This is a genomic window from Tenacibaculum sp. MAR_2010_89, assembly GCF_900105985.1.
GTDB lineage: Bacteria > Bacteroidota > Bacteroidia > Flavobacteriales > Flavobacteriaceae > Polaribacter > Polaribacter halocynthiae.
Map to the genome: position 1 here is coordinate 2,710,561 of NZ_FNUB01000005.1, position 57,671 is coordinate 2,768,231.

At 29.6% G+C, this 57,671-nt stretch carries 31 protein-coding genes (2 of these 31 only partly in view); 12 read left to right on the forward strand and 19 right to left on the reverse strand.

Annotation, left to right across the window (positions count from 1 at the left end; all coding sequences use genetic code 11):
• A protein-coding gene (locus BLV71_RS15360) for an SH3 domain-containing protein (RefSeq protein WP_093871398.1) crosses the window boundary here: on the reverse strand, positions 1–605 show its 5' portion. Its footprint begins 199 nt before the window's first position; 605 of the gene's 804 nt are visible here — the first part of the coding sequence; the start codon lies at positions 603–605; the stop codon falls past the left edge of the window.
• Positions 606–691: 86 nt separating this feature from the next.
• On the opposite strand from BLV71_RS15360, the gene BLV71_RS15365 reads away from it, so the two are divergent.
• A complete protein-coding gene (locus tag BLV71_RS15365; protein WP_093871399.1) occupies positions 692–1,903 on the forward strand; it encodes an RsmB/NOP family class I SAM-dependent RNA methyltransferase in 1,212 nt (403 codons plus the stop codon).
• A gap of 93 nt (positions 1,904–1,996) precedes the next feature.
• Here the strand turns inward: BLV71_RS15365 and BLV71_RS15370 are convergent, their stop codons facing one another.
• The 9 genes from BLV71_RS15370 to BLV71_RS15410 all read right to left on the reverse strand — a co-directional run bounded on the left by BLV71_RS15370 (position 1,997) and on the right by BLV71_RS15410 (position 35,943).
• Positions 1,997–14,185, reverse strand: coding sequence for a T9SS type A sorting domain-containing protein (locus BLV71_RS15370; RefSeq protein WP_093871400.1), 12,189 nt, complete (start codon positions 14,183–14,185; stop codon positions 1,997–1,999).
• Between the two features lie 4 nt (positions 14,186–14,189).
• Positions 14,190–16,286 (reverse strand): fibronectin type III domain-containing protein, encoded by a 2,097-nt coding sequence (locus tag BLV71_RS15375; RefSeq protein WP_143032801.1) that lies wholly within the window; start codon positions 16,284–16,286, stop codon positions 14,190–14,192.
• Positions 16,279–20,916 carry a hypothetical protein gene (locus BLV71_RS15380; RefSeq protein WP_093871402.1) on the reverse strand — a complete coding sequence of 1,546 codons (4,638 nt, stop codon included), beginning with the start codon at positions 20,914–20,916 and terminating at the stop codon, positions 16,279–16,281. The genes BLV71_RS15375 and BLV71_RS15380 overlap by 8 nt, the downstream gene beginning before the upstream one ends.
• Positions 20,917–20,961: 45 nt before the next feature.
• Positions 20,962–21,204, reverse strand: coding sequence for a hypothetical protein (locus tag BLV71_RS15385; protein WP_093871403.1), 243 nt, complete (start codon positions 21,202–21,204; stop codon positions 20,962–20,964).
• A gap of 29 nt (positions 21,205–21,233) precedes the next feature.
• A complete protein-coding gene (locus BLV71_RS15390) occupies positions 21,234–21,662 on the reverse strand; it encodes a hypothetical protein (protein WP_093871404.1) in 429 nt (142 codons plus the stop codon).
• Positions 21,655–28,212: a fibronectin type III domain-containing protein gene (locus tag BLV71_RS15395; protein ID WP_093871405.1), complete on the reverse strand. Its 6,558-nt coding sequence runs from the start codon at positions 28,210–28,212 to the stop codon at positions 21,655–21,657. The genes BLV71_RS15390 and BLV71_RS15395 overlap by 8 nt, the downstream gene beginning before the upstream one ends.
• A 20-nt stretch (positions 28,213–28,232) precedes the next feature.
• Positions 28,233–30,680 carry a hypothetical protein gene (locus BLV71_RS15400; RefSeq protein WP_143032802.1) on the reverse strand — a complete coding sequence of 816 codons (2,448 nt, stop codon included), beginning with the start codon at positions 30,678–30,680 and terminating at the stop codon, positions 28,233–28,235.
• A 275-nt stretch (positions 30,681–30,955) separates the two neighbouring features.
• Positions 30,956–31,516 carry a muramidase family protein gene (locus BLV71_RS15405; protein ID WP_093871407.1) on the reverse strand — a complete coding sequence of 187 codons (561 nt, stop codon included), beginning with the start codon at positions 31,514–31,516 and terminating at the stop codon, positions 30,956–30,958.
• A gap of 119 nt (positions 31,517–31,635) precedes the next feature.
• Complete coding sequence (locus BLV71_RS15410) at positions 31,636–35,943, reverse strand: glycosyl hydrolase family 18 protein (protein WP_176974417.1); 4,308 nt, start codon at positions 35,941–35,943, stop codon at positions 31,636–31,638.
• Between the two features lie 316 nt (positions 35,944–36,259).
• On the opposite strand from BLV71_RS15410, the gene BLV71_RS15415 reads away from it, so the two are divergent.
• Positions 36,260–36,691: a hypothetical protein gene (locus BLV71_RS15415; RefSeq protein ID WP_093872058.1), complete on the forward strand. Its 432-nt coding sequence runs from the start codon at positions 36,260–36,262 to the stop codon at positions 36,689–36,691.
• An 89-nt stretch (positions 36,692–36,780) separates the two neighbouring features.
• Here the strand turns inward: BLV71_RS15415 and BLV71_RS15420 are convergent, their stop codons facing one another.
• Genes BLV71_RS15420 through BLV71_RS15430 form a run of 3 tightly spaced genes read right to left on the reverse strand, consistent with a single transcriptional unit; the run spans position 36,781 to position 38,946 of the window.
• Positions 36,781–37,401: a trimeric intracellular cation channel family protein gene (locus BLV71_RS15420; protein WP_093871409.1), complete on the reverse strand. Its 621-nt coding sequence runs from the start codon at positions 37,399–37,401 to the stop codon at positions 36,781–36,783.
• 1 nt (position 37,402) lies between these two features.
• Entirely contained in the window at positions 37,403–38,521 is a 1,119-nt protein-coding gene (locus BLV71_RS15425) for a DEAD/DEAH box helicase (RefSeq protein ID WP_093871410.1), read from the reverse strand.
• 32 nt (positions 38,522–38,553) lie between these two features.
• Positions 38,554–38,946, reverse strand: coding sequence for an acyl-CoA thioesterase (locus BLV71_RS15430; protein WP_093871411.1), 393 nt, complete (start codon positions 38,944–38,946; stop codon positions 38,554–38,556).
• Positions 38,947–39,047: 101 nt separating this feature from the next.
• On the opposite strand from BLV71_RS15430, the gene BLV71_RS15435 reads away from it, so the two are divergent.
• Genes BLV71_RS15435 through BLV71_RS18925 form a run of 4 tightly spaced genes read left to right on the forward strand, consistent with a single transcriptional unit; the run spans position 39,048 to position 41,833 of the window.
• Entirely contained in the window at positions 39,048–40,394 is a 1,347-nt protein-coding gene (locus tag BLV71_RS15435; RefSeq protein ID WP_093871412.1) for an MATE family efflux transporter, read from the forward strand.
• A 60-nt stretch (positions 40,395–40,454) separates the two neighbouring features.
• The gene (locus tag BLV71_RS15440; RefSeq protein ID WP_093871413.1) at positions 40,455–41,033 is read left to right on the forward strand and encodes a TetR/AcrR family transcriptional regulator; all 579 of its coding nucleotides are present in this window, start codon (positions 40,455–40,457) and stop codon (positions 41,031–41,033) included.
• Between the two features lie 49 nt (positions 41,034–41,082).
• Positions 41,083–41,409, forward strand: coding sequence for an SDR family oxidoreductase (locus tag BLV71_RS18920; RefSeq protein WP_255405226.1), 327 nt, complete (start codon positions 41,083–41,085; stop codon positions 41,407–41,409).
• Entirely contained in the window at positions 41,396–41,833 is a 438-nt protein-coding gene (locus BLV71_RS18925; RefSeq protein WP_255405227.1) for an SDR family NAD(P)-dependent oxidoreductase, read from the forward strand. The genes BLV71_RS18920 and BLV71_RS18925 overlap by 14 nt, the downstream gene beginning before the upstream one ends.
• 38 nt (positions 41,834–41,871) lie before the next feature.
• On the opposite strand, the gene BLV71_RS15450 is transcribed toward BLV71_RS18925, so the two are convergent.
• Entirely contained in the window at positions 41,872–42,543 is a 672-nt protein-coding gene (locus tag BLV71_RS15450) for a DUF2461 domain-containing protein (RefSeq protein ID WP_093871414.1), read from the reverse strand.
• A gap of 88 nt (positions 42,544–42,631) precedes the next feature.
• On the reverse strand, positions 42,632–43,723 hold the full coding sequence (ychF, locus tag BLV71_RS15455) for a redox-regulated ATPase YchF (RefSeq protein WP_093871415.1): 1,092 nt from the start codon (positions 43,721–43,723) through the stop codon (positions 42,632–42,634).
• A gap of 154 nt (positions 43,724–43,877) precedes the next feature.
• Here ychF and BLV71_RS15460 point away from each other — a divergent pair, with 154 nt between their 5' ends.
• The 4 genes from BLV71_RS15460 to BLV71_RS15475 all read left to right on the forward strand — a co-directional run bounded on the left by BLV71_RS15460 (position 43,878) and on the right by BLV71_RS15475 (position 51,256).
• The gene (locus BLV71_RS15460; RefSeq protein WP_093871416.1) at positions 43,878–44,444 is read left to right on the forward strand and encodes an RNA polymerase sigma factor; all 567 of its coding nucleotides are present in this window, start codon (positions 43,878–43,880) and stop codon (positions 44,442–44,444) included.
• A gap of 77 nt (positions 44,445–44,521) precedes the next feature.
• Positions 44,522–45,520 (forward strand): FecR family protein, encoded by a 999-nt coding sequence (locus BLV71_RS15465; RefSeq protein ID WP_093871417.1) that lies wholly within the window; start codon positions 44,522–44,524, stop codon positions 45,518–45,520.
• Between the two features lie 16 nt (positions 45,521–45,536).
• Positions 45,537–48,467: a TonB-dependent receptor gene (locus BLV71_RS15470; RefSeq protein ID WP_093871418.1), complete on the forward strand. Its 2,931-nt coding sequence runs from the start codon at positions 45,537–45,539 to the stop codon at positions 48,465–48,467.
• Between the two features lie 131 nt (positions 48,468–48,598).
• On the forward strand, positions 48,599–51,256 hold the full coding sequence (locus BLV71_RS15475) for a TonB-dependent receptor (protein WP_093871419.1): 2,658 nt from the start codon (positions 48,599–48,601) through the stop codon (positions 51,254–51,256).
• A 108-nt stretch (positions 51,257–51,364) separates the two neighbouring features.
• On the opposite strand, the gene BLV71_RS15480 is transcribed toward BLV71_RS15475, so the two are convergent.
• Positions 51,365–52,306 carry an MBL fold metallo-hydrolase gene (locus BLV71_RS15480; RefSeq protein WP_093871420.1) on the reverse strand — a complete coding sequence of 314 codons (942 nt, stop codon included), beginning with the start codon at positions 52,304–52,306 and terminating at the stop codon, positions 51,365–51,367.
• 4 nt (positions 52,307–52,310) lie between these two features.
• Positions 52,311–52,844, reverse strand: coding sequence for a lysophospholipid acyltransferase family protein (locus tag BLV71_RS15485; protein ID WP_093871421.1), 534 nt, complete (start codon positions 52,842–52,844; stop codon positions 52,311–52,313).
• Between the two features lie 103 nt (positions 52,845–52,947).
• Between BLV71_RS15485 and rmuC the strand changes: the two genes are divergently transcribed.
• Entirely contained in the window at positions 52,948–54,324 is a 1,377-nt protein-coding gene (rmuC, locus tag BLV71_RS15490; protein ID WP_093871422.1) for a DNA recombination protein RmuC, read from the forward strand.
• Positions 54,325–54,374: 50 nt separating this feature from the next.
• Here rmuC and glyA read toward each other — a convergent pair whose 3' ends face one another.
• Positions 54,375–55,649 carry a serine hydroxymethyltransferase gene (glyA, locus tag BLV71_RS15495; RefSeq protein WP_093871423.1) on the reverse strand — a complete coding sequence of 425 codons (1,275 nt, stop codon included), beginning with the start codon at positions 55,647–55,649 and terminating at the stop codon, positions 54,375–54,377.
• Positions 55,650–55,862: 213 nt separating this feature from the next.
• Between glyA and fahA the strand changes: the two genes are divergently transcribed.
• Complete coding sequence (gene fahA / locus BLV71_RS15500) at positions 55,863–57,143, forward strand: fumarylacetoacetase (RefSeq protein WP_093871424.1); 1,281 nt, start codon at positions 55,863–55,865, stop codon at positions 57,141–57,143.
• Between the two features lie 57 nt (positions 57,144–57,200).
• Here fahA and BLV71_RS15505 read toward each other — a convergent pair whose 3' ends face one another.
• Positions 57,201–57,671, reverse strand: the 3' portion of a protein-coding gene (locus tag BLV71_RS15505) for a DEAD/DEAH box helicase (protein ID WP_093871425.1). The gene runs 1,086 nt beyond the window's last position; 471 of the gene's 1,557 nt are visible here — the last part of the coding sequence; its start codon lies off the right edge, out of view; it ends in the stop codon at positions 57,201–57,203.

The following is a 57,671-nucleotide window of genomic DNA, read 5'->3' on the forward strand; positions in this document are numbered from 1 at the left end:
ACTGAAGACAATTCAATGGCTTTTATTAAGGAACTTCCTGTATTAAATAAATAATAACCTCCTCCATCAACACCACAAGCTTCTGCTAAATAATCAATATAAATCATGTTTTTTATTGATTCTACTCCTTTATTATCTGATACACTTATTGAAAAAGTAGTTGTAGCTATTCTTGTGCTATTTTCTATATAATCTTCATTTCCATTAACAACTCTTGTAAGTACAAAATAGTCATCGTTTATCTTTTTTAAAGAAATTAAATATATAGAATTTTTTATTTTTTTAATGTCTTTTGATATCAATCCTCCTAATAAAAAACCTTCTTCTCCATTACTGGTTTTTATCTTATACCAAGGCCAATCAATTCCATTATATAATTTTATTTTATTAGTCTTTTCTATAACAAATACCTCTGTACTTATTTTTAATAATGAAATTACTTTAGAGCTAGTATTGGGTTCTTCACGTAACTTAACATCATTCCCAAATAAATATACTTTTTGATTGGGTTCAAACTCTTTAGTCGGTGTAATATATACCTCTTGAGCAACCATTTGAAAAACAACACTAAAAAAAAATAATAGTATTAAATTAAATAACTTCATGCATCGATTCTTTAGCTTTTTTTACTCTTAACGAAAATACAAAAAACCAGTAAATTCAACTATCTTTGCAGTCTTAAATTCATCAAATGAGATTACATAGAAACTTAGTGTACACGGTTATTGATAGCTTACGTGACATTTTTAATGAAGAGGTTTATGCCGATAAAGCTGTTGAAAAAGCTTTGAAAAGAGATAAGCGTTGGGGGGCTCGTGATAGAAAATTCGTTGCTGAAACCATTTATGAAATTGTACGATGGAAACGATTATATGCTGAAATTGCAAATGTTAAAACTCCTTTTTCACGACCTGAATTATGGAGAATTTTTGCAGTTTGGTGTGTATTAAAAGGAATTAAATTACCTGATTGGAATCAAATAGAACCTACACCAAATAGAAGAATTAAAGGTAAATTTGATGAGCTTTCAAAAATTAGAAAATTTAGAGAAGCTATTCCTGATTGGATTGATGAAGTTTGTGTACAAGAATTAGGTGAAGAACTTTGGACGAAAGAGATTGCTGCTTTAAATAAACAAGCCCAAGTTATTTTACGTACTAATACATTAAACATTTCTAAAGAAAAATTACAAAAAGAATTAGCTTCAGAAGATATTGACACTGAATTTATAAAAGGACATGATGATGCTTTAAAGTTAGTAGAACGTGCTAATGTTTTTAAAACTGAAGCTTTCAAAAAAGGTTATTTTGAAGTACAAGATGCTTCTTCACAACTTGTAGCTGCTTATTTAGATGTTAAGCCAGGTATGAAAGTAGTTGATACTTGTGCTGGTGCAGGTGGTAAAACACTTCATTTAGCTTCTTTAATGGAAAATAAAGGGCAAATTATAGCTATGGATATTTATGAGAGTAAACTAAAAAAATTAAAAGTTCGTTCTCGAAGAAATGGTGTTCATAATATTGATACTAAAGTTATTGATTCTACTAAGGTTATAAAAAAATTACACAATAAAGCAGATAGAGTATTAATTGATGCTCCATGCTCTGGACTTGGTGTGATAAGAAGAAACCCTGATAGTAAGTGGAAATTACAACCTGAGTTTTTAACTAAAATAAGAAAAACACAACAAGAAGTATTACAGCAATACTCTAAAATGGTAAAACCTGGAGGTAAACTTGTTTATGCAACATGTTCTATACTACCTTCTGAAAACCAAGAACAGGTTAACACTTTTTTAGCTTCTGAAGCAGGAGCAGAATTTTCTTTTGTTAAGGATAATAAAGTATTGGCTCATCTTTCTGGTTTTGATGGTTTCTATATGGCTTTACTAGAAAAGAAATAGTCTGTTTAAGTAAAAAAATAAATCTAATTAAAAACCCCTTTTGAAAAATCTCAAAAAGGGGTTTTTAATTATGAATAAAATATAACTAGGTTATTATTTAATTATTATTTTCTTTACTAACCTTTCTTTATCAGATTCTATTAAAACTACATATATTCCAGTTACTAAAGTTAAATCATAATCAATTGTATATTCAGACTTACCATCAAGCTTTTTAGCACTGATTAGATTATTCTTATACATACCGAAAATCCTTACATTAACTTTATTTTCTTTTTTAAGTTTTACATCTAACTTAAACTTTCCATTTGATGGATTAGGATAAACTACAAAATCTTTTATCATAGGTTGACTTCCTGTACTATCTTTTACATCTTTATCCGTATCGTTTTCTATAACATAAATAGTTTTTGTAATATATTCTTCACATTCTCCTATCCTTGTTACAAGTGTTATTTCGTACTCACCAACCTTATCAAAAAGAACTTCTACATAACTACCTGATTCGTCTATAATTTGTCCTTCATTAGGTACAATCCAAATAGACTCTTCAGGCTCAGGAGAACTTACATTAACAGCAATAAAGCTTTCATTAACAAAAACTTGTGTAGAAACAATAAAGTTAGCTGAAATTTCTGTATTTGTAGTTTTTACAATTATTTCATCAGTAACTGAACAACCTTTCTTATCTGTTGAAATTACTTTATAGGTTCCTGATTCATTTACTTCAACCATTGAATCTGTACTTGTAAACCCATTACTTGAAGTCCATGAATAATTTACACCATCTTTAATACTTCCATCTAAAATAATTTTTTGTCCTTTACATAAAGTAACATCCTTTCCTAAATCTAATTTAATTTTCTCTGGACTTGTTATTTTAAAAGATTCAGTAATACTACATCCCTTATTATCGGTTATTATAACACTGTAGGTTCCTTCAATTAAGTTATTTAATGTATTAGAAACACTTCCATTACTCCATTTATAACTATAAGGCATAGCTCCTCCAGCTACTTCAAGTTTAATTTCCCCATCATTACCTTGATAACAAGTTGGGTTAATTAAACTGTAATCATCTAATTTTAAAGGTTCAGGTAAAACTATAGTTATATTATTTGAAACTTTACATCCATTAACATCAACTACTGTTAATTTATATGATCCAGTTTTTACATCCTTTAAAGTTGATGTATTATCACCAGTACTCCATAAATAAGTGTAGGGTGCTGTACCTCCAATTACTGAACTATTAACTTCCCAGTCATTTCCTTTTCCACAGTTTACATAATCAGAAGTTAATTTTAATTCAAGTATTGATGGTTCTTTTAATTCATACTTCGAACTAGTAACTATATTATTATTCGCATCTGTTATAATAACATAATAAGTACCTCCCGATAAATTACTTAAAGTAGAAGTTGTTCCTATTACAGTAGCATTTCCATCTTTATACCATTGATAAGTATAATTTTTGACTCCTCCATTTACTACTGCCTCTATTTCTCCATTTGAAGATCCATTACAGCTTATTATTGAATTACGTTTTATACTAACTTCTAGTTTTTCAGGCTCAGATAATTCAAAAGTCTTTTCTGTACTACATCCCTTTGAATCTTTAATCTTTAATTCATACGTACCTTTCTGTAAGTTTTCTAAATGTAAATTAGATGGTAAGCTTATTCCATTACTAGCTACCCAAGTATACGTATAAGGCGCTGTTCCTCCTTTTATTGAAGTTTCAATATGACCATTTGATAATCCAAAACCTGTTGGATTTGCTAATGATAATTCAGTTATCTTTAAGCTCAATGGAGCTACTAACTCTACCTCTTTTGTAATTTTGCATCCATTTACATCTACTACTGTTAACGCATATGATCCTGCTTTAACATTCGTTAAATTTGATGAATTATCACCTGTATTCCACAAATAAGTATATGGTGCAGTTCCTCCCAATACTGTAGTTTTAATTTCCCAATCATTACCTGTTCCACAATTTACATAGTCAGCATTTAAGGCTAGTATTAAAATTGACGGTTCAATTAACTCGTATTTCGAACTTGAAACAGTATTGTTATTAGCGTCTGTTATAATAACATAATAAGTACCTCCTGATAAATTACTTAAAGTTGAAGTTGTTCCTTGTAATAAAGGAGTCACTTCTTTATACCATTCATAAGTATAACCTTGAACCCCTCCATTTACAATAGCCTGTAATTCTCCATTTGAAGAACCATTGCAACTTATAACTGAATTACGTTTTATACTAACTTCTAGTTTTTCTGGTTCTGTTAATTTAAAAGTCTTTTCTGTACTACACCCTTTTGAATCTTTAACCTTTAATGTATACCTACCTTTCTGTAAGTTTTCTATTCGTAAATTAGATGGTAAACTTACGCCTGAACTAGTTACCCACGAATACGTATATGGTGCGGTTCCTCCTTTTATTGAAGTTTCAATATGACCATTTGATAATCCAAAACCTGTTGGGTTTGCTAATGATAACTCGATTATCTCTAAGCTCAATGGAGCGACTAACTCTACCTCTTTTGTTATTTTACATCCATTTACATCTACTACTGTTAACGTATATGATCCTGCTTTAACGTTCGTTAAATTAGATGAATTATCACCTGTATTCCACAAATAAATATATGGTGCGGTTCCTCCTGTTACTGTACTTTTAACTTCCCAATCATTACCTGTTCCACAGCTAACATAACCTGAAGCTAACCCTAGAGTTAATATTGATGGTTCTGTTAATTCATACTTAGAACTAGTAACAGTATTGTTATTAGCATCAATTATAATAACATAATAAATACCTCCTGATAAATTACCTAAAACAGCTTTCGTTCCTACAACAGAAGGACTTCCTTCTTTATGCCATTTATAAGTATAACCTTTAACTCCTCCTTTTACTACTGCTTCGATTTCTCCATTTGAAGATCCATTACAGCTTATTATTGAGTTACGTTTTAAACTTACTTCTAGTTTTTCTGGCTCTATTAATTTAAAAGTCTTTTCTGTACTACATCCTTTTGAGTCTTTAACCTTTAATGTATACGTACCTTTCTTTAAGTTTTCTATACGTAAACTAGATGATAAGCTTACTCCATTACTAGCTTCCCAAGAATACGTATAAGGCGCTGTTCCTCCTTTTATTGAAGTTTCAATATGACCATTCGATAATTGAAAACCTGTTGGATTTGCTAATGACAACTCAGTTACTTCTAAGTTCAATGGAGTTACTAATTCTACCTCTTTTGATATTTTACATCCATTTACATCTACTACTGTTAACGTATATACTCCTGCTTTAACATTCTTTAAATCTAATGTATTATCACCTGTACTCCATAAATAAGTATATGGTGCAGTTCCTCCTGTTACTGTACTTTTAACTTCCCAATCATTACCTGTCCCACAGCTAACATAACCTGAAGCTAACCCTAGAGTTAATATTGATGGTTCTGTTAATTCATACTTCGAACTAGTAACTGTATTGTTATTAGCATCAGTTATAATAACATAATAAGTACCTCCAGATAGATTGTCTAAAACAGCTTTCGTTCCAACAACAGAAGTATCACCTTCTTTATGCCATTTATAAGTATAATTTTTAACTCCTCCTTTTACTACTGCTTCGATTTCTCCATTTGAAGATCCATTACAGCTTATTATTGAGTTACGGTTTATACTAACTTCTAGTTTTACCGGCTCTGTTAATTCAAAAGTCTTTTCTGTATTACATCCTTTTGAATCTTTAACCTTTAAGGTATACGTAGCTTTCTGTAAGTTTTCTATACGTAAACTAGATGATAAACTTACTCCATTACTAGCTTCCCAAGAATACGTATAAGGCGCTGTTCCTCCTTTTATTGAAGTTTCAATATGACCATTCGATAATTGAAAACCTGTTGGATTTGCTAATGATAACTCAGTTATCTCTAATTGTAAAGGCTCAGTAATTTTAATAATAAATTCATCTTTCCCTTCAGAATTTAAAGCAAAACAATTATTACCATCCTTCAATTGGATTTTATGATTTCCTGGCTTTAAATTTTTAACTTCAGCAGTATTTGAATTTACTCTTATCCAAGTTGAATACCCAGTTCCTTCAAAAGCATATCTATATTTATATATGTTATTACCTCCTTTAACATTAAATGTAAAGCTTCCATTAGCAGCTTTATTACATAACACGTTTTCACTTGAAAAGTCTAACTCAATCTTCGTAGGCTCTTTAACTTCATAAAGAGGACTTTTTTCTTTAATCCCTGCAGCATTATCTACAATTACATAATAGGTACCAGCTACGATGTTTGTTAATTGTTTTTTATTGCCAACAATTGAATCATCTGATGCATTGTACCAAGTATATTTATTACCTCCAGCTCCTCCGATAGTTATAACATCTAAAATTGCACTTTTACCATTATAACAGGTTATCTCTTGCAACTGTTCAACAGATACTAATAACTCACCTGGATTAGCTAAATTATATGTTTCCTCAACAATACATCCTTTAGAGTCTGTAACTCGAATAGTATATGTACCTTCACCTAGTAAATTGATCTCATCGTCTTTTAAACTTGAATTAGCATCTTTTATAATATCACCTTTTTCATTTTTCCATAAATAATTATATGGGCTAACTCCACCAACTATTTTAATACTAATCCTTCCGTCATTAATTAAATCTGATGTTGGTCTAAATAAATTGGTTTCTGAAATTTCATACAATTCAGGTTCATTAACTTTTATTGAATCATTAGTTATAGAACAACCATTTTTATCAGTAATCGTAACTGAGTAAACACCTTGTTTTAATCCACTTATTAATTTATTAGTATCTGTTGAATGTTTCCAAGTGTATGTATATGGAGCAGTTCCTCCTTTAGCTTCAACTAAAATACTTCCTGTAGAACCTCCGTAACAATTAATATCAACAACTTCTAATTTTGAAAATTCAAGCTTTAATGGTTCACTTAAATTAATAGAAGATACTTTGGATTTGTTATTATTCTTATCCGTAACTTCTAAATTATAAACTCCCGATACCTCTTCTATAAAAGTTGAAGTTGAAATTACCTTTCCTGTTGAATCTGTCCATTTATAACTATATGGTAAAACTCCTCCAGTTACTTTTGAGCGTAACTGGCCTGTTACTCCATTACATAAAATAGATACTTCCTCTACTTTTGCCTCTAATAATAATGGTTCCTTGATTATATGAGTGCTAGTTGACGTACAATTTCCTTTATCTGATACAAGCAACGTATACGTTCCACCACTTATATTTAATAACTCATTTGTAGTGCTTCCTAATACTTTTCCTGTTGAATCTTTCCATTGGTAACTATAACCTGGAGTTCCTCCATTCGCTGTTATTTTTATTGATCCATTTGATAATCCAAATCCAGTTACATCTTTCTCCTCTTCTGTACTTATTGATAATCCAGTAGCTGGAGTTGTTACTTTTATTAATTTACTTATCTCACATAAATTCTTATCGCGAATCGTTACTGTGTAATCTCCTCCTGTTAATAAACTTATGCTTGAACCTGTTGCTCCATGTTTCCAACTATATGTATAAGGTGCTGTTCCGCCTTTAGCTTCAACTGAAATACTTCCAGTTGCTCCTTTGTAACATAAAACATCTACAACATTAATTGTTCCAAATGCTAATACGTCTGGTTCACTTAAATTAATAGAAGATACTTTGGATTTGTTATTATTCTTATCCGTAACTTCTAAATTATAAACTCCAGATACCTCTTCTATAAAAGTTGAAGTTGAAATTACCTTTCCTGTTGAATCTGTCCATTTATAACTATATGGTAAAACTCCTCCAGTTACTTTTGAGCGTAACTGGCCTGTTCCTCCATTACATAAAATAGATACTTCCTCTACTTTTGCCTCTAATAATAATGGTTCCTTGATTATATGAGTGCTAGTTGACGTACAATTTCCTTTATCTGATACAAGCAACGTATACGTTCCACCACTTATATTTAATAACTCATTTGTAGTGCTTCCTAATACTTTTCCTGTTGAATCTTTCCATTGGTAACTATAACCTGGAGTTCCTCCATTCGCTGTTATTTTTATTGATCCATTTGATAATCCAAATCCAGTTACATCTTTCTCCTCTTCTGTACTTATTGATAATCCGCTTGCTGGAGTTGTTACTTTTATTAATTTACTTATCTCACATAAATTCTTATCGCGAATCGTTACTGTGTAATCTCCTCCTGTTAATGAACTTATACTTGAACCTGTTGCTCCATGTTTCCAACTATATCTATAAGGTGCTGTTCCGCCTTTAGCTTCAACTGAAATACTTCCAGTTGCTCCTTTGTAACATAAAACATCTACAACATTAATTGTTCCAAATGCTAATACGGCTGGTTCTACTAAATTAATAGAAGATACTTTGGATTTGTTATTATTCTTATCCGTAACTTCTAAATTATAAACTCCAGATACCTCTTCTATAAACGTTGAAGTTGAAATTACCTTTCCTGTTGAATCTGTCCATTTATAACTATATGGTAAAACTCCTCCAGTTACTTTTGAGCGTAACTGGCCTGTTCCTCCATTACATAAAATAGATACTTCCTCTACTTTTGCCTCTAATAATAATGGCTCTTTGATTATATGAGTGCTAGTTGACGTACAATTTCCTTTATCTGACACAACCAACGTATACGTTCCACCACTTATATTTAATAACTCATTAGAAGTACTTCCTAATACTTTTCCTGTTGAATCTTTCCATTGGTAACTATAACCAGGTGTTCCTCCATTCGCTGTTATCTTTATTGATCCATTTGATAATCCAAATCCAGTTACATCTTTCTCCTCTTCTGTACTTATTGATAATCCGCTTGCTGGAGTTGTTACTTTTATTAATTTACTTATCTCACATAAATTCTTATCGCGAATCGTTACTGTGTAATCTCCTCCTGTTAATGAACTTATACTTGAACCTGTTGCTCCATGTTTCCAACTATATGTATAAGGTGCTGTTCCGCCTTTAGCTTCAACTGAAATACTTCCAGTTGCTCCTTTGTAACATAAAACATCTACAACATTGATTGTTCCAAATACTAATACGGCTGGTTCTACTAAATTAATAGAAGATACTTTGGATTTGTTATTATTCTTATCCGTAACTTCTAAATTATAAACTCCAGATACCTCTTCTATAAACGTTGAAGTTGAAATTACCTTTCCTGTTGAATCTGTCCATTTATAACTATATGGTAAAACTCCTCCAGTTACTTTTGAGCGTAACTGGCCTGTTCCTCCATTACATAAAATAGATACTTCCTCTACTTTTGCCTCTAATAATAATGGTTCCTTGATTATATGAGTGCTAGTTGACGTACAATTTCCTTTATCTGATACAAGCAACGTATACGTTCCACCACTTATATTTAATAACTCATTAGAAGTACTTCCTAATACTTTTCCTGTTGAATCTTTCCATTGGTAACTATAACCAGGTGTTCCTCCATTCGCTGTTATCTTTATTGATCCATTTGATAATCCAAATCCAGTTACATCTTTCTCCTCTTCTGTACTTATTGATAATCCAGTAGCTGGAGTTGTTACTTTTATTAATTTACTTATCTCACATAAATTCTTATCGCGAATCGTTACTGTGTAATCTCCTCCTGTTAATGAACTTATACTTGAACCTGTTGCTCCATGTTTCCAACTATATGTATAAGGTGCTGTTCCGCCTTTAGCTTCAACTGAAATACTTCCAGTTGCTCCTTTGTAACATAAAACATTTTGTACATCTACTTTAGAAAACTCAAGCTTCAAAGGTTGATTAACCACGTATTCCTTTTCAGTTTTTATTAAATTTTTATCAGTAACTTTTATTACATATGTTCCACCAGTAATAGTATTTAAAGCATTCTTAGTTGATAAAACTGTAGCACTTCCTTTTTTATACCATTTATAGGTATAAGGAATTGTTCCCCCTTGTATAGAAGCTGTTAAGTTTACATTTGAATCTCCAAAACATAAAATATCATTTACTTGTGTAATTTTTGATACTTCTAATTTATTAGGCTGTGTTATCTTAAAAATTTTAATTAGAGAACAATTATTAATATCTTTAATTGTTAATTCATACTCTCCAGCTTTTAAATTATTAATTGATTTACTACTACCTATTTTAGTTGTTTTCCCTTTTTCTCTCCATTCATAACTATAATTAGGTGTTCCTCCTGATACTTCAACAGAGGCTTTTCCATCATTAGTTTCAAATCCTTTTAAATTTTCTGAATTAAAACTATCTATCGTAAGTTTTTTAACTGGCTGTTTTATTTCTACGTTTATAGAAGTTACTTTACAATTATTTGCATCTGTTACTTCTACAGAATATACTCCTTTAGGTAAATTTGATACATTTTTAGAACTTAAAGAAAAACCAATATCTCCTTGTTTAGACCATTTATAAGAATAAGTTGAAACTCCACCTGTTACATTTATAGTAATTTCGCCATCAGCTCCTCCAAAACAACTAACATCTTTAGAAGATGATAAATTAACATTCAATTTCCCTGGTTGATTAACAGATAATTCAGCAAAAGCACTTTCTCCTTTACTATCATTAACTTCAACTCTATAGGTACCTTTTTGTTTATTTTTTAATTCCGTTAATTTAAAATCCGAATTTAATAAAGTTTTAGATCCTCCATTTACCAAATACCATTTATAAGTAAAATCTGAAGGAACAGAATTTAAAGGATATCCTCCTTTTACTTCAGCTAGTAGAGAAGCAGAGCTTTCTCCAAAACATAAAATATTTTTTGTTTGTTTTATACTTACATTTATAGGCTTAGGTTCTTTAACTTCAAAGTCTTTATTTTTTTTACACCCTTTACTATCAGTAACCTCTATTTTATATAGACCTGCATATAGGTTATTAATGTTTTTAGTTGTTTTTATAAAAACAGGAGTTCCATTTTTAGTCCATTTATAAGTATAGCCTCCATTTCCTCCAATAATATTAATAGCGATACTACCAGTTTTACCTCCTGGTATATCACAATTAATTATTGAAGTACTTGTAATATTTATATCTGAAGGTTCACTTACAGTTGTTGTTTTGGCACCAACAATTTCACATCCTTTAGAGTCTTTTAACCAAACATTATAGTTTCCTTTCGATAATCCTACTATAGTATTGTTTGATAAAGTACTTGTACTCTTATAACTTGCTTTATTATCTATTGAATATAAGTAATTACCTGACCCTCCATTAGTAACTAACTTAATTTTACCATTATTGGCATTAAAACATGTTATATCTGTTTTTATTATACTTAAAGTTACTTTTGACGGTTCTGTTAAATTAATTGCTGCTGTTTTGTTAGTATGACTATCATTTACTGTTACAGAATAATTTCCTTGAATTGTATTAGTTAAAACATTTCTTGAATTTGACAGTAATACACCATTTCTTTTCCACTTATAAGTATAAGAACCAGAACCTCCAGTTACGGTAGCTTGTAAATTACCTTTACCACGATTACAGGTAATTACTTTAGTAACTTTTAATTGTAATTTTAATTCTGGTAATTCTTTTACTTCTATTTCTCTTGAATTAATAGTACAACCATTAGCATCTTTAATTGTTGCTGTATAAAAACCAGCTTTTAAACCTGTTATAGTTTGACCTGTTTTTGTAGACGATGAATTTTTCTTTTTCCAAGTAACCGAATAAGGACTAGTACCACCACCTAATGCCAATGTAATTTTACCAACACTACCATTAAAAACTTTATTGTCAACTACAGAAATATTTGTAACCGCTAAAAGAGCTGGTTGCGAAATTTTTCTAACGCCAGAAATTACTGAGGTACATGATGTAATATTTCTATCTCTTATTCTAAATCTATACCCTGAACTGGTATTAGCAGCTAAACTAAAAGTATTACTATTTTGCCATACAGTACTTGATCCTTTCCAAATAGCATATTGATAACTTCTAGATTTTCCTCCTGTAGCTGAAATCCTTACTGTTGATTTACCATTATAACATTTAATAGGGCTTATATTTATACTAGAAATTTTAACTTGAGATTGTGCGCTTACTGTTATTCCTTTTTCAAGTTTTCCTTGTCTTGTATCTTTTATTAATACTACATAATTTCCAGAAGTAACATTAACGAAAGTACTGCTAGTAATGTTTGATAATGTTTTTATTGTACTTCCATTTTTCTTTATAATAACTGTATATTTCGGATATCCTCCTGAAATACTAGCTATATTAATTCTCCCTTGTCCTTGATAACAATCAGGAGTTACAGCAGATACAGAAAATACAATTGGTTTAGGATCTTTTATTTCTGGTAATGTATATTGCTGGGTACAATTATTTTTATCCTTATAAATTATTTTATGTATTCCTGCTGGTAAATTAGGAATTGTAAAACCACTAGTATAAGCTTTTCCTGTTTTGGTATTAGAAGCACTTCCTTTTAATAAAACTGTATAATTAAAATAATTACTAATAGGTGTTCCACCACTTACACTTCCTATTCTTATAGAACCATCACTATTTCCTGGAGCACTTGTATGTTTTGTTTGAGATGTTGTTACAACATGTGTTATTTTACTTTTTCTTCCAATACTAACTTTTACATTAGACTTTGTTTTATCTACACAACCATTCGAATCTTTTACTTTTATAGTATAAGTTCCAGGTGCTTGGTTATTTAATATTATTGTTCCTCCAAAAGGTCTACTCCATGTAGATCCATTATTTAAACTGTATACATAGCTACCAGTACCTCCAGATGCAGTAATTTTAATTTTACCATTTTTTGAATTATAACATAATTCATCCTGAACTTTAGCTGCATTAAAAGTTATTGGAGTAGGAACAGTTATTTTAAAATCATATTTATATTGCTTACAAAAAGGAGAATTGTTCGCTTTATTGAATCCAGAAACTTCTATTCTATAGTCACCTCCTTTTATTGACTTTCCTCTTGAAGATCTCCAGGTGTATTTATATACATTTGTACTCACCCGAGTTAAAGATGTTATATTAACATTATTATCTTCAGGAACATATGATCCGTTTTGAAACTTTCTTAATAAATTAATTTCTATTTTTTCATGAGCAAATAATTGTCTTTTAAAATATAACACAAACCCTTTTACATCACTATAAGAACATAAAGGTTGGTTAAATGTAGGAGCTTTAGCTATTTTAGGAGGCTCAGGTAAAAATTGTACAGATAAAGTTCTTGACTTATCTTTTAATCCATTACACCCTGGATTAAGCCTTACCTGAATTTTTAAATTATTTAATGCTTTTTTTCGATCAGCTGTACTAGAATATAAGTTAGATAAGTACAAGTCTATAGCAGCTTGTCCATTTTTACTAGTAATTGGTCTCCAAATAGATATTTGTTCAGTTTTTGGACTATAATTACGCATCAATCTTCTGATTTCAATGACTTGATCCATATAATAATCACAGTTTCCTCCTCCACCAGGCGGTCGAGCTCTTTTTTGCAGATTACCTTTTTTCTTTTTTTCTTCCTGAGGAGCTCTTGGTATGTCTCCACCTCCACCTCCATCAAAATTAATACAATCTTCCCATCTTTCTCTAGCTCTTGTTAGTCTATCTATTAAAGCCTGATACCCCGATGTATTTCTAGTTATTTTATTTACCGGATCAAAAAACTCCCATTTATATACTGTTGAAGGAGATCTATACAATTTGTATTCACTTGTTAACTTTACTGGAGAAGTTTCACATGCTGTTTGCGTACTATAAATACTTGAACCGTTAGTAAACTTTATTTGTGGTAAAGGAAAAACTTCAATAAGAGCATATCCACTCTTTATTCTTTCTTGATAAATTTGATTTTTATTATATCTTACTGAATTACAAGGAATAGACACACTTACTTTTTTAGTAGCTTCTCTTCCTGATCTACAATCTCCAACCCAGTTTTTATGTCTGGCACGAGTAAAAAACTCAACTTGAACTACTGGATTAGATTGATTAAAATTCCTTGTAAAAGAATAACTTTTATTTATATAATAATTAAGTTTATGAATGTCTTCTCTTCTCCCATTTTTGTATATTAAAGTTACTCGCCTTAACCCATTTATGGTACCACAACTAGAACTACCTTGTGCTACATATCCAGAAACATTTATCTTATACTGTTGTGAATATGATTCTGATAAACTAATAAAAATAAAAAATAAAAAAAGTAATAGTTTTTTCATAGCATTAATAATTTAATTCAATTTTTTTAAGGGGTGATTTTACTCCAGATGTAAATACAGCTTGAAGTATATATGTGTATTTTGTATTGATTAAAAGATTTTTATCTCTAAATTTTTTAGTTTTAGATTTAAATACTTTATACATCGTTGGTCTTTTTCCTTCACTTGCTTTGTACAAAACAAACTCACTAACATTTACTTGTTTATAATTCCAATTTAACTGAATAAATTTTTGCTCTCTATTCACTTCACCAGTAAATTTATCAATACTTGGTTTCGATAAATTATCTAACACTTTTATTTTCAAAGGAGTTACTGGCTCTGATTCAAGTCCTGAATTATCAACTGTTAGTATAGTATATAAGTATGTTTTACTAGCTATACCTGTAGCATCTACATATTTATTTTGTGGTAGAGGTAACTCTGCTATTAATTGCCATTGTAAACCTACTCCGTGTTCTTTTCTATATAACATAGTAACCTTAGCATCTTTACTTGTACTTGTTATCCAGTTCAAATTTACTTTTCCTTTATCTGTTTTAAATGAAGAAAATACTGGAGATGTTGGTGGTACTATGTCTGGTCGATCTAATTCTAAAACATCTGAGAAACCTGATGGATTATATCTTTTATCAAAAGATTGAATTTTATAATAGATTTTTTTGTTTAGTGTTTTAATATTTACTGTATCAATAAAATTGCTAAAAGGGGTTGGCTCAAAAGTAATTTGAGTAAATTCATCAGTTTTTAAATTAGCCTTGAATATTCTATACCCTAAAAAATCAACTTCAGTATTTTGTTTCCAGTTTAATTTTACAACACCTAAAGAATCTATTGTACCACTTAATAAAGTTGGAGTAGCAGGAGGAGTACTATCATCAGGCTGCACCATTTTAGGAAAAGATTCCCTTCTACTTCCGTCATAACCAATACCTACTATTTTATAATAACTGATTGGTTGTAATCTTGATAATCTTATGGTTCTTTGATTTTTTACAATCTGTTTCTTTACAGTCAAATAAACCCCTTTAGGTTTATTTGCTCTTACTAATTCAAATGATTTTAGTGTATTTATTCCTTCTGAAGGAAACTTCCAATTTAAAATAACATCTCCGTTATCTTGAAAAGATAAATCCGTAAGAAAAGGTGTATGTACTAATGGTGTTATTCCTTTACCAGCTACTATATTTGAGTAAGGCCCTTGAATTCCAAAAGGTGAAATTCCTTTTATTCTATACTTGTACTCTTTATTATTCTGGAAAAGACTATCTACATACATCATTCTATTTGACGGATTCTTTTCTCGTTCTCCCATATTCACTATTGGAGTACTAGATAAGCTTTTAAATTTTTCACCTCCATTATCTGACTTTTCAATAATATAATTAGTATAATATCTTTTTAGTATTGCAAAATTCCAACTTAAAATGGCTGTTTTATTTTTAAAAACTCCAACAAATTCTTGTGGCTTGGGTAATGGTTTATAATCCATTAATCCTAAAAAAACTCCCCCAGATTTAATTTTATATTTTTTCTCTTTTGGTAATACTACTTTAATTGAATATAGATAACGTTCATTTGCTTTAACTGAAGTATCAATAAATGCTAATCCAGAAAACTTAGCGACTTCAAAATCCTGATCTGCTGCATATAAAGCAAATGTAAATCGTTGTTCAAAAGCTTGGGCTTGATTAATTATACTTATAACTCCATTACCTCCTTCATTCATGTTTACATCAAACTGTTCACCATATAAAGCTTGGGCTGCAATTGCTGCATTGTTATTTTTTTCTGTAAACTCTTTCCATTCCATCATAGGTTTTGGTTTTAGAGGTACAGTTACAAGCTGTTTTACTTCAGGATTAGGTAAAACTTGTTTATCTCTAACAATGGTTTTTCTCTCAATAGTATATCCATATTTGTTAGCATATTTCCATGCTGTAGGTGTTGTAACTCCCCAACGTAACATGATACTTTTTTTCGTTGCTGTAGCGATTACTTTTACTTCTGGCAATTGATTACCGATAGCTTTTTGAGCAATCATATTGATATTAACCAATAATAGTGCGACTATTAATAGGCTATTGATTTTCTTATTCATTTAAAGGGTTTGTGTACTTTACTAAATTTTTTCTACTTGTTTGAACTTGGCCTGGTAAAACGTACTTAAATGTTGTTTTATATTTTCCTCTTCTCATATAAGGAAAAGCTTCTGTTACAATTTTTCTGTACTGTGGATTATTTTGCCATGGTAAATTTGAATTTACTAGTTGGTAACTCAAATCTTCAAAATCTTGAAGGTAATAGTGAGTAACATTATATCTATAAGGATTGTATTGATTAATTTCACCAGTATAATCATTCTCTAAATATGTTAAATACCACGTCATAGGTTCAACCCCTTCAACTGGTGGAACTCCTACTTTATTTGTTTCTCTATTTACTTCAATTGTACCTGCTAATGGATAACTGTTATATATTAATGGATAAATTTCTTTTCTGTAATAACTATCATCTAATACTGCTCTAGCTACTACAAGTGATTTATTACCCGAATATTGACTTCCTCTTAATTCAACTAAATCAAATGCTTCTTGATTGTCAATCGCTGCTAATAATGTTAATCCATAAGGGTATTGTACATGCTCGTATAAATCTTTATTTTTATTCATATCACGCATTTTATCATAAAAAGTAGCGTATAAACTTGTTCTAAACTTATGTGTTAATAGTTCTCTTTCTCCGTCTTTACTAACACTTCCTTCAGCTTTTCTAGATTTTACATTTACTGTATTTCCAGAATCACTACTTCCTAAATTTTTACTTGTATATTTTTCAGAAACATTACCATCTAAACTACTTCCTTTTGAAACCAACTTAATATTTACATTGTATTCAGTTTGATTTTCCATTCCATTAGGTAAACTATATGATAATTGTTTGCTAGAGGAATTATAAACATATTCTCTCTTCAATACATTTCCGGTAGAAGCTGTCATTATCATTTCTTTTTTCCAGTCTGGAACAGCATCAAACAAGTATGTTTGCCCTCTTTTTAGTTTTATATAAGCATTATTATACTCTTCGATAAAAAAGTTTTTCTGCCCTAAAACAGGATACATATATTCTATATTACTTAAAGGAATTGTTTTAGGTGCATCTCCACTAGTAAAACTCACCTCTTTAGTTTCTAAAGCTGGTTTTCCATCAGATTTGATCACTTGCCAACTATTATTTTTAAACTCCTCAAAATGTAATTGAACAAAAGCTTTTAATTGAGCATGTGGTGGTAAAATTTCATGAGAATAAAATGCAACCACATCATTACGATCATTCCATTTTAACTCTCCTATTATTTTTTCACTACCATTAGTCACAGAAAATTCATCTAATAATATTTTATATTTTCTGTCTCCAGTTTCATCAGGTAATTCAAAAACTTTATTTATCTGTAAATTAAACACTGCTTGTGGGGCAACAAAAACATCAATATCTCCACTACCATCTTTAGGAGTTAAATCACTAATAACAACAATTCCATCAAGCGGACTACCTCCTACAATTTCACATTTTTCTCCAAGTTCAACCTTAAATCTAAATCGTCCTTTTATTAATCCTCCTAATAAATTATACTTACCACCTAAATAACCTCTAAACCAAGCTGGGTTTGGAAGTCTTGCTTGTAATAAAACTGCACCACCCCCACTAATTATTGGGATTTTAGTTTTAGAACCAAATAATTTAAACGTTAATCCTAATTCTCCTTGCAAATATGCATATGCTTGACCGTTTGCATACCAACCATTCATACCAACTGGCTCAGAAGAACCTTTACAGTGTGCATCTCCATAATCTTTAAGCATTATGTCAAAACCAACACCGGCATCAAAACGTGCATAGAAAATTAAAAATGTTAAGTCTCCAGTTGTAACACTTAAACTAGCACCAAATGCTAATCCTTTTCCTGATTCCAATAAATTTAAGTCACGCATGTAATCTAACTCAGAAACATCTAACCCTAAAATATCAGCTACAATAGGCGGTGGTGGTGGACTTCCGGGCAAATTATCACCAACCATGAAGTAACTATCCATCTGTACCTTTAAAATACCAAGGTCAATTTTAATTCCTACTCTATCTTCTGGAGTTCCTATTAATAAATGCCATTCATCAGATGACACATAAAAATCTAACCAACCTGCTCTTCCAGATGGACCTACTCCTTTTATAATTCCGAAATTTATATATACTTCAGATGTTGCTTGAAAAATATCGTTTACAAAATCAAATCCTATAAATACATTCGCAGAAATAGCTCCTGAAGGACTTTGGGCTGGTATTCCTGGATTATCTTTATCTGCTATACCTGATAAATTACTACTCACTTTATCAAAAAAGTCATTTGGTAATGCAGCAATTAACTCTCCAAAACCTTTAAAATAAATTTCTTGTAATCCACCTGACTTTCTAAAAGCCATTCCAAATTCAACTGTTGCATGGAATAAATCTTCTGAGTTTTGTGTTATAATTCCTACAGAAGCTTTCATTCCAAAAGCATTATCTTCATATGGCTCATAAATAACCCCAGAAGTTGAGGCTCCGATTTCTTTAAAGGCGGCATCTTTTACATTTGTATTACCAGCCATCTTCATTCTATTGTAAAAACCTCCTCCAAAAGAATTTAACGCAAAACCTGTAAAGACTGGGATTCCATTTGGTATAGTCACTTGTGCATCAGCAAACCAATATCTAAAAGTTTTCGTTCTTCCAAATAATGCTTTTGCTTCAACTTCTAACTTCATTCCCTTAGAAAACTTAGCTCCTACTGCACCAGCAAAACCAGTTCCATATGTAGGGTCATCTTCAAAAATAAAAATAGCTCCTTTTAATTGCATTCCTGCAACCTCCATTTGTATAAATAGATGTTCTAATTTTACACCATCAAACTTCCATTTATTTCCTTGTTCATCTAATTTACCTTTAATAGCTAATTTAGATGCTCCACCATTAGCTCCGTCTCCTTCAGAAGTAAGATTTATTTCAAAATCGAAAAATAACTCAGCTCTGTTACCTGTAGGAGTTCTTAATCCTATTTCATTTATGGCTATTGGAAAATTAGCAATCTTCAATTTTCCTTTTACCCCAAAATATTCGACGGAAAAATTGGGGGACTCCGTTTGAAGCACCATTTTTTGAAAAGTAATTCCTTCAAAATTTATAACACTTTTAGAAGTATCTTTTGGTGGACTTGATGATTGATTTGGTTTATCCTTTTTAAGTCCAGATGCAAGATTTAATGAACCATTTAGACTCGCTTTGGGTCTAAATTCACCATCTTTAACTTTCATTTCTATATAGGAATCTTTAGTTAAATGTACATTTGCTTTCCATACATTAAACCTAATATCTTTTTCAGTTTTAACAGATAACTTATACTCTCCTGGTTGAAAAACAGCGTTATACTGCAAACTATCTAACTGAGAAACAGGCAATACTAGTTTACCATTAAACTCTCCTCCTCTTAAATTGTTTGTTTCAATATCTAATAAGAAATAATCTAATGAAAAATCCCATCCAGAGGCTGAACCTTCTTTTAACCCAATTACATTTTCTCCAATAAATTTCCCCGTAACTCCTTGTCCATCGATTATTAAATCAGTAGCTCCAAAAGCAACTCTTTTATCACTATTCTTTTTCTTAAATTCAGGAGGTAAAATTACTTTTAATGATTGTACATATACACCTCTCCATAAATTAGGTTCTTCTTTGTAGTATTTATTTAAATAAGAAGCAGGCGTAGCCTCATCGTTTCGTAAATCACTAAAATCAAATACAGCTGTATTTAACTGAAAAGTTGTTCCCTCTAACCCTTTTATTCCAAACTCAGGTAATGATATGTTTACTACCATATCATTCCAATCTGCAATAGATGTTTTAAAATCTGCTTCTACATACCCAATTTTCTTTTTACCATTTTTATCAACTGGATGTAATAAACCATTTGCAAACTTAATGTTTGCATCCAAACCCATTTCTTTAAAACCAGAACAATCAACAATAGCATAGGTACCCGGATTTTCAAAACTTCCTTTTAAGGTTAGTAATACAGAACCTTGATTAAAGTTTACAGTAAATTGTGATATTAGATTTAATTTAGCTTCTCCTACAATTCCTCCTTCATGTGATAACTTCACATCTGAAGCACCTAAAATTAATACTTGATCTCCTCTATCTGGATTTGTACTAGGTAATTCTACCTTTAAAAAAACTGTTAACTCAGTATATGCTGGTTTAAAAACTGCTTTTGCAATACCAACTGTATATTTTACATTACTTATACTTACAGGTTTTATAGCAACTGGAAGTTCACTTAATCCATCTTTTGTTAATACATCAATAAAATTAGCAGACTCTTCAATACTTTTAAACGTATTTTCTGCCATATCTAGCCATTTTTTATTGACTAGAGAATCTACTGTATTAAATTGAAATCCTTGATTTGTAAAACGCTTTTTTACAACTGGTGCTTCTACTTTATCAAATTTTTCTAATGAAGAAAAATTACGAAACATTTTCTTACTAGTAAAATTTAATGGTTTTACTGATTTTTCTTTAGCTACTAAACTATCTTTTTCGTTTTTATCTTTATCAACACTAAATGTAGTATTGGAAAAAAGATTAATACTTATAAATACAACTATTAAAAAACTTAGGGGTAATTTTTTACTCATACTTTTTGGTTGTTGATTTTTTTCTTTTTAAAGCTTTAATTAGGCTCAAATCATTTTTTTTAAATCAATAGAAGAATCATATTCATTTACATGAGTTTGTAATTCTTCAATATTTTTCACTACACAATGAACCTCTTTTTTTATAATTATAAGTCCATCACTCTCAATAGCATCTTTCATTTTTTTTATTTGTTTTAATCCATAAAAATATCCACTTGCTATTTGCAATGAATCCATTATTTCAACAAATTCAATCCAAGTAATTTTATATCTATTTTTTCTTAACATATCTTTCTTATATAAAGTGGATACCAACTTTAAAGTTGTTTTCTTCTAGCACCTGTTATTTTAAAATCTTTTATATCTAAAATCCAATTAGCAAAATCTTCAAACTCATTAGATTTTGAAATCATATGATAATATAATTGAAAATCTCCCAATTCTTCTTCACTTTCTAAATCAACAACTATACCTTGAAAATCAAAAATTGAGTCTTTATATTCTTCACCCCAAAAATGAATAGCTAACAAATTCAAAACTTCTTTACCTTTATTTTTAATTTTATAAAAAGAATCTTTCTCTAAAAATTCCAAAATTCTAGTAATACAAATGTTATCAAAAGACAAACCATATATTTCAAAACTAAAACTTTCTTTAAATGTAATTATTTCAGAAACCCATAACTCATCATAAAAATTAAATACGTACTTACTTTTATTTGTTGAAATCTTAACTTGCTTACTCATTACCTATAATTTTAACTCCATTTGTTAAGTGAAAACAATGGGGGCATCTACACATATTACCCCAATTCCCTTTTCCTTTAACCAAAACTTTTATTTTATATAAATCCTGTCTAGAATTAAATTCTCCAGCTTCTCTTAACTTTTTAATAACTTCATTCATAGCCAAAACTTCTGCATGAGAAGCAGCTTCTCCTGCTGCTATTAATTTATTTTTAGGTACAGCATTATATAATTTTTCATATAACTTACCTCCATTTAACAAATCTTCCCTTATTAAATTCATGTATGCGATATGTTCTTTAATTACTGGATCCAACTCATCAAAATTAAAAGTTTTTTTCTCTGCTGTTGATAAATTGTATTTCACAACTACTTCATTTCCTAGAATATCTGAATAAGCTCCGGACATTACAGGTTTTTTATTAGATAAAGGCTGTTTTTTTTCTTGTTCAATTATTCCTTCTAATATTTTTACTTCATGAGGATCATTATTTTCTAAAATTTTATTTTTAGCTATATCCCATTCAATATTAGGTGCATTAGGGTATGATTTATTCCTAAACAAATCTGAATTAAATTTCCAATATGTGATTAACTCAACATTTGTATCTAACTTTTTTAATGTTACTTCTGAAGCATCTATAAAATCATCAAAAAATCTTAATTTAGTAACCTCATCTAACTTCTCTAACTCACTAACTAAACCTGTAAGACCTAAAGATTCATATTTAGAAATTTTGAACCAATTTTTATACTTATTCCAATCATTTAATGATATATTTTTAGGTTTATAATTTTTATCAACCAAAAACTTTAATTCTTGCGAAAAAGCTCCTTTTAGGTTTCCACTAGCATCAATTAAATCAGTTTTTTTTGTGGGTTTAGTTGCCAATATTATGTCATCTCCCCTATCAATAGCTTTTTTTAACCAAGGTTCATTATATTTAACCCACCAAGTTGAAGGTTCATAATAATTATCTGGTCTATTTAATAAATTCACCCCTCCTTTTACTTCTCCCAAGCCTATATTTTTAAAAGAGCCTAAATCATCAAACAACCCTTTAATATCTGGCATAAATCTTCCTAATATTGTTGAAACTTTATTTTCTGAGAGAAAAATATCTGTACCCCCTATTTTTAAACGCCTTTTAGTAAGGCCTGATAATCTTTGTAATTGTGATGTTTTGGCTAAAAAGTAATTTTTTATAGCTTCTTCACTATTTTTAAACTGTATTTTTATTTTTTCGTAATCCGACGGATTAACTTGCCCAAATGCATGATATTTACCAGAAGTATCTCCTAATAAGATTCTTCCATCATTAACATCAAATTTAATATACAATCCTTCTTTAGTTGTTACATCATATAAATTATTACTTGAACTTGGTATCTCATCTGCAAAAGATTTAGCACTAGTTTTAACTACATTATCATTTAAATCAAACCAAACTTCCATTTGATCAATATTATCCATTGAAAGATCTATCGATTTAGATGTTGTTAACTTATTTATTTTAGAGAGATCATTAGAAACATTAAGTGATTTAGCAGCACTAGACATTCTCTTCAATACTTCTTTTCCTTCAACTATCCTTGAGGCTTCATTAGAGTTAACAGCATCTTTTAAATATTTAATGACAATAGATAATGCATTATCCGCATCATCTGGATAAGCTTTAATGAAAGCTTCCATTTCAGCAGCCGTAAATTTATGTAATGTTTCTACTACTGCCTCAACCTTTTCTTTAGTAGGTAAATCTTTTACCCTATCTACATACGTTTTTGATATATTAAATCTATCTTTTAAACTTTTATTCCTAATAAAAGTCAAATCTCCCATAGATATAATTCCCGTTATTGCAGATAAACTAGATAAAACTTTTCTTGTTTTATCATTTTCTTCATAGTCAGAAACCATTGTTGCAGTTATGGATAAACCACTACTAGCCATGTCAGCAATTAAAAAAGCTTTTCGCATTTTATGCATTGTAGTAGCACCTTTAATTGCAGTAATCGCTCCTCCTGAAGCCAATAAAGATGCTACATCTATAACTGCACTTAATGACTGATCTATTGTTTCTCCAGAAGCAGCATCTGAAGAATATACTACTGATAAGGAAGGTAATGGTACATCCGTTAATCTTGGGTTTCTCATTAATCCTTTAACATTTGATAAATTTGAATTATTAATAAATACAACTAAATCAAATGGTTTTAATTTTATTGCTGGATTAGTATCTGTTTCATACCACCCATATTGTTTATGTTGCCTTATTGAAATCTCTAAATCATCAGAAAACCAATCATAATCTATATCATAACTACTTTGCTTGTCTTTAAAATTTTTATTCCAATGTTCTCCATAAGCAACATCATACAGCAACGTTTTACCTAATGATTTATATATATTATTGTATTCAAGAATAAAAACCCTTTCTCCTAAATTATTGTATGCTTCTTTTAATCTCTCATCATAAAAATCTTTAGAGTTTAACATCATTTCTGTTAAAACTCCCATTAATTTTAAACGGTTCGGGCTACCAGTTTTAAAAAGTAACCAACTAGTTTCATCATCAACGGATTTAAACATTTGCTCAAATAAATATTCTGATGAGTATTTATTTTTCCCTTCTATTCCTATTAATAATTCTTTATAAATATTCGCATTTGAATTTTGTATTAATTTTAAAATAGCTCCTTCAAAATCTCTACTAGGATAATCACTTTCTTGAGTATAATTAAGGTTTACAAACTTTGATATTATTCTTAAAACTGCACTTGAATTTAGTTGTTTAATATCATTTTGGGATGCTAAATTTATAACCTTAGCTATATTATTTACTTTATCTTCTTTAACTTTATCTTCGGGAGTTAACTGATTATATTCTACTATTGATTTAGCCACATCATTTGCTAAATCATTTATATTACTATTTAGAAATCTATAAAAGTCTTCTCCCCACTCTTTTTTACTTTTCGGCAATTCATTCACCAATTCATCTTTGAAATCATAATGCTTATTCTGTAATTCACAAAACTTATTTAATAATTTCCTTTCATATTTAGTACTTAAACTACCTATATTACAGATATTATTCTTATTCCATTTCCCAAAATTATTTGAAATCTGAGTTAAAAATCTAGGGTATAGTGATTTTAGTTCTAAAATTTTATTGTAAATTAAAAAAACATTATCCTGACTTTCATAATTACTATCAATAAACGTCCATTTAATTCCTTCTTCGGTTATTGAATTTTGATTTAATTTAATTGAACTATTGGATATATTTAACTTCTTCTTTTTTAGAATATTTTTATAGTTATATTTAAAATCTAAAATATTAATTACATCTGAATCATTTTTAAAAACTGAATAACCAGAAGCTGTATTCATCTGTAAAATATGGTATCCCGTTTCTTCTAATTTTTCTACCCCAAATAACATTGCTTTATGAATGTTCTTTTCATTAGGCGTAATACCATTACTTTCAACCTTATAGAATGTTCCATCTGATGCTTTATAACCTCTTAATTTATAACCTCCATTACTATCATAAATGTCAGCCATATATTTTTTATCTTCTATTACAAAAGATAATATAGTACCTGGAACAATACTCATAAATTCATCAAACTTTCCTATATCATTCAGCAAACTAGTTCCGTAATAACCATAGTATTTAGTTACCTCTTTTACTTTATTAGGTAATATTAATATCTGTCCTGAAGGTGTAAAGAAACTAAAAGTTTTAGCCTCATCTGTATTTTGCCCAAAATCAAGCTTCTTAAAATAGCCTTGAGTGACATAGTGCTCACCATCCTCGTCCCCTTGGAACCAGTAAATTTTGATACCAGGAGCATGCATCTTTTTCCAATCTAAGTGATTTAAAACAGTACCATTTCCATAGTCCATTAAAGAATTTGTTGCTCCTTGAGGAAACTTATATTCATCCCAAGTATGTTGTAATCCAAAAACTCCATGCCCTAATTCATGAGCAAGTGTCCTTGTTTGTTTTTCAACAGTTTTTGCATTAGCAGTAAACACAAATCCGAATTGCCTTTTTAATGGCATAAATCCTTCTACGTCAGATTTATTTACGGGTACATTAGTTACAAAAACATAATAGGTCTTTTTACTGTAGTAATTTTGCTTTTTGATATAACTATTAAATACAGCTTCTTCATCAGTATAGTGCGATAAAACTGAGCTATCACCTACTTTTAATCTACCATCTTTATCTTTATCCCATCCATAAATTTGCTCTGGTGAAACCTCATCAACCTCTTGAATATTTAATCGTACACCTGCTTTTCTATAGATATCTTTTACTTGCTCTTTTACTTTAGAATCTACTTCACTAATCCCAACAGGTACTAAAGTTATATTTATAGTTTCTAATTTATCAGATGCTAAATGTGTTAGTATTACACTACCCGCAACATCAAACTTATCATCTTTATTTTTGATAACTGCAAAAATTTCTTCATCTGCATAATGGTACTTTCTTTTAAGTTTTAACTTTGCAATGTCACCATTCCAACTAGTAACTTCTATTTTAGCCCCATCTTTAGTTTTAAAAACAAGATCTTCTTTTTTTACGTCACTATCATTAATAGTTACCTTAGCATTTATAAAGTCATCTCCATTAGTATCAGATATAGCTTTATACGCTACTTTATATTTACTACCGCTTTTATCTAAAACCTTATATTCTTTTTCAAACTTAGTCGAAGTTCCATTAGGTAATTCATCAAAATGATAGTATCCAGAGTTTTCAAAGACAACTGACACTCCAGAAGCAGTAATAGAATTTACATTACCACTCGAATCTAAACCATTGGTATTTGTATCTGTCACAGCACCTCCTTCTGCTCCTTCTTGTTGAGTAACTGTTCCATCTTCTCCTACAGACCAAACATCTCCATTTGAGCTAATAATATCAACATCATCGTCTCCAGGTATTACTGCGGTTTCCCCGTTAGTCCCGGTAACTACAATAGCACCGTTAGCATCTATTTCTATTGAATCTACAATAAAATCAACAGTAACAGAGTCTTCAAGTACACCATTATCACCGTTAACACCTTCTGAAATATTAACATCTACATCAACCGTCATTGAAGCTCCTTCTCCAAACTCTGGATCATATAACGTTACAATTTCTCCTTCTGCTAATTGATTAGAAGAATTCACCAAAATATTACTAAATGTAACACCGAATTTTGCGAATTTTAAATAAGGAATCGCTACAAAACCTTTTCCTGAAATCACACCATTTGCTTGGCCTTGCATTTCAGTAATTGTTACTTTAAAATCTCCAGCTGTTATTTGATCTCCAATATTTAACCCTGGGTGTGGTTCTCTATTACTAATAGCAACTGCATCTGGTACAATACCACACTGATAATTCGCATCTTCATTTTGAATGATATCTGTTGAAACTCTTTGCAAATCAGAATACTCACTGTATTGATATGCACACTTACCTTTTACTTTATATTCATAGGTTGTTCCAGGCTTTAATCCCCAAATTGTTGCCCAACCACTATTGGTTCTTTTAGTAAACCAATGAGCATCTTGCTTATCAGCTTCTCTATATGCTATAATAAACTCAGAATGTATTGTTGGATCTTGATTCCAAAATACATTTATTTTAGATGTTCCTTTAGCCTCTGCATTTACATCTTCAGGAATTTGACAGGGAGCTGTTCTTGAAAACCAAAAAACTTCACTATATCCTTGATTTTTAAAAAGCCCTATTTCTTCTAATCCTTGTAATGCTTTCGCTCGTACTCTCCATGCATACCTCTTTCCTGGTAATAATAACGGTTTATCTGGTCCGTATACTAAAGTAGTTGTTCTGGTAGTTGTTTCATAGATTGGAGCCTGTGATAAAAATGCTGTTCTAGGATCAATATGATTATCCCATACCTCAACTAATGCAAACTCATATTCAACATTACTAACATTTATATGTCTTGGCGTCCATTGAAAAACAATATTTTCAAAATCTTGAGGTTCAATATTTGCCTTATTAAAAGGTAAATTTAATATTGGAGGTTCGTTTTTAAAGATAAAAACAGTAGCGCATTTTTTACTTGACAATTTTGCTCCTGATAAATAATCATATACTTCAAAACAAAAATTATAACTTCCCTCTGGTATTGTTTGAGCATAAGTTGCTGTATTTATACCTTCTATATTCTCATATTTATAGTAAGGAGCTAACTCTTGATTTCTTAAAGTTAAAGGAACTCCACCTTCTAAATACAAGTTCTCAGCACCTAATACAAAATCTTTACTTCTAAATTGTATATTTCCTCCTTCAAAATAGGTTCGTAAACGAATTTGCCTATTACTAACAGTTATATCATTTAAAAATATTTGAACAGTTATAGGACTATTTAAACTTGTTTCATCTGCATAATTATAAAAATTCACTGGAGCAGGCGCACTAACTCTTGGTACTATAGTTACTGGATACTGTTGTGAATATAAATTAGCTACAAGTGAAAATAATGCAAAGATTAGGGGTAATATTCTTTTCATACAATAGGGTTAGTTAGTTTTTATAGATACTTTAGTTGAAGTTTATTTTTATCTATATTTTTTTCTGATTCATTTGCTAAAAACTCAATACTATTTTTTAACAAATATAATTTTATTTTTGATTTATCATCATCATTTTCAATCATTTCAAAAACTCTATTTCCAAATTTTTTATAAAATTGATTAAGATAGTTTTTGTCTTTTTTAACACTTTCTAGGGTTTTATAGTTCTTCAGCTTTGAAACAATCCATCTATGAGTTACTAATTTTTTTAATGATTTTTTTAATTTCTTATCAATCTCACTATATTCTTTTTGTAACAACTTAGAATATTCTTTTCTATCCTCTTTACTCTTATTATATAATGAATGTTTTATAGCTTCTTTTTTATCTTTTAAATATTCTAATTCCATTCTATAATCTAATCTATTAGCATCTTTTAATAAATCATTTAAAACACCATGCAAAGTAGAATAATAGATACTCAAGCTTTTTTCAGAGTCATATAGTGCTTTTAAAAATTGAATTGCTTTAATTTTATACGCTTTTTTATTATCTTCTTTAGCAATTTCAATTCTATTATCATTAAACTTTCTCTTTCTCTTTAAAGGCAAATCTTTAAAAATTGAAGAGTTTAATAATATTGCTATTTTTTGATCTACATCTTCAATTGATCCTTTATAAATAGAATCTCTGTATTTAAAATTAATAGCATCATTTTTAACTCTTTTTCGCTTTTTCTTTTTAAGACGTACTCTCCTTTTCCTTTTTCTGAATTTTATATTCTTCGAATCAAAAACACCGAAATTATAAGTGTAACCAAAAGTTACTGTAAAATCTTTTTTTGAATTATTTAAAGAGCTTCTTAATTGAGCTAGCGTGTTTAAGTTAAAATTATGTCGTTTTTTATAAATATAGCGTCCACTAATCCTGAAGTTAGTAATGTCGCCTTGTTTTTCTCCATTATTTATACTTTGATTATATCCTAATGAACTATTTACTTTCAGTTTTTTTTCTAAAAAACTTTTATTAGCCGATACTGTTGGCCCTATTATGACACTATTATTATCAGCTACCTTATTATAACTTCCATTTAAAGCTCCAGATATATTTAAATTAGACTCTGGGTACCCTATTGTATATACTACATTACCATTATAGAGTGTTGACTTATCCAGATTGCTAGCTTTACCATCAATCTCATTTACTGCATCTTGAAATGTTAATCCTACATTAATATTTTGTCTAGAACTTTCTGTATCTTTAAGGATATAGTTTACATTAAGATTTGCATTTTGTGATATTTGAGACACATTAGCTTTATCTAACTCTTGTTCAATTTGAGATACTCCGTTAATAAAATCGAATTGATTTTTTATATTAGTATAAGATTGAAAATTAGAATATGCTAATGTCATATTCATTTTTTTACTTGCATCAAAAGCTAAGTTAATAGAACTAACTAATCTTTTTAATTGAGTTGCTTTACTTCCATCTAAATCATCTTTTTGTAAACCTGCATTTACAGTAATAGCTAATTTATCTTTAAATATACGTTGGGATGCATTTACTGTTATGTTTTCTAAATCATTATTAAAAAAATAACCTCCTAGTGTTTGATAGTTTGGATCTATATATTCGTAACCTACTCCTATACTTCCTTTTCCTATTTGATAAACAAAATTAAAATTAAATGCTTTATAATAACGGGTTGTTACATTAGAATTTAATAAAAAGGACATGAACCCATCGCTCTTTCCTCCTGCTCTTATATCTTCTGTTAAAGCAGAAAAAGCTATTTCTCCTTTTACTTTTAACCCTTTAATAACGTTTGCTTCTCCATCAACACTAATTACAGTATTGTCCTTTGGTTGAATATTTTTCTCTACAGGTATTCTTTCTTTTAACGAACTTAAATCATCACTTGCTTTAAAAAATATTCCTCCAATAGAGAATTTATCAAATTTATAAGAAGCTTTAAATCCATATCCCATTCTTTTATAGTTAGCTTCTCCATTTAAATTTTCTGTACTATACTCTCTCTCTTTTAAAAGTCTTCCATACATTAAACTTACTTTAAAATTTCCTTTAGGTGACAAATCAAGTCCTAATCCAGTAAATTGATGCCCACTTAATGTATAAGGAGAAAAAGACATATTTACATCTCCAATATGAGCAGTGACCCATTTATAATTTGGATGTAAACTAAGCCTATTAAAAGAAAAAGGATTATTAGTTTGAAATTTACTGTTAGAATAAGAAAATGATAAAGGGATATTATAAACATCACTTATATTCAAATTAATATTTCCTGATAAAAAATAAGTAAAAGGTTCTCTATTAGAGTCTCCGCTATAAAAAACTGAGTTAACTCCAACACCACCTGTTAATTTAAAGATTGATGATTTACCTATTTTCTCTAAGTTTTGACTAAAAACGATAAAGGGAAATAGTACAAAAATGTACAACGTTTTTTTTAGTTCCAATTTCAGCAATTAATTGATACGCAAAGAAAACAATTTTTATTCTAAAAATAAACTAGTTAGTTAAAAAAAATTTACATTTCTTTAACAATAAAATTTTCATAAAAAAAGGCCCAAGTTTTACACTTGAGCCTTTTTAAATCAACTATTAAAAACTAACTAATCACTAACTGTTATGTTAAGTAATCAATTATAAGACGACCTGCTCTTTCAATAGTTACACTTTAATTTTACCTTTAACAGTATTTTATGATATCAACTTACTCAATAAACAAACGTTGCCCAATAAAAATAGTATTACTTTTTAAATTATTCATACTTTTAATTTCAGTTACAGACTTTCCGTATTGTTTTGCTATACTATATAATGTATCGCCAGAACCAACAATATGATTCATTTTTTCAACATTAACTACCGTTGATTTTTCATCAATAGATGAAACTTCTTTTTTTTGTTTTAAATCTTCATAGCCCACCACTATCTCATCACCTATTTCAATCTTATCAAAGTTTTCCAAACTATTTAATTGATATAACTTCCCTAAATTTAGATTATACTTTCTTGCAATTGTACTTAATGTTTCTCCTTTTAGAACTATATGAGTTATTGTTGGGTCATATTCAACCTTTATCTTTTTTTGAGGTTTTGTAGCTGGGTTAATTGGTAAAACTTTTGATACATCGCCAGTTATTAAATTCATATAAGCTATTTTACCATTCAATGAAATTTTATCCCACCCTTTTGGCAATTTACTTTCTTGAGCGTACGTATAATTACTAATAAATAGTAGTAAATAAAATATTAAAAAAGTTTTCCTCATTATTCTTCTCTTTAACTCTCATCAAATATACTAATCTTTAAGCTATTACATTATAACAATAAAAACCCCACAAAGTATATATACCTATATGGGGTTAATAACAAAATTACGCTTTGCCTTTAATTTGTTTTAATAAATTTACCAATATGTTTTTTATTATTTCTCTTATAAGAATAAAAATATAAACCACTTTTTAAAGAGCTAACATTAAATACTTTTTTACTTGTATTTAAATTTGTTTTCTCTCTAAAAACTACAGCACCATTAATATCAAACACCTCAATTTCAGAATTTATATTAGCCTCTCTCATATTTAAATCAACAATTATTAAATTATTAATTACTGGGTTAGAGAATACTTTTACTTCTTCTTCACTTAAAACTTGCTTAGTTGTTAGTGATTTTCTAAGTTGTTGACCTAAAGAATCAAAATATGCCTTATGGCTTGTAGAAAAAGTAGAATTATTAGCTAAATCCCAATTTATAGACCAAGTCATTAACCCTCTAAATTCAGGATAAGTAGTACTAGTAGTATAAGTTCTATTTGGATACGATGTACCTTTAATTAAATAATCTAATGCTTGTTGAACTATAGCTTCTGATGTATATCCACTTCCTGCTGCTCTTGGTTCAGCTGGTAAACCTATTGCTACTTGATTTGATCTTAATCCTGGAAAATTTAACCCTGTTTGTGCTACCTTAAACCCAGTAATTAACATTTCTGCCATTGCTACATGAAAATCTGCTGTAGCTGGTTGATATATTTTACCATCTCTACCAAACATTGAACCTGTATTATAATGTTGTACATGTATATAATCCATTTGATCACGTAAAGCGTGTATTACAGGTAAGTATGCTCCAAAGATTCCTGAATAATTTCCATATGCACCTTGTACATATGCCGTTTCTGGAGCCATACTTAATGTAAATTTACTTGCTCCTACATTATTTATTACCTCTTTAGTACCTTGAATAAGGTTTACTATTTTTGGTGTTGTAGGGTTTCTAAAATCCGTATCACCTGAATTTAAAGACAGAGAATTTCCTTCTAGATCAATATCTAAACCATCAAAGCCATATGTATTAATAATACTTGTCATTGATGCAACAAATTCATTTTTATCTGTTTCATTATTTAGCTCTACATGAGCATTAGCTCCTCCTATAGAAATTAATACTTTTTGACCTCTACCTTGTAAAATAGCCACGTCATTTTTAAATTCATTTATATTTCCTCCATAAATACTAAATGGGGAAAATTTCATATCAGATTTACTACCTGTTTTTGGCTCTGCAAACGCTACACAAACAACATCCCAATTAGATGACACATCTCTTAATTTTGGAATTGTTGAGCCATTATCAAAGTTATGCCAATAACCAACTAATATTTTTCCTGATATTGGAGTTTGTGTTCCATCTGATATTACAACAGAAGAAGATGTTGTAGAATTATTTTCATTATCAGTAGCTTTTGCTGTTAATATATATTTACCTGCCTGTGCATTTGCTACCGTATATGAATATGGGCTACTAGTATCTTCCCCTAATTTTGTTGTTCCATTAAAAAATTCAACTTTTGAAATACTTCCATCATCAGTTGCAGAAGCATTAATTGTAATTGAACCACCTACCGTATATACAGCTCCACTTACAGGAGATGTAATACTTACCTCTGGGCTACTTCCTGAACTACAACTTCCTACTTTAGCCCATGCATCTTGCCAATGAGCTCCTGTTCCTGGCGCATAAGCCCAAGCTGCTGCTGATGAACACCATCCTGCTACATTACACTTAAATTTATCTCCTCCATTTTGCACCTCTTGATTTTGATTATATGAAGTTCCAGCTGCATATTGTGTTACTCCATCACAACCAGTTCCTCCAGTATTATCTTTTTCAATCTTAACCTGTACTACTATAGATGTAGTTGAAGCATTTTTATCATCAGTTGCTTTAGCTGTTAATGTATACGTTCCTTCTAAGGCGTTAGTTATGGTATAACTGTAAGGACTTGTTGTATCCTCTCCTAATTTTGTAGTTCCATTAAAAAACACGACTTTATTAACCGTTCCGTCACTATCAGAAGCACTTGCAGTAATTTCAACAGTCGCCCCTTCTTTAAAAGTTGCATTAGTTGATGGTGAAGTTATATTTACAGTTGGAGATACATTATCACCTCCACCAGTTCCAGTACAATCCTTTATCTTCTTCCATGGTTGACCATCACCTGTATGTGTATCTGGAGTTTGATTTTTTGTCCACCATTTCGCTTGATAGTTAACATTCTTATATTTAACATTTTCTCCCCCATTATATGTAATTGTAGCTGACCAATCAGCTATTCCACTACAATTATCTACCGTACCTCCATTTACTTTTACTGTTATTACAGATGAAGTAGCACTTAAATTTTTATCATCAGTTGCTTTTGCAGTTAGTGTATATGTTCCTACTAAGGAATTTACTATATTATAGCTATAAGGACTTGTTACATCCTCTCCTAATTTTGTTGACCCATTAAAAAATTCGACTTTACTAATTGTTCCGTCACTATCAGTGGCATCAACTTTTACCTCAATTGTTTCACCTTCATTAAATATAGCATCATCAGTAGGAGAAGTTATACTAACTATTGGTGGTAAATTCTCACCGGCTCCATTAGCAACAATTGTGACAATTGATGAAGTTGATACAGCATTATCATTATCAGTAGCCTTAGCAGTTAATGTATAATTCCCAGCTACAATGTTTTCTAATGTAAATTCGTAAGGTAAAGTAGTATCTTCTCCTAATTTTGTAGATCCATTAAAAAATTCGACTTTACTAATTGTTCCGTCACTATCAGAAGCATTTGCTTTTATTGTAACAGTATCTCCTTCTGCATAAGTTGCATTATTACTTGGTGAAGTTATACTTACTGAGGGTGAAGTATTTCCTCCTGTTCCACCATTAGCAAAAACTTCATTCATTTTATTTACAAGAGGCGACTTTACATTTGACCAGCGTTTCAATTTGGTTCCAAAAGATGTCGCTGAACCACTTATTTCAAGATCACCATAAACTGTCCAAACAATAGTACCTGCAAGTTCATTATCGTTTATAAATTGAGCCTTTATGCCTATAGATTCTTCATCATCATAACTTAAAAAGAAATTTCCTTTAACCAAATAAGGTACTTTAGCTTCATCATCCCACTTTCTTGTCCATCCACTATTAGGAGACAATGCTTTTTGCTTTATAAAAAAATAATTAGGAGTACCATCATACACTTCTAACTTCCAATTAGTATAATCAGAAGCTGTTTGTATAGGGCCATCTGGTTGAATTGTTACTGCCTTTTTAACTGTTTTAGCATTTAAATCAGCAGCTCCTTCAGTTACTACTCCCCTACCATAAAATGGAGCACCAAAACAAATTTTATTTTTTGGGACACCATTATCTACTAATTTTTGTAGAGTTGCTTGCCAATTAAAAAAAGAAACTTCTGCATTTGCATATGGATATACTGGTGCATTATGCCCAGCTTTGTTTGACCAACCACCATTCATATCATAGGTCATCATATTAAAGTAATCCATTGAATTAGATAATTTATTCCAATTAAAACCATCTAATTTCCTTGGGTCAGCTGACATGGCAGATGTAATTAATTTATCAGGGCCTATAGCTACTCTAATTTCTTCTACTAAGTTCTCAAAATTAGCAAAATCGGCTTGTGTACCTGTAAAGTTCATACCTGAGTATGGCCCAGGATATTCCCAATCTAAATCAATACCATCAAAACCAGTAGCAATAAGTTTTTTACAATCTTCAATAAATCTTGCTCTCTTTACTGGATCAGCAGCCATTTCTGGAAAATGCTTACACATACTCCATCCTCCAATAGAAGCCATAACTTTTACTCCTTTTTGATGCGCTAGTTCAAGTAAACCAGGAGCACCACTTTCCTTGTGTAACGGTAAAGGTAATGGCCCACTTAACCCCCAAGTAGGATGCGTCCAAGTAGTTCCTTCCAATTCAACTTGGAACCCTTGAGCTTCTGCTCTTCTTTTTGCATCTGCGTTTATATGCTGTAAAGGATCTATTTCTCCAAATAATATATGCATATCCCAACTACTATAAATATCTTTCATAAAAATATCATTAGGCGCTTGTGTAGCTCCACTTTGATATATCTGCTTATTTCTATGATCACCACTATGTAGTGAACCATCATTAGCAACTCCAAAAAATGAATAATTTAAGATCGTATATTTAGAGTAATCAATATTTAGATGCGTTAAAGCACCTTGTCCAGGAATTCCGGCTGTTGTTGTTTTCCATGCATCCCAATTTGTTATATAACCTATAACTTGTTTTTGATGATTTGACGTTGTTGCTGTTCCACCTGTGTTTACTTGTGAAAACAAGAATGTAGTCATTAGAAGAAAAACTATTGATAGTTTTTCTCGAACGAATGAGAAGGGTTTCATAAAGTTTTTAGTTTTTAAATTAATTTCTTTTTAAGCTATAGTTTATTGATAGCATCAAAAAAAAAAATCGACAAACAACTCGAAAACAACACTCTATTACACTTTTTTATTCACGAATACTTTTATATATTCTAATTTTTATTGTAAATTTTTTCTAATATTCACCTCTGTAATTTATTAACAATAAACTAAGTAAAATTATCATTAAATTTTGATTATCAATTCTTTATATGTAGTTTTAGAAAAACTAACTAAATTTAAAAAAATGACAAATTCAAACAAACCTAATATTCTTTTTTGGATTATTGGTATTATAGCTCTCTTATGGAACGCTATGGGTGTTAATGCGTATATTCAACAAGCCTATAAAACAGATGCTTTTAAAGCCATGTATGAAGAGGAACATTTAGAAATCGTACTAAACACTCCTTCATGGGTAATGGCAGCTTTTGCATTAGCTGTTTTTGGAGGTTTATTAGGTTGTATTTTACTCTTATTAAGAAAAAAACTAGCCTTAATTGTATTTTTAATTTCATTAATAGCTATAATTATTCAAATGACTTATAATGTATTTTTAAGTAAAGCTCTTGAAGTTTACGGACCTGGTGTAGTAATAATGCCCATTATGGTAATCGTAGTTGCAGTATTCTTATATTTTTATACTAAAAAAAGTATTGATCGAGGCTGGATATCTTAAATAAAAAATAACTTATAATAAAAAAACAGTAATTAAATTACTGTTTTTTTATTGATAAAAGATGCCATTATAGATTAAATACTAAACAACTATTTACCAAATAAATCATTTTTTATTTTTGGAAGCTCCAACTCATATTTAACCACAACTGTTCTAATTATAATAATCACTGTTGCTGATATAATAAAGTGAATATCTTCATTTATATTAAAGTAACCAAGTATTAAATACACTACACCACCAGCTAAGCAAGCAGATGCATATATTTCCTTTTTAAAAATTAAAGGTACCTTTCTTGTTAAAACATCTCTAATTACACCTCCAAAAACTGCTGAAACCATTCCCATTACTAAAGCTATAAATGGGTGTAAATTATATGATAATCCTTTTTGTAAGCCCAATAAAGTAAAAACGCTTATACCAATTGTATCAAACAAAAACATAGTTTTTCGCAAGGGTGCTATTCTACTTCTAAATAAAAAAGTTATAGCAACAGCTGTTAAAATTGTCCATATATAATTTATATCTCCAATCCAGTTTATAGGGTGCGCATTTATTAGTACATCACGTACCATACCTCCTCCAACTGCAGTTACAAAAGCAATAATAATAACTCCAAAAACATCAAAATCTTTCTTTAATGCAACCAGAGCTCCACTTATAGCAAAAGCAAACGTACCAATGATATCTATTGCATAAATTATATTCATTTTAAATTGTAATTTCAGAAATTCTTATCTGTAACAATCTTTCAACCTCTTTAATACGACTTCTTTCATTTTTAAGAATCAAAGTTAAAGAAACTCCTTTCTTACCAGCTCTTGCTGTTCTTCCACTTCTATGCGTATAATACTCTAGTTTTTCTGGTAATTGATGATGAATAACAAACCCTAAATTTTGTACATCTATACCTCTAGCTGCTACATCAGTTGAAACTAATATTTGTAAATTTTCTTTTTTAAATGCACGCATAACTTTATCACGCTCCTTTTGTTGCATATCTCCTTCTAAAGCTTCTACAGAAAAACCTTCTTCTTTCAATTCTTTTGTTAGTTTTTGAGCACCTGCTTTTGTTCTTGAAAAAATGATTCCTCTTTCTGAGTTTCTTCTTTCTATGAACTTAACAATTAAATTTACTTTTTCAGGAATTGTGGTTTCAACAAACTGATGAGTGATATTAGCATTTACTAATGAGTTTTTATTCACCTCTACTTGTTTTGCTGAGGCATTCATATATTTTTTTATAATACTTCTTATTTCATCTGGCATAGTTGCTGAAAACAACCATGTTTTTCTTGTTCCAGAAGTATATTTTAAAATACGATTCAACTCTTCTTTAAACCCCATACTTAGCATTTCATCAGCTTCATCAAGTACAAGTGTTTTTATATCGTTTAAATCTACCTCTCCTCTTTCTATCAAATCAATTAAACGTCCAGGAGTAGCAATAACAATATGAGTTGTTCTTTGTAAATTTTTTATTTGGCGATCAATTTTTTCACCTCCATAAACAGCTTCTAAAAAAATTTTATCATCAACATATTTCGTAAACTTAAATAATTGTTTTTTTATTTGCTGAACCAACTCTCTAGTTGGTGATAAAATCAAAGCCTGAATAGTATTTTTTGATGCATCAATTTTATGTAAAATAGGTAAGCCATAAGCAGCTGTTTTACCAGTACCAGTTTGAGCCAATCCTATAAAATCTGAATTATTTTCTAATAAATAAGGTATCGCTTCTTCTTGTACTTTTGTTGGAATAGTTATTCCTAACTCTTTTAACCCCTTTACATACTCTTTTCTTATCCCTAACTCTCTAAATGTTGTCATCCTTAATTTATTTATAACTGCAAAGATATTGCTTATTTTTTGCCTAAAAGTAAGTTTGTTATTTCTTTAGTTACCCTTTTAGGTTTTAATTTAATTGCATCAAGTAGGCAAAATGTTGTTTGCGATTTCACTAATAAAGTTTCACCTCTATACATTTCAAAATGACGAATTGACTTTATTCCCTCTGTTTTACCAACCCACGTTTTTACTATAATTTTGTCGCCTAAAACTGCTTGGTTTTTATAATCTATTTCATGTCTTACTACAAACCAAACATAATCTGGTTTAGGAATATCTTTTATTAATATTGACCAATGTTCATTAGATATTTCTTGCATCCACTGAACATATACTACATTATTTACATGATTATATTCATCTATTTCGTTAGAAGACACAACACGTTTATTCTCGTAAAATTTCATGCAGCAAACTTACATGAATGATGTTAATATTTACTTAAATCTTATCTTCATTTTACTACTATAACATAATATTCATGATATTCGAGTACTGAAAACTACATATGAATAAAATTACTAACAAATTTGGCACTGAAAAAATAAGTAAACTTCTTTTAAAACAGGCTATTCCTGCTTCGATAGGGATTTTAGTAATGTCTTTAAATATGATAGTTGATACAATTTTTGTTGGCCGTTGGATTAGTGTTATGGCTATTGCTGCAATTACTGTTGTTTTACCTATTGCATTTCTTATTTCTTCTATTGGAATGGGTATTGGTATTGGCGGTAGCTCTATTATATCGAGAGCTTTAGGAAAAAAAAACACATACAAAGCTTATAAAGTTTTTGGTAATCAGGTAAGCTTAACTGTTGTACTATCCCTTTCTTTTGTTTTTATTGGTACCCTTTATTGTTCTTCAATTTTAGAATTATTTGGTGCAAATGGTAACATTATAGTTCCTGCTACAGAATATTTCCATGTCATTATTTGGGGAATTCCTTTTTTAGCTTTTGCTATGATGGGAAATCCAGTAACAAGAGCTATAGGTAAACCTAATTATGCTATGTTTACTTTAATTTTACCTGCAATAGCAAATATTTTACTAGATATCATTTTTATTAAATTTATGAATTTAGGCATGTACGGTGCTGGTTTAGCTACTTCAATTTCTTATGCTGTAAGCGGACTATTTATTTTATGGTTTTTTCTTTCAAAAAATACCGAATTAAAGATCATTCCAAAGTATTTTATTATTGACTTTTCCATTTTAAAAGAAATTGTTTCTTTAGGTGGTATTACAATAATTAGACAAGGTACTATTAGTGTTCTTGTTATCATTTTAAATTTTACATTATTTAAATATGGGGGTGAAATATCTATAGCTATTTATGGTATAATTAATAGAGTTATGATGTTTTCACTTTTCCCTGTACTTGGGGTTACTCAAGGTTTTTTACCTATTGCAGGTTATAATTATGGCGCTAATGATTCACAAAGAGTTAAAGAGTCTATTAAAACATCTATTATATTTGGTACAGGTATTGCTACATTTATTTTTATTTTAATAATGCTATTTCCTTCTCAGCTAGTGGGTATTTTTACAGATGATAAAGAATTATTAAACCAAACTCCAAATGCTTTAATTATTGCCTTTTTAGCAACTCCTGTAATTACTACGCAACTTATAGGGTCTGCTTATTTCCAAGCGGCAGGCAAGGCATTACCTGCATTATTATTAACTTTATTAAAACAAGGGTTTTTCTTAATTCCATTAGTATATGTTTTGCCTAAATTTTATGGTATTAATGGCGTATGGATTTCTTTTCCTATAGCAGATATTTTATCTACTCTAATTACTTATTTTTTCTTGCAAAGAGAAATTCGTTTAAACTTAAAAATTAATAATTAACATTATCTTTTTTTATCATATTAAAAAAACTCGTACATTTGGAACGTTCATTTCAATTAAATGCCAAAAGTAGAAACCTTTAATAAAGAAGTTGTAATAAAACAAGCTACTGAAGTTTTTCATCGGAAAAGCTACAGCTTAACGTCTATGCAAGATCTAGTAGATGCAACTGGCTTAAACCGATCTAGTATTTATAATACTTTTGGTAGCAAGCTAGATTTATATACAGTTTGTTTAAAAAGTTATCAAACTAACTTTAAATGTAGTATAGAAAATATTTTAAAGAATATTAATTCACCTCTTAAAGCAATTGAAGCTATTTTTATATTAAATATTAAGCAAAATAAGAATAATAAAAATATAGGTTGCTTAATTAATAATTGTACTTCAGAAATGGCCAATCAAGAAGTTACAATTCAAAAGTTCTTAGATAATAATCATAAAAGCATGATTAAATTATTTCAAGATTTTATTGAAAAAGGGCAACAAGAAGGTTCTATCAACAAAAATAATACTGCATATGAATATGCTTTATATTTATTAAACTCTATTCAAGGTTTAAGTATTTCTGGAATTTTAATGAACAATTGTAAACAATTAGAAAGTATAGTTAAAACAACCCTTTCTACATTAAAATAATTTTTTTTAACCTAATTTGAAACGAACGTTTCAAATAAAACAAATAAAAATGAATAAATTACAAAACAAAGTAGCCGTAATAACAGGTGCAAATAGTGGAATTGGATTAGCAACTGCTAAATTATTCTTAAAGAATGGTGCTAAAGTTGTACTAGCAGGTAGAAGAGAAGATGCTTTAAATGAAGCTACAAATGGCTTATCTGGCGACTTTATAACTGTTGTTGCTGACGTATCTAAAGATGAAGATAACATAACACTAATTAAAAAAGCTGTTGAAAAGTATGGAAACATAGATGTATTATATTTAAATGCAGGAGTTGCACCTCTTGCTACAACAACAGACATTACAACAGCACATTATAATGAGGTTTTTTGATATAAATGTTAAAGGCCCGATTTTAGCAACTAAAGAAGCTTTACCACATATGAATGATAATGGAAGTATACTATTTACTAACTCTATTGTACATCAAAAAGGCTTTGATGGTTTATCAGTGTACTCAGCTAGTAAGGGAGCCTTAAGAGCCTATGCTAGAGTATTAACATCTGAGGTTAAATCTAGAGGAATTCGTGTAAACTCAATTGCCCCTGGTCCTATTGATACACCTATTTATGGAAAAATGAACTTACCACAAGATGTTGTAGAAGAAATGGGGAAAGGTTTTGCTAGCCAAGTACCTTTAGGCAGATTTGGAACTTCTGAAGAAATTGCTAATACAGCTTTATTTTTGGCTTCAGAAGACGCTTCATATATTAATGGAGTTGAACTAGAAGTGGATGGTGGCTTAAGTCAAATATAATAATAAATAAAAAAGCTGAGATTATATCTCAGCTTTTTTTATAGTATTGACTCTCCATTTAAATTTGTAGTAAGTATATCACTCATTAAATTAAAATAAGGTCTAAGAGTTTTAAAGGAAGCATCTATTTCGTTTAAAAAGTTTTTAGACATGACTTCTTTATCTGTAAACCTTCTAATAGCTACAAAACCTTTCTTTTTAATTAAATCTATTGATTCATGTTCTTTATCAAATCCTTTAGGAGCAGTCTTTAGTTCATCTCCTTCTAATTTCCCTCCAAAATATTTTATAAAGTTTTCTTCAGCAAGTATTTCTCTTATTTCAGAAGCATCTAATTCAAACTCTTTACGGATTCTAAATAAATCTTCTTTTTCTGGTTGCCAAAAGCCTCCTCCTAAAACTGTATCTCCAGGCTTAACTTGTAAAAAGTACCCTCCTCTTAATTCTTTACCTTTTCTTGAATAGGAAACTGCAAAACGAGGATTATAAGGTGTTTTATCTTTTGAAAAACGCACATCTCTATATATTCTATATACTTTTTGCTTTTCAATCTCATCATGTAACTCTAGGTTTTGATTTATCTCAGTAAATAATTCTTTCGCATTATTCAAGGAAAGGTCATACACTTTTTTATTTTCTGCAAACCAATCTCGGTTATTATTATTTTCTAAATCTTGTAAAAATTGAAAAGTTTTTTTTTCGAATTGCATCTAACTAAAATTTGATTTAAATATACAAAAAAACCCTATAGAAAATATTTCAATAGGGTTAATTATATATGTTTAATTTAACTATGTTTTATACATTAAATCTAAAGTTCATGATATCACCATCTTGAACAATGTATTCCTTTCCTTCTACTCCTAACTTTCCAGCTTCTTTAACTTTTTGTTCACCACCTAAAGAAGTATAATCATCATACTTTATAACTTCAGCTCTAATAAAACCTTTTTCAAAATCGGTATGAATTACCCCAGCAGCCTGTGGAGCAGTATCACCTATGTTTATAGTCCAAGCTCTTACTTCTTTAACTCCAACAGTAAAATACGTTTGTAAATTTAATAACTTATATGCAGCTCTAATTAAAACTGAGGCACCAGCTTCTTCAAGACCTATATCAGCCAAAAACATTTGACGCTCTTCGTAATCATCTAATTCAGTAATATCTGCCTCAGTTCCTATTGCTAATACAATAACTTCTGCATTTTCATCTTTTACTGCTTCTCTTACCTTTTCTACATAAGCATTTCCAGAAACAGCTGAACCTTCATCTACGTTACAAACATATAATACAGGCTTAGAGGTTATGAATTGTAATGACTTTACAATCTCTTGATCTTTTTCAGAGAACTCAATAGCTCTAACAGAAACACCTTCTAATAAAGTTTTTTCAACTTTTAGTAAAACCTCTAATTCTATTTGAGCTTCTTTGTTTCCAGTTTTAGCAGTTCTTTTTACACGTTCTAAACGTTTTTGAACAGTTTCTAAATCTTTTAACTGTAATTCTATATCAATAGTTTCTTTATCTCTTACTGGATCAACAGAAGCATCTACATGAATAATATTATCATTATCAAAACATCTCAATACGTGTATAATAGCATCAGTTTCTCTAATGTTTGCTAAGAATTGATTTCCTAAACCTTCTCCTTTACTTGCTCCTTTAACTAAACCTGCAATATCAACAATCTCTACAGTTGCTGGCATTACCCTTTCAGGATTTACCATACCTTCTAAAACTTGAATTCTTGGGTCTGGTACATTCACCACTCCTATGTTAGGTTCAATAGTACAAAATGGGAAATTTGCACTCTGCGCTTTAGCATTTGACAAACAATTAAACAATGTCGATTTTCCTACGTTTGGTAATCCTACAATTCCAGCTTTCATTATAATATGTTATTGATATTTTTTGCGAATGCAAATATAGTATATTACTTGGTTTTATGACTATAATTTGTAGAACCTAATACAACTAGTTTAACAGTTTTTTATCATATTAATATTTTTTTCACTACATTTATCGGGAATTAACTACTAATTAATGAGTAATTTATCTGATGACATTTTATGGAAATCATTAAAAGAAGGTGATCTTAAAGCTTTTTCTGTACTATTCAAAAAGTTTTATCCTCCTCTATTTAGTTATGGTCTAAAAATTTCAAAAGATCCTGTTATTACTGAAGATTCTTTACAAGATTTCTTTGTATATATATTTGAACACAAAGAAAACTTAAGTGACTTAGATAAGATTGCTCCTTACTTATTTTCTTCTTACAGACGATTTATTATTAAGAGAATAAACAAGATTAAAAAATATTCAATAGTTAGAAACATTGATAAAAATATTGTTGATATAAATTTTACCCCAGAAGAGTTTATAACTAACCAAGAATCAACAACCTTTAGAAATAAAAACCTTACCAAACTAGTCAACGAACTACCCAAAAGACAAAAAGAAGTTATTTATTTAAAATTTCATTGTAATTTAAAAGCTAAAGAAATAGCAGAAACAATGGATATTAACTATCAAAGTGTAATAAATATACTTCATAAAGCTATTAAAAATTTAAGAGAAGAAATGGCTATTTTACAATTATTAAATTCATAAATTTGCGGGATTAAAAAGAGTATATATATAAAATAATGTACTTTATATATATACACAGTTAGTATTACTATAATTTAATGGCTAAAAGGACGTATAATACAATTCATGATTTTTTAAATGATTCATCATTTAAAAACTGGGCTCATAACAGTCAGTTATCTGATATTTCTTTTTGGGATTTTTGGTTAAAAAACAATCCTTTAAAGAAAGATATTGCTTATGAAGCACGTGATATATTACTAGGCATTAATTTTAAAAAAACGTCTATACCAGAAGAAAAGTTAAATATTGAGTGGAACAAACTTGAAACTAAACTAAAAGCTACTCAAAACAAAAAAAATAATATTTTAAATAAAAAATATTTAACTCTAATTAGTGTTGCTGCAAGTATTTTAATATTGATTTCTGTAGGTATATATACTACTTTTTTAAACTCATCGTATATTACTCATAAAACAGCATATGGTGAAACGTTAGATTTAAAATTAAAAGATGGTACTTCTGTTACATTAAACTCTAACTCTAGCATTACATATAAAAATAATAATGTTAGAAAAGTATGGCTTAAAGGTGAGGCTTATTTTAAAGTTAATAAAAAAGAAACCACTAACGCAAAATTTTGGGTAAATACCGATGACCTAAAAGTAGAAGTATATGGAACAGAATTTAACGTTAATACTAAAAAAGAAAAAACAAAAGTATATTTAGAAGAAGGTAGTATTTGGTTAACTATGAATAATGGAAAATCTAAAAAAATGATACCGGGTAACTATATTGAATACTCATCTGAATATAAAAAAATAACAGTTGATGAAAAATTAATTTCAAATGAAGAGAAAACATCTTGGAAAAATGGAAAGTTAATTTTTAACAACTATACATTAGAAGAAGCATTAAACAAGGTAACAGATACCTATGGAGTAAATTTCACTTATAAAAACCCTGAAACTAAAGCGTTTTTAATTACTGGAATAGTTCCTACAACTAATTTAGATATCTGTTTAAATGCTATAAAAAAATCAACAAATATTATTATTAAAAAAGAAAATACTAAATTAGTGGTTTATAAAAAATAACCAACCACCTTTTTTAATGTCCAAAAAGAATACTAAAATACATTTTATACTATTCTTTGCTTGCCTTTTTTATTTTCTTACTAGCTATTCTCAAAATAAAAAACAGTTACTTCTTAGTGATGCTTTAAATATAATAAGCAATAAACATAAGGTGTTTTTTACCTATAACCCTGTTGTTATAAAAGATCAAAAAGTAGAAGTTCAAAACTTACAAAAGCTCCCACTAAATCAGTCAATTGAATTATTAAAAAAATTAACTTCTTACAAAATAGATTATCTAGGAAACAACTATTATGTATTGTATGCTTCAATAAAAAATAAATATTATACAAATCAAAAATCATTATACAATACACAATTAAAACTATTAAAAGATAGTATCAATAAAAAAGAGGAAGAAGTTACAGTACGAGGAATTGTACTTAATCAATATTATCAACCAATAAAAAAAGTTAATATTATTGAAAGTAATACCCAAAATGGAACCATTTCTAGAAATGACGGATCTTTTGAGTTAAAGCTTCTTATAAATAATCCTATCATATTTACTCATATAGGATATAAAACAGAAATTGTTCAAACAAAAAATAAATTTTTAAGAGTATTATTAAAATCGGGAATTGAATTAGATGAAATATTAATAGTCGGGTCTAGAAATAATCAAAGAAAGAAAGTAGACTCACCTGTATCAACCGATGTTATCGAAATAGATAATATTAAAAAGAAAAGTGAATTTTTAGAGGTAAATCAGTTTATTCAAAATGAAATTCCTTCATTTAATGCTACTAAACAATCAGGTTCAGATGGAGCTGATCATATTGTTCCTGCAACATACAGAGGATTAGGACCAGATCAAACATTAGTTTTAATTAATGGTAAAAGAAGACATCAAGCATCACTTATCAATTTATACGGAACAAGAGGTAGAGGGAATTCTGGTACAGATTTAAATGCTATTCCTGCCTCTGCAATTAAAAGAATAGAAGTTCTTAAAGATGGAGCCTCTGCTCAATATGGTTCTGATGCTATCGCAGGTGTTATAAATATAGTTTTAAAAGATAATGTTAATCAAACAAATATAAATTCAACTGTAGGGTTTTATAATGCAAATAATAATTCAGATCAAAGTAAAAAAGGTATCGATGGATTTACCTATAAAGCTGATGTAAATTACGGAACTAAAATTAATAAAAATGGTTTTGTAAATGTTTCAGCAGAGTTTCTTTCTAAAGATCATACATTTAGAAATGGTACAAATGTTCGACAAAAATATGGCGATGCAGCACTAAAAAGTAGTAATTTATTCATCAATTCTGAAATACCTATTTCCCCTACAATGAGAGCTTACACAAATGGAGGATATAGTTTTAAAAACACTGAAGCTTATGCTTTTACTAGAACTTCAGATAGTGAAAGAAATATAATAAGTATTTATCCAAATGGATTTAATCCAATGATTACTTCTAACATTTCAGATAAGTCATTTACACTAGGTTTAAAAGGAAAATTAAAAGGATGGAATATTGACTTTAGTAACACGTATGGAAAAAATAATTTCCATTATTTCATAAAAGAAACTCTAAATGCTACACTTCTAGATAAATCTCCAAAAGAATTTGATGCTGGTGGGCATAGCTTAAGTCAAAATACAACAAACTTTGATATTTCAAAATATTTTCGATCCACTTTTAAAGGCCTAAACATTGCCTTAGGTTTAGAAAATAGAATTGAAAGTTATAAGATTTTTGCTGGAGAAGAAGGCTCTTATGCTTCCTATGACCTTAATGGTAATATTGTTAATAGTAATACACCTATTAATCAAATACCTACCTTAAACAATAAAATAAGACCTGGAGGATCTCAAGGTTTTCCTGGGTACTCGCCCTTAAATAAAGTAAACAGAAATCGTACAAGTTTTAGTTTATATTTTGATAGCGAAATAGATTTTTCAAAAAAGTGGCTTCTAACAACAGCTTTTCGTTATGAAAATTATAGTGATTTTGGAAACACTATTAATACTAAAATTGCTACTAGGTTTAAAGTTACTTCAACAACAAATTTAAGAGCATCATTTAGTACAGGTTTTAGAGCTCCTTCATTAGCTCAAATTTATTATAATTTAAAATTCACCAACTACATAGATAACAAACCTGTTGAATCATTTTTAATAGCTAACAACAACCCAATCACTAACAAGTTTGGAATTAAACAGTTAAAAGAAGAAAAAGCTGTTAACTATAGTTTAGGTATAAGTCACAAAGCAAGTAAAAATTTACAATTCTTTATCGACTCTTATTATATTTTTATAAAAGATAGAATTATTTTGAGTGGAAATTTTGATGCATCAAGTATTGACCCTAATGTTCAAAATGTTCAATTCTTTGCTAATGGGGTTAACACTTCAACTTACGGATTAGATTTTAAACTTAATTGGTGTAAAAAATTTACAGCTTCAAAACTCTTTATTAATTTTTCAGGAAATTTTAATAAGATGAAAATTACAAGGATAAACAATAAAGATCTTGATTTAAAAACATTTTTTGGAACAAGAGAACAATATTTTTTACTTGCTTCAGCTCCGAAACATAAATTAATTTTAAATGCTATTTACAGTAATAAAAATATATCATTAAGTTCAAGTATAACAAGGTTTAGTAGTCTTAGATTACTTGATTGGCAAATAAATAAGCCGCTTAGTGATTTTAACAACTCTCCTGAAGAAAGATTATCAGCCTCAATAGATGACTATGATGCAAAATACACTTTAGATAGTCATTTTTCTTATAAATTATCAAAAAATTATTCAATTCAAATTGGTGTCAACAATCTATTTAACACCTACCCTACTCAACAAGGCGGAAATACTGATAGTGGAGGTCTATGGGATGCTGTTCAAATGGGTAGTAATGGAGCTTTCTATTACAGTAAATTTTCTGTTAATTTTTAACTTTATTTTAACTTCTTTCAAAAAAACAGAGTATAGAAAAATAAAACTCAACTTAATAATAATACAAGGCTACTGTTAATAAAATAACAAAACAGCAAAAACCTTCTTAATTATTAACTAAATTTTTATTTATGAAAAAACTTTTCACGTTACTCTTTACAATTGTATTTAGTGGTTTTACATGGGCACAAATGCAAATTTCTGGAACAGTCACAGACTCTAACAATGATGCCCTACCTGGCGCAAATATCATTGAAAAAGGCACACAAAATGGTGCAAATACTGATTTTGATGGAAAATTTAACCTGACAGTCCAAGAAGGAGCAATACTTGTTGTTAGTTTTTCTGGATATGAAACACAGGAAGTTTCAGTTAATGGTAAAAAAGTATTTAATATTGTTTTAAAAGAAGGATTAGAACTTGATGAAGTAATTATAACAGGTAGTAGAACTCCTTCTAGAAGTAATACTACAAGTTCATTACCAATTGATGTTGTTGGTGTAAAAGAACTACAAGCAACCGGTCAAACAACTTTTGATAAAGCTTTACAGTATAAAATACCATCATTTAATACAGTACAAACACCTGTTAATGATGCTACTTCATTACTTGATCCATATGAAATTAGAAATATGGGACCAAGTAGAACGCTTATACTTATTAATGGTAAACGTAAAAACTTAAGTTCATTATTATATACACAAACATCTCCTGGTAGAGGTGAAACAGGTGCTGATATCTCTGGTATCCCAACTGACGCAATTGAAACTATTCAAATTTTACGTGATGGTGCATCTGCTCAATATGGTTCTGATGCTATTGCTGGTGTAATGAATATCATTTTAAAAAAGGATTATAAAAATGGTTCTGCAACATTTAGATCTGGAATTACTGGTGAAGGAGATGGTGAAATGCTTGGTGTTAGTGTAAATAATGGAAGTAGATTTGGTAAAAAAGGTTTTATAAACTACACTATTGATTTTTCAAAAACTAAAATGGCTAACAGACCAGGTACTGTAGATGCTGAAGGTGAAGCTGCCGATTTTGGAGCTAATATTAATTTTGTAAATGAATTTTTAGGACGTAAACCAGATGCTGGTAATATTAATGCTTCTCCTGAAACTACTGCTGCAAAATTCTTAATTAACGGTAGCCATGATTTAAGTGAAAATTCTGATTTATATTTCAATGCTGCCTATGTATATAAAATGGTTAACAGTTTTGCTAACTATAGAACTCCATATTGGAGAACTATTGGTGATTTTCCATATTTAGCTAACTTCTTCCCGGGAAGTCACCCAACAAATGCTGGTGGTTATGATGGATACCTTCCTACTTTTGAAGGTCTTTTAGGAGATTATAATGCTACAGTGGGTATTAAATCAACTATTAATGACTGGAATGTTGATGGTAGTATTACTGTAGGTGGTAACAAACAAACCTATACTGTTAGTAATTCTCATAATAGGAGTACAATTCTTGACTCTAATAATGAAAATATTTATAGAGAAAATAGTCCTATATCTTTTAAACCAGGAGGTACTGCTTTTAGTCATGTAGTAGGAAATTTAGATATTTCAAAAATATTATCAGATAATGTATCTATTGCAGTAGGTACTGAATTTAGAGCTGAAGATTTTGAAGTAATTCAAGGTGGTTTAGCTTCTTATGATGGAATTGGTGCCGATTCATTTGCTGGTAACAGACCAGAAAATTCTGGAGAATTCAACCGTTACAACTTAGGTGGATATTTTAGTGTTGAATGGGATGCTACTAAAGATTTTCAGTTAAACGGTACTGTTAGGGCTGAAAACTATTCAGATTTTGGAAGTACTTTTGTTTGGAAAGTAAGCTCACGTTATAAGTTTGCTGATGATAAATATACAATAAGAGCATCTGCTTCTACAGGATTTAGAGCTCCTACTTTACATCAAATATATACACAAAAGAAACAATATAGTTTTGTTGCTGGTTCAGGTATTCAAGTGAGTGGATTAATTAATAATGTTTCTAGAGAAGCTAGACAATTAGGGGTTCCTAGATTAAAAGCTGAAGAATCTACAAACTTTACTGTTGGTATTGGAGGTAAGCCATTCAATAACTTTAGTTTTACTTTAGATTATTATAATATTGAAGTTGAAGATAGAATTGTTTTAAGTAATGAACTTTCAACTTCATTCGGAACTGTTAGTTATTTTGCAAATGCAATTAACACAAGAACGTCTGGATTAGATGTTGTAATTGGTTATAAGAATTTAGAATTAGGAAATGGTAAATTAGGCTTTAACTTATCTGGTAACTATACATTTGAAAATGGTAGAACTGATAACAATGGTAGTGCTTTAATTGACGCAACTCAGGAAGCTTTATTATTTACTTCAAGACCAAATACTAAATGGATTTTAGGAGCAACATATGATGTTGGTAACTTTGGATTTACTTTAAACAACACTTACTTTGGAACAACGAAGTTTAAGCAAGCTGGTATGGACAGTAACTTAAGAACTGAGTTTACTCCACAAATTGTAACTGACTTAGGTGTGAACTATAATATAGATGATAATTGGACAGTAGCTTTCAATGCTAATAACATTTTAAGCGTATTACCAGAATGGAGTTTTAAAGCTGAAAACGCAGCTGGACAAGCAATTTTAAATGACCCTGCACAAGTTAAAACACAATCCAACTTAATTACTTTTAACCAACGTTATTCTCAAATGACATACGATGGTTACCATTTCAGTCAATTAGGATCTATGTTTAACTTATCAGTTAATTACAAGTTTTAATAAGATAATTGTCTTTCATTATATTTAATTATATGCAACTAAAACCTCGAAGCATTCCCCTAGCTTCGGGGTTTTATATTAAATAATAAATTAACTTAATTCTGAATATTAGAATTTTATAATTGAATTTTGCTTAGCAATATTAAACCCTCTTTCTTCAACTCTATTTTCAGCATCACTTCCCTCACCTAATAATGGGTTCGTATGATTAAAATGGATAAAATAGATTTTCTTTTTATCATCATTTGTTAACCCCTCAAACAACTTCATACTTTCTTCAACAAAAGGATGAGGAACTTCATTCATGTCTCTGTTAATCTCTCCATTTTTAAAAAAGGTTGCATCTAAAAATGCTATATCAACTTGCTTTATATAATCAATAATATTTCTATCCCACTTTTCCCATTTATCAACATCTGGAATAAACAATGCTTTTTTAGAAGTGTTATTAATTAAATAACCAACTGTTTCTGTGTATTCATCTCTATGTGGTACATGAATTGGAGTTATACTAATTCTTTTATTTAAAACAAATGCTGAATCTTTTTTTAATGCCTTTAACTCAATATTATTGTTAGTTACTAACTGACTCCAAGGTCCGTTAGTTTCCAAATATGTTTTCATTCTTGGCATTGTATAAATTGGCATTTTAGTTGCACTCATTGCTTCTCTACCTAAAAACATAATTCCTGTATAGTGTCCTATATGGCCATGAGTTAAAAAAATACCATCAGGAATATCTTTATTCTTTGTATAGGTAGATAATAGCTTAGTTTGTTTTGTAAAATCAGGTGTTGCATCAAACATCCAACTTTCATTAGTTATCGGATCAACCAAACCTATAGAACTAACCATTCTTTCCAAGCTAGAGTTTGTATAAGTTTTTAAGCAACATTCTTTTTTACAAGCTATTTGCGGATATCCAGCATCTTGTGCAACTCCTAACACTACAAAATAAGGAACACTAGGAATGTTTTTTAGTTTTTCCTTTTTAACACAAGAAAAAACACATAAAATAAAAATAATATATAGTAGACTTTTAACTTTCATATTCTTAAAATAATTCAGGATTAGCTCCTTTTATATCTTTATAAAAAGAATAAAAGTGTTCAAAATCACTTTCCATATTATCAGTAGGATAAAAAGGTTCTGATAAAATTATTTGCTTATGCTCAAAATCAAAGGCAAACATTATTATAGGTACATTGGCTCCCTTTGCTATGTAATAAAAACCTGTTTTCCATTTATCTACCTTTTTTCTTGTTCCTTCTGGTGATAAAGCTAAACGAAACTCATCATGCTTATTAAAAACATCTACAATAGCATCTACTTTATTATTACTTTTTGAACGGTCAACCGGTGCACCGCCTAACCATCTAAAAATAAAACCAAAAGGAGGCTTGAACAATGATTTTTTTCCTATAAAATTAATTTTTACTCCCCATGAGTTTCTTGCTAAGATCGCTATTGGAAAATCTTTCCAACTAGTATGTGGAGCACCAATAACTATATATTTTTTTAATTCTTTAGGAAATTCTCCAACTAACTTCCATCCTAAAATTTTGGTATATATAAACTTAGATATCATCTCTTATAAAATATGCCTCAATGATACGGTTTTCAGTAACAATAACAAACATTTTTATAATATCTTGCGTTATATTTGCTTGTTCAACTAATTTTTTCATTTAATGAGTACTACTTTACTATTAATAATCACAACAATTTCTGGATTAGTATTAGGGGTTATTATTGGCCATTTACTAGGTAAATTAGCTTTAAATAAAGCTACAGATACATTAGAAAAAGAAAACAACACCTTAGCTGTTACTATATCAAATGCAGAAGCTCAGAAGAATGAAAAAGAACAGGTTTTTATTCAACAAAAAGAAGATTTCTTAAAACGCTTGGATGATAAAACAAAAGAGAATAATGAATTAAGACGAGAAAAAGATTTCTCTGCTACTGAATTAGCTAGAAAAAATGAAGAACTAAGAAACTTACAATTAAAGTTAAACGAAAATAAAGAAGAGGTTGAGAAACTACAAGATAAGTTTACCAAAGAATTTGAAAACCTTGCAAATAAAATATTAGATGAAAAATCTAATAAATTTACAGAACAGAATAAAGAAAATATAAAAAATATACTAAGTCCCTTACAAGAAAAAATACAAACTTTTGAAAAGAAAGTTGAAGATTCTCAAAAAGAAAGTATTTCAATGCATTCAGCTCTAAAAGAACAATTACTTGGTTTAAAAGAGCTAAACACCCAAATGAGTAAAGAAACTATTAACTTAACTAGAGCATTAAAGGGAGATAGTAAAACACAAGGAAACTGGGGAGAACTAGTATTAGAACGTGTTTTAGAAAAGTCGGGATTAGAAAAAGATAGAGAATATTTTGTACAACAATCTTTTACTAACGATGAAGGTAAACGTATACTACCTGATGTAGTTATTCATTTACCAGATAATAAAAAAATGATTGTTGACTCTAAGGTTTCTTTAACTGCATATGAACAATATGTAAATACTGATGATGCTATTGAAAAAACTCGTTTTATAAAAGAACATGTAAACTCTTTAAAACGACATGTAGAGCAACTTTCAGAAAAAAAATATGAGGATATTTATAAAATAGAATCTCCTGATTTTGTTTTGCTATTTGTTCCTATTGAGCCTGCATTTGCTGTAGCTTTAAATGAAGATAATACTTTATACAATAAAGCTTTTGAAAAAAATATCGTGATTGTTACTCCTACTACTCTTTTAGCTACTTTACGTACTATTGATACCATGTGGAATAATGAAAAACAACAACGAAATGCTTTAGAAATTGCAAGACAAGCTGGTGCTTTGTATGATAAGTTTGATGGTCTTTTAAAAGATTTGATTAGTATTGGTAAAAAAATTGATGCTACTAAAGCTGATTATAGTTCTGCCATGAACAAATTAGTAGAAGGTAGAGGTAATTTGATTACTAGTGTAGAAAAATTAAAGAAAATGGGAGCTAAAGCTAAGAAAGCACTTCCTGAAAAAATAATAGAACGAGCTCAAGAAGAGGATTAAAAAAAGCGACTTAATAATTAAGTCGCTTTTTTATTGTTTTAATATAATAGTTACATCACAAATAATCTTCTTTGATGCATTAAATCATATACTTTTTCACCTATTGCTTCTAATGCTTCATCATTAGTAGCATTTGTTATTGCTTCATCAATTAAATCAACAACAACAATCATATCTTCTTCATTTAAACCACGTGTAGTTACTGCTGAAGTACCAATACGGATACCAGAAGTTACAAAAGGTGATTCTGTATCAAAAGGAACCATATTTTTATTTACTGTTATCTCAGCTTTACCTAAAGCTATTTCAGCATCTTTACCTGTAATTCCTTTGTTACGTAGATCTATTAACATCATATGATTATCTGTTCCTTTAGAAATAATATCATATCCTTTCGCTACAAAAGCTGCAGCCATTGCTCTGGCATTTTCACGAACTTGAATTTGATACTCTAAAAAACCATCAGTTAACGCCTCACCAAAAGCAACTGCTTTAGCAGCAATTACATGCTCTAAAGGTCCTCCTTGATTTCCAGGGAATACCGATGAATTTAATAAAGTCGACATCTTTTTTGGCTTTCCACTTTTTAAGGTTAATCCAAAAGGATTTTCAAAATCTTGTCCCATCATAATCATACCACCACGAGGTCCACGTAATGTTTTATGTGTAGTCGTTGTTACAATATGACAATGAGGTAACGGATCAGATAAAATTCCTTTAGCTATTAAACCAGCTGGATGTGAAATATCAGCCATTAAAATTGCACCTACACTATCAGCTATTTCTCTAAATTTCTTAAAGTCAATATCACGAGAATACGCTGAAGCTCCTGCAATAATTAATTTAGGTTTATGTTCATTAGCTTGTTGCTCTAAATGATTGTAATCTATAAGCCCAGTTTCTTTATCAACACCATAAAATACAGGGTTGTATAATTTTCCTGAAAAATTTACAGGTGAACCATGAGTTAAATGACCTCCATGAGATAAATCGAAACCTAAAATAGTATCACCAGGTTTTAAACATGTAGCGAACACAGCTGTATTTGCCTGACTACCTGAATGAGGCTGAACATTTACATATGCAGCTCCAAATAATTCTTTAGCCCTATCAATTGCTATTTGCTCTACAATATCAACTATCTCACATCCTCCATAATACCTTTTTCCAGGATATCCTTCTGCATATTTGTTAGTTAAAATTGATCCTTGCGCTTCCATTACCTGCTCACTTACAAAGTTTTCAGAAGCTATTAGCTCCAACCCATTTAACTGACGTTTTTTTTCATCAGCTATAAGGTCAAAAATTTGATGATCTTTTTGCATTACTATGTGTTGTTAAATTTTGTTGCCAAATGTAATCATTTTCTCAATAATTTTTATTTGGATAGTAAGTATTTTCACACATTTATACGTATTAGTTAATTATTGATACTATATTAATCTTTTGTGTGCATTTTTTTACATTTTTTAGTTTTTTACCTCTCTAAAATTCAAAAAAAATATGTAGGTTTGATAAAAAATTAAACAATACAATTAATGGAAATAACTGCAAATAACCCGAATAGAAAATCTTGGTTAACTGTAACAGAAAACTCTGATTTTCCGATTCAAAACATACCTTTTGGTGTTTTTTTAACCAAAGATGATATTATTACAATTGGAACAAGGATTGGTGACTATGCTATTGATTTAGGTGCTTTACATCAACTTGGATATTTTGAAGGCATTCCTTTAACCGATGATATTTTTTTACAAGATACCTTAAATGATTTTATTGCTGATGGTCGTAAAACTTGGCGTTTAGTTAGAAACAGAATTGCTGAAATTTTTGATGTTAAAAACAGTAGTTTAAGAGACAATGCTGAACATAAAGACAAAGTGATTTTTAGAATGGATGAAATAGAAATGCAATTACCTGTTAGTGTAGGTGATTATACCGATTTCTATGCTAGTAAAGAACATGCTACAAATGTAGGTTCATTATTTAGAGATCCTGAAAACGCATTATTCCCTAACTGGTTACAAATACCTATTGGTTACCACGGAAGAAGTTCTTCTATTATTCCTTCTGGTACTCCTATAAGAAGACCTGTTGGTCAATCTAGACCTAATGAAGGTGAAACTACACCTAATTTTGGTCCTTCAAAATTGTTAGATTTTGAATTAGAAATGGCATTTATTACAACAGTTGCAAATGATTTAGGAGAAAGAATTCCTATTGAAGAAGCTGAAGACTATATTTTTGGATTGGTTTTATTCAATGATTGGTCTGCTCGTGATATTCAAGGATGGGAATATGTTCCTTTAGGGCCATTTTTAGGTAAAAACTTTGCTTCTACTATATCACCTTGGATTGTTACTTTAGATGCTTTAGAACCTTTTAGAGTAGATAACCCTAAACAAGTACATGAACCTTTACCTTATTTACGTAAAGAAGGTAAAGATAGTTATGATATTAATTTACAAATGGCTATTCAACCTGAAGATAAAGAAGAGACTGTTGTTTGTAACTCTAACTTCAAATACATGTACTGGACAATGATTCAGCAATTAGCACACCATACTGTAAATGGTTGTCCTGTTAATGCTGGTGACATGATGGGAAGTGGAACAATTTCTGGTCCAACTCAAGATAGTTTTGGTTCAATGTTAGAATTAACATGGAGAGGTCAAAACCCTATTAAAATGAACGATGGTAGCGAGCGTAAATTTATCAATGATAATGATACAGTTATTATGCGTGGATATTCTAAAAATGACAAAGTTCGTATTGGTTTTGGAGAGTGTGTTGGTAAAATTTTACCTGCAATTGAATAAACTAAATAGTGTTATAAAAAAAAATCCAGTTCGTTTTGAACTGGATTTTTTTTTATTTTATTCTTCTTCTGGTGGTGGATGTCCAAAAATTTGTTCATACACTTCATCAAAATTTGTTCGTAAGTAAGCATTTAACTTTTTTCTATAGTCATCTTGTAACCAATCAATAAAATTATGTGTACTCTTACAAATACATTTTGAATACCTAAATATTCTATCATCTATATCTCCTCCTAGTTTTTTAGCTAAAATTAAAGCATCAAAAACATCTTCACTATTTTCAATACATAATTTTGCATGATGCTCAATAGATTTCTCTAATACTTTTTTTGAAGATTGACCCGATTGTATTGTGTCAACATACACCTTCTTTACATCAAAATATAAATCTTTTGAATTAGAAAATTCCTTTTTTACATCAGCAGGAAGCTCATATTTAAATTCACTTTCAAGCTCTTCATCACTTAATAAATTATCAAGATAAAAGTTAGGAGCTCTAAACATCTTTTGCCAATCTAAATCAGCACC

What these genes read in the sequence shown, in the direction of transcription:
- BLV71_RS15365 (WP_093871399.1), top strand. Translation starts at nt 692, where the DNA reads ATGAGATTACATAGAAACTTAGTGTACACGGTTATTGATAGCTTACGT.
- BLV71_RS15370 (WP_093871400.1), bottom strand. Translation starts at nt 14,185, where the DNA reads ATGAAAAAACTATTACTTTTTTTATTTTTTATTTTTATTAGTTTATCA.
- BLV71_RS15375 (WP_143032801.1), bottom strand. Translation starts at nt 16,286, where the DNA reads ATGAATAAGAAAATCAATAGCCTATTAATAGTCGCACTATTATTGGTT.
- BLV71_RS15380 (WP_093871402.1), bottom strand. Translation starts at nt 20,916, where the DNA reads ATGAGTAAAAAATTACCCCTAAGTTTTTTAATAGTTGTATTTATAAGT.
- BLV71_RS15385 (WP_093871403.1), bottom strand. Translation starts at nt 21,204, where the DNA reads ATGTTAAGAAAAAATAGATATAAAATTACTTGGATTGAATTTGTTGAA.
- BLV71_RS15390 (WP_093871404.1), bottom strand. Translation starts at nt 21,662, where the DNA reads ATGAGTAAGCAAGTTAAGATTTCAACAAATAAAAGTAAGTACGTATTT.
- BLV71_RS15395 (WP_093871405.1), bottom strand. Translation starts at nt 28,212, where the DNA reads ATGAAAAGAATATTACCCCTAATCTTTGCATTATTTTCACTTGTAGCT.
- BLV71_RS15405 (WP_093871407.1), bottom strand. Translation starts at nt 31,516, where the DNA reads ATGAGGAAAACTTTTTTAATATTTTATTTACTACTATTTATTAGTAAT.
- BLV71_RS15410 (WP_176974417.1), bottom strand. Translation starts at nt 35,943, where the DNA reads ATGACTACATTCTTGTTTTCACAAGTAAACACAGGTGGAACAGCAACA.
- BLV71_RS15415 (WP_093872058.1), top strand. Translation starts at nt 36,260, where the DNA reads ATGACAAATTCAAACAAACCTAATATTCTTTTTTGGATTATTGGTATT.
- BLV71_RS15420 (WP_093871409.1), bottom strand. Translation starts at nt 37,401, where the DNA reads ATGAATATAATTTATGCAATAGATATCATTGGTACGTTTGCTTTTGCT.
- BLV71_RS15425 (WP_093871410.1), bottom strand. Translation starts at nt 38,521, where the DNA reads ATGACAACATTTAGAGAGTTAGGGATAAGAAAAGAGTATGTAAAGGGG.
- BLV71_RS15430 (WP_093871411.1), bottom strand. Translation starts at nt 38,946, where the DNA reads ATGAAATTTTACGAGAATAAACGTGTTGTGTCTTCTAACGAAATAGAT.
- BLV71_RS15435 (WP_093871412.1), top strand. Translation starts at nt 39,048, where the DNA reads ATGAATAAAATTACTAACAAATTTGGCACTGAAAAAATAAGTAAACTT.
- BLV71_RS15440 (WP_093871413.1), top strand. Translation starts at nt 40,455, where the DNA reads ATGCCAAAAGTAGAAACCTTTAATAAAGAAGTTGTAATAAAACAAGCT.
- BLV71_RS18920 (WP_255405226.1), top strand. Translation starts at nt 41,083, where the DNA reads ATGAATAAATTACAAAACAAAGTAGCCGTAATAACAGGTGCAAATAGT.
- BLV71_RS18925 (WP_255405227.1), top strand. Translation starts at nt 41,396, where the DNA reads ATGAGGTTTTTTGATATAAATGTTAAAGGCCCGATTTTAGCAACTAAA.
- BLV71_RS15450 (WP_093871414.1), bottom strand. Translation starts at nt 42,543, where the DNA reads ATGCAATTCGAAAAAAAAACTTTTCAATTTTTACAAGATTTAGAAAAT.
- ychF (WP_093871415.1), bottom strand. Translation starts at nt 43,723, where the DNA reads ATGAAAGCTGGAATTGTAGGATTACCAAACGTAGGAAAATCGACATTG.
- BLV71_RS15460 (WP_093871416.1), top strand. Translation starts at nt 43,878, where the DNA reads ATGAGTAATTTATCTGATGACATTTTATGGAAATCATTAAAAGAAGGT.
- BLV71_RS15465 (WP_093871417.1), top strand. Translation starts at nt 44,522, where the DNA reads ATGGCTAAAAGGACGTATAATACAATTCATGATTTTTTAAATGATTCA.
- BLV71_RS15470 (WP_093871418.1), top strand. Translation starts at nt 45,537, where the DNA reads ATGTCCAAAAAGAATACTAAAATACATTTTATACTATTCTTTGCTTGC.
- BLV71_RS15475 (WP_093871419.1), top strand. Translation starts at nt 48,599, where the DNA reads ATGAAAAAACTTTTCACGTTACTCTTTACAATTGTATTTAGTGGTTTT.
- BLV71_RS15480 (WP_093871420.1), bottom strand. Translation starts at nt 52,306, where the DNA reads ATGAAAGTTAAAAGTCTACTATATATTATTTTTATTTTATGTGTTTTT.
- BLV71_RS15485 (WP_093871421.1), bottom strand. Translation starts at nt 52,844, where the DNA reads ATGATATCTAAGTTTATATATACCAAAATTTTAGGATGGAAGTTAGTT.
- rmuC (WP_093871422.1), top strand. Translation starts at nt 52,948, where the DNA reads ATGAGTACTACTTTACTATTAATAATCACAACAATTTCTGGATTAGTA.
- glyA (WP_093871423.1), bottom strand. Translation starts at nt 55,649, where the DNA reads ATGCAAAAAGATCATCAAATTTTTGACCTTATAGCTGATGAAAAAAAA.
- fahA (WP_093871424.1), top strand. Translation starts at nt 55,863, where the DNA reads ATGGAAATAACTGCAAATAACCCGAATAGAAAATCTTGGTTAACTGTA.